This is a genomic window from Streptomyces sp. NPDC052012 (genome assembly GCF_040689265.1).
In the GTDB taxonomy this organism is placed as follows: domain Bacteria; phylum Actinomycetota; class Actinomycetes; order Streptomycetales; family Streptomycetaceae; genus Streptomyces.
The window spans coordinates 228,823-284,925 of record NZ_JBFAXA010000006.1; the positions used below are offsets into that span (position 1 = coordinate 228,823).

At 72.2% G+C, this 56,103-nt stretch carries 50 protein-coding genes (2 of these 50 cut by a window edge); 17 read left to right on the forward strand and 33 right to left on the reverse strand.

Annotated elements, in window-relative coordinates:
* The 3 genes from AB0412_RS14390 to AB0412_RS14400 form a co-directional block, all read left to right on the forward strand.
* Positions 1-866: the 3' portion of a ferredoxin reductase family protein gene (locus AB0412_RS14390; RefSeq protein WP_366402869.1), read on the forward strand. Its footprint begins 517 nt before the window's first position; only the last 866 of its 1,383 coding nucleotides appear in the window; its start codon lies beyond the left edge, outside the window; it ends in the stop codon at positions 864-866.
* A gap of 82 nt (positions 867-948) precedes the next feature.
* Entirely contained in the window at positions 949-1,746 is a 798-nt protein-coding gene (locus AB0412_RS14395; protein ID WP_366402870.1) for an FMN-binding protein, read from the forward strand.
* Between the two features lie 55 nt (positions 1,747-1,801).
* A complete protein-coding gene (locus AB0412_RS14400; protein WP_366402938.1) occupies positions 1,802-2,539 on the forward strand; it encodes an FAD:protein FMN transferase in 738 nt (245 codons plus the stop codon).
* A gap of 222 nt (positions 2,540-2,761) precedes the next feature.
* Here AB0412_RS14400 and AB0412_RS14405 read toward each other — a convergent pair whose 3' ends face one another.
* The 5 genes from AB0412_RS14405 to argC all read right to left on the reverse strand — a co-directional run bounded on the left by AB0412_RS14405 (position 2,762) and on the right by argC (position 7,776).
* Complete coding sequence (locus AB0412_RS14405) at positions 2,762-3,310, reverse strand: arginine repressor (RefSeq protein ID WP_366402871.1); 549 nt, start codon at positions 3,308-3,310, stop codon at positions 2,762-2,764.
* A gap of 7 nt (positions 3,311-3,317) precedes the next feature.
* On the reverse strand, positions 3,318-4,514 hold the full coding sequence (locus AB0412_RS14410) for an acetylornithine transaminase (RefSeq protein ID WP_366402872.1): 1,197 nt from the start codon (positions 4,512-4,514) through the stop codon (positions 3,318-3,320).
* On the reverse strand, positions 4,511-5,419 hold the full coding sequence (gene argB, locus AB0412_RS14415) for an acetylglutamate kinase (protein WP_366402873.1): 909 nt from the start codon (positions 5,417-5,419) through the stop codon (positions 4,511-4,513). The genes AB0412_RS14410 and argB overlap by 4 nt, the downstream gene beginning before the upstream one ends.
* Positions 5,416-6,567: a bifunctional glutamate N-acetyltransferase/amino-acid acetyltransferase ArgJ gene (argJ, locus tag AB0412_RS14420; protein ID WP_366402874.1), complete on the reverse strand. Its 1,152-nt coding sequence runs from the start codon at positions 6,565-6,567 to the stop codon at positions 5,416-5,418. Before argJ ends, argB begins: the two co-directional genes overlap by 4 nt.
* A gap of 180 nt (positions 6,568-6,747) precedes the next feature.
* A complete protein-coding gene (argC, locus tag AB0412_RS14425; RefSeq protein ID WP_366402875.1) occupies positions 6,748-7,776 on the reverse strand; it encodes an N-acetyl-gamma-glutamyl-phosphate reductase in 1,029 nt (342 codons plus the stop codon).
* 379 nt (positions 7,777-8,155) lie between these two features.
* Here argC and AB0412_RS14430 point away from each other — a divergent pair, with 379 nt between their 5' ends.
* Genes AB0412_RS14430 through xdhC form a run of 3 tightly spaced genes read left to right on the forward strand, consistent with a single transcriptional unit; the run spans position 8,156 to position 12,847 of the window.
* The gene (locus AB0412_RS14430) at positions 8,156-9,637 is read left to right on the forward strand and encodes an FAD binding domain-containing protein (RefSeq protein ID WP_366402876.1); all 1,482 of its coding nucleotides are present in this window, start codon (positions 8,156-8,158) and stop codon (positions 9,635-9,637) included.
* Positions 9,634-12,036, forward strand: a complete 2,403-nt coding sequence (gene xdhB / locus AB0412_RS14435; protein WP_366402877.1) for a xanthine dehydrogenase molybdopterin binding subunit — start codon at positions 9,634-9,636, stop codon at positions 12,034-12,036. Before AB0412_RS14430 ends, xdhB begins: the two co-directional genes overlap by 4 nt.
* Before the next feature lies 1 nt (position 12,037).
* Positions 12,038-12,847, forward strand: a complete 810-nt coding sequence (xdhC, locus tag AB0412_RS14440) for a xanthine dehydrogenase accessory protein XdhC (RefSeq protein ID WP_366402878.1) — start codon at positions 12,038-12,040, stop codon at positions 12,845-12,847.
* A gap of 72 nt (positions 12,848-12,919) precedes the next feature.
* Here xdhC and AB0412_RS14445 read toward each other — a convergent pair whose 3' ends face one another.
* Together AB0412_RS14445 and AB0412_RS14450 are read right to left on the reverse strand one after the other, a co-directional pair.
* A complete protein-coding gene (locus AB0412_RS14445; RefSeq protein WP_366402879.1) occupies positions 12,920-13,423 on the reverse strand; it encodes a nucleoside deaminase in 504 nt (167 codons plus the stop codon).
* Between the two features lie 157 nt (positions 13,424-13,580).
* Positions 13,581-16,055 carry an alpha-L-arabinofuranosidase C-terminal domain-containing protein gene (locus AB0412_RS14450; RefSeq protein ID WP_366402880.1) on the reverse strand — a complete coding sequence of 825 codons (2,475 nt, stop codon included), beginning with the start codon at positions 16,053-16,055 and terminating at the stop codon, positions 13,581-13,583.
* 150 nt (positions 16,056-16,205) lie between these two features.
* On the opposite strand from AB0412_RS14450, the gene AB0412_RS14455 reads away from it, so the two are divergent.
* The gene (locus tag AB0412_RS14455; protein WP_366402881.1) at positions 16,206-16,646 is read left to right on the forward strand and encodes a DUF6314 family protein; all 441 of its coding nucleotides are present in this window, start codon (positions 16,206-16,208) and stop codon (positions 16,644-16,646) included.
* On the opposite strand, the gene AB0412_RS14460 is transcribed toward AB0412_RS14455, so the two are convergent.
* From AB0412_RS14460 to AB0412_RS14470, 3 genes are all read right to left on the reverse strand, one after another.
* Complete coding sequence (locus AB0412_RS14460) at positions 16,628-17,221, reverse strand: histidine phosphatase family protein (RefSeq protein WP_366402882.1); 594 nt, start codon at positions 17,219-17,221, stop codon at positions 16,628-16,630. The two genes, AB0412_RS14455 and AB0412_RS14460, sit on opposite strands and share 19 nt — an antisense overlap.
* A gap of 137 nt (positions 17,222-17,358) precedes the next feature.
* Positions 17,359-17,796, reverse strand: a complete 438-nt coding sequence (locus tag AB0412_RS14465) for a GNAT family N-acetyltransferase (protein WP_366402883.1) — start codon at positions 17,794-17,796, stop codon at positions 17,359-17,361.
* Between the two features lie 40 nt (positions 17,797-17,836).
* Positions 17,837-19,273, reverse strand: coding sequence for a PLP-dependent aminotransferase family protein (locus AB0412_RS14470; protein WP_366402884.1), 1,437 nt, complete (start codon positions 19,271-19,273; stop codon positions 17,837-17,839).
* On the opposite strand from AB0412_RS14470, the gene AB0412_RS14475 reads away from it, so the two are divergent.
* Complete coding sequence (locus AB0412_RS14475) at positions 19,272-20,207, forward strand: DMT family transporter (RefSeq protein ID WP_366402885.1); 936 nt, start codon at positions 19,272-19,274, stop codon at positions 20,205-20,207. The genes AB0412_RS14470 and AB0412_RS14475 overlap by 2 nt on opposite strands.
* A 92-nt stretch (positions 20,208-20,299) precedes the next feature.
* Positions 20,300-20,500, forward strand: coding sequence for a DUF1918 domain-containing protein (locus tag AB0412_RS14480; RefSeq protein ID WP_260828104.1), 201 nt, complete (start codon positions 20,300-20,302; stop codon positions 20,498-20,500).
* Between the two features lie 11 nt (positions 20,501-20,511).
* Here the strand turns inward: AB0412_RS14480 and AB0412_RS14485 are convergent, their stop codons facing one another.
* On the reverse strand, positions 20,512-21,741 hold the full coding sequence (locus tag AB0412_RS14485; RefSeq protein ID WP_366402886.1) for a family 10 glycosylhydrolase: 1,230 nt from the start codon (positions 21,739-21,741) through the stop codon (positions 20,512-20,514).
* Between the two features lie 191 nt (positions 21,742-21,932).
* Here AB0412_RS14485 and AB0412_RS14490 point away from each other — a divergent pair, with 191 nt between their 5' ends.
* Together AB0412_RS14490 and AB0412_RS14495 are read left to right on the forward strand one after the other, a co-directional pair.
* On the forward strand, positions 21,933-22,808 hold the full coding sequence (locus AB0412_RS14490; protein ID WP_366402887.1) for a 3-hydroxybutyryl-CoA dehydrogenase: 876 nt from the start codon (positions 21,933-21,935) through the stop codon (positions 22,806-22,808).
* A 181-nt stretch (positions 22,809-22,989) separates the two neighbouring features.
* Positions 22,990-23,247 carry a hypothetical protein gene (locus AB0412_RS14495; RefSeq protein ID WP_366402939.1) on the forward strand — a complete coding sequence of 86 codons (258 nt, stop codon included), beginning with the start codon at positions 22,990-22,992 and terminating at the stop codon, positions 23,245-23,247.
* Between the two features lie 10 nt (positions 23,248-23,257).
* On the opposite strand, the gene AB0412_RS14500 is transcribed toward AB0412_RS14495, so the two are convergent.
* The 9 genes from AB0412_RS14500 to infC form a co-directional block, all read right to left on the reverse strand.
* The gene (locus AB0412_RS14500; protein WP_366402888.1) at positions 23,258-23,797 is read right to left on the reverse strand and encodes an NUDIX hydrolase; all 540 of its coding nucleotides are present in this window, start codon (positions 23,795-23,797) and stop codon (positions 23,258-23,260) included.
* Between the two features lie 152 nt (positions 23,798-23,949).
* Entirely contained in the window at positions 23,950-25,290 is a 1,341-nt protein-coding gene (locus tag AB0412_RS14505) for a transcriptional regulator (RefSeq protein WP_366402889.1), read from the reverse strand.
* 446 nt (positions 25,291-25,736) lie between these two features.
* Positions 25,737-28,250, reverse strand: a complete 2,514-nt coding sequence (gene pheT, locus AB0412_RS14510) for a phenylalanine--tRNA ligase subunit beta (protein WP_366402890.1) — start codon at positions 28,248-28,250, stop codon at positions 25,737-25,739.
* Positions 28,250-29,371, reverse strand: coding sequence for a phenylalanine--tRNA ligase subunit alpha (gene pheS / locus AB0412_RS14515; RefSeq protein WP_366402891.1), 1,122 nt, complete (start codon positions 29,369-29,371; stop codon positions 28,250-28,252). Before pheS ends, pheT begins: the two co-directional genes overlap by 1 nt.
* A 138-nt stretch (positions 29,372-29,509) precedes the next feature.
* Positions 29,510-30,646, reverse strand: coding sequence for an ATP-binding protein (locus AB0412_RS14520; RefSeq protein WP_366402892.1), 1,137 nt, complete (start codon positions 30,644-30,646; stop codon positions 29,510-29,512).
* 54 nt (positions 30,647-30,700) lie between these two features.
* Complete coding sequence (locus tag AB0412_RS14525; RefSeq protein ID WP_366402893.1) at positions 30,701-31,549, reverse strand: RNA methyltransferase; 849 nt, start codon at positions 31,547-31,549, stop codon at positions 30,701-30,703.
* 185 nt (positions 31,550-31,734) lie between these two features.
* The gene (gene rplT, locus AB0412_RS14530) at positions 31,735-32,118 is read right to left on the reverse strand and encodes a 50S ribosomal protein L20 (RefSeq protein WP_033531708.1); all 384 of its coding nucleotides are present in this window, start codon (positions 32,116-32,118) and stop codon (positions 31,735-31,737) included.
* A 100-nt stretch (positions 32,119-32,218) separates the two neighbouring features.
* Complete coding sequence (gene rpmI, locus AB0412_RS14535; RefSeq protein ID WP_003977225.1) at positions 32,219-32,413, reverse strand: 50S ribosomal protein L35; 195 nt, start codon at positions 32,411-32,413, stop codon at positions 32,219-32,221.
* A gap of 111 nt (positions 32,414-32,524) precedes the next feature.
* Positions 32,525-33,163 (reverse strand): translation initiation factor IF-3, encoded by a 639-nt coding sequence (gene infC, locus AB0412_RS14540; RefSeq protein WP_260828117.1) that lies wholly within the window; start codon positions 33,161-33,163, stop codon positions 32,525-32,527.
* 405 nt (positions 33,164-33,568) lie between these two features.
* Here infC and AB0412_RS14545 point away from each other — a divergent pair, with 405 nt between their 5' ends.
* Positions 33,569-33,937 carry a DUF1844 domain-containing protein gene (locus AB0412_RS14545; protein WP_366402894.1) on the forward strand — a complete coding sequence of 123 codons (369 nt, stop codon included), beginning with the start codon at positions 33,569-33,571 and terminating at the stop codon, positions 33,935-33,937.
* A 12-nt stretch (positions 33,938-33,949) separates the two neighbouring features.
* Here the strand turns inward: AB0412_RS14545 and AB0412_RS14550 are convergent, their stop codons facing one another.
* From AB0412_RS14550 to AB0412_RS14565, 4 genes are all read right to left on the reverse strand, one after another.
* Entirely contained in the window at positions 33,950-34,681 is a 732-nt protein-coding gene (locus tag AB0412_RS14550; RefSeq protein WP_366402895.1) for an SseB family protein, read from the reverse strand.
* Positions 34,682-34,827: 146 nt separating this feature from the next.
* On the reverse strand, positions 34,828-36,465 hold the full coding sequence (locus AB0412_RS14555) for an alpha/beta fold hydrolase (protein WP_366402896.1): 1,638 nt from the start codon (positions 36,463-36,465) through the stop codon (positions 34,828-34,830).
* Positions 36,466-36,634: 169 nt separating this feature from the next.
* Positions 36,635-37,825, reverse strand: a complete 1,191-nt coding sequence (gene mycP, locus AB0412_RS14560) for a type VII secretion-associated serine protease mycosin (protein ID WP_366402897.1) — start codon at positions 37,823-37,825, stop codon at positions 36,635-36,637.
* Positions 37,822-39,183 carry a hypothetical protein gene (locus AB0412_RS14565; RefSeq protein WP_366402898.1) on the reverse strand — a complete coding sequence of 454 codons (1,362 nt, stop codon included), beginning with the start codon at positions 39,181-39,183 and terminating at the stop codon, positions 37,822-37,824. Before AB0412_RS14565 ends, mycP begins: the two co-directional genes overlap by 4 nt.
* A gap of 821 nt (positions 39,184-40,004) precedes the next feature.
* Here AB0412_RS14565 and AB0412_RS14570 point away from each other — a divergent pair.
* Positions 40,005-41,204 (forward strand): amino acid deaminase/aldolase, encoded by a 1,200-nt coding sequence (locus AB0412_RS14570; protein ID WP_366402899.1) that lies wholly within the window; start codon positions 40,005-40,007, stop codon positions 41,202-41,204.
* A gap of 3 nt (positions 41,205-41,207) precedes the next feature.
* Here AB0412_RS14570 and AB0412_RS14575 read toward each other — a convergent pair whose 3' ends face one another.
* From AB0412_RS14575 to AB0412_RS14590, 4 genes are read right to left on the reverse strand one after another with little or no spacing between them, the layout of a single operon-like run.
* The gene (locus AB0412_RS14575) at positions 41,208-42,131 is read right to left on the reverse strand and encodes a DUF2510 domain-containing protein (protein WP_366402940.1); all 924 of its coding nucleotides are present in this window, start codon (positions 42,129-42,131) and stop codon (positions 41,208-41,210) included.
* A gap of 27 nt (positions 42,132-42,158) precedes the next feature.
* Positions 42,159-42,941 carry a 3-oxoacyl-ACP reductase gene (locus tag AB0412_RS14580; protein ID WP_366402900.1) on the reverse strand — a complete coding sequence of 261 codons (783 nt, stop codon included), beginning with the start codon at positions 42,939-42,941 and terminating at the stop codon, positions 42,159-42,161.
* On the reverse strand, positions 42,938-44,320 hold the full coding sequence (locus tag AB0412_RS14585) for an aldehyde dehydrogenase family protein (protein ID WP_366402901.1): 1,383 nt from the start codon (positions 44,318-44,320) through the stop codon (positions 42,938-42,940). Before AB0412_RS14585 ends, AB0412_RS14580 begins: the two co-directional genes overlap by 4 nt.
* Positions 44,321-44,328: 8 nt before the next feature.
* Positions 44,329-45,690: a glutamine synthetase family protein gene (locus AB0412_RS14590; RefSeq protein WP_366402902.1), complete on the reverse strand. Its 1,362-nt coding sequence runs from the start codon at positions 45,688-45,690 to the stop codon at positions 44,329-44,331.
* Between the two features lie 123 nt (positions 45,691-45,813).
* Here AB0412_RS14590 and AB0412_RS14595 point away from each other — a divergent pair, with 123 nt between their 5' ends.
* From AB0412_RS14595 to AB0412_RS14605, 3 genes are all read left to right on the forward strand, one after another.
* Positions 45,814-46,548 (forward strand): FCD domain-containing protein, encoded by a 735-nt coding sequence (locus tag AB0412_RS14595; protein ID WP_366402903.1) that lies wholly within the window; start codon positions 45,814-45,816, stop codon positions 46,546-46,548.
* Between the two features lie 178 nt (positions 46,549-46,726).
* Positions 46,727-48,172 (forward strand): ethanolamine permease, encoded by a 1,446-nt coding sequence (eat, locus tag AB0412_RS14600; RefSeq protein ID WP_366402904.1) that lies wholly within the window; start codon positions 46,727-46,729, stop codon positions 48,170-48,172.
* Positions 48,173-48,196: 24 nt separating this feature from the next.
* The gene (locus AB0412_RS14605) at positions 48,197-48,886 is read left to right on the forward strand and encodes a gamma-glutamyl-gamma-aminobutyrate hydrolase family protein (protein ID WP_366402905.1); all 690 of its coding nucleotides are present in this window, start codon (positions 48,197-48,199) and stop codon (positions 48,884-48,886) included.
* Positions 48,887-49,026: 140 nt separating this feature from the next.
* Here the strand turns inward: AB0412_RS14605 and AB0412_RS14610 are convergent, their stop codons facing one another.
* The gene (locus AB0412_RS14610) at positions 49,027-49,962 is read right to left on the reverse strand and encodes a LysR family transcriptional regulator (protein WP_366402906.1); all 936 of its coding nucleotides are present in this window, start codon (positions 49,960-49,962) and stop codon (positions 49,027-49,029) included.
* Between the two features lie 70 nt (positions 49,963-50,032).
* Here AB0412_RS14610 and AB0412_RS14615 point away from each other — a divergent pair, with 70 nt between their 5' ends.
* Entirely contained in the window at positions 50,033-51,199 is a 1,167-nt protein-coding gene (locus AB0412_RS14615; RefSeq protein WP_366402907.1) for a TDT family transporter, read from the forward strand.
* Here the strand turns inward: AB0412_RS14615 and AB0412_RS14620 are convergent.
* The 4 genes from AB0412_RS14620 to AB0412_RS14635 form a co-directional block, all read right to left on the reverse strand.
* Positions 51,126-51,854 (reverse strand): helical backbone metal receptor, encoded by a 729-nt coding sequence (locus AB0412_RS14620; protein WP_366402908.1) that lies wholly within the window; start codon positions 51,852-51,854, stop codon positions 51,126-51,128. The two genes, AB0412_RS14615 and AB0412_RS14620, sit on opposite strands and share 74 nt — an antisense overlap.
* Positions 51,851-52,423 (reverse strand): XRE family transcriptional regulator, encoded by a 573-nt coding sequence (locus AB0412_RS14625; protein WP_366402909.1) that lies wholly within the window; start codon positions 52,421-52,423, stop codon positions 51,851-51,853. The genes AB0412_RS14620 and AB0412_RS14625 overlap by 4 nt, the downstream gene beginning before the upstream one ends.
* Before the next feature lie 268 nt (positions 52,424-52,691).
* A complete protein-coding gene (locus AB0412_RS14630) occupies positions 52,692-55,307 on the reverse strand; it encodes an ABC transporter permease/substrate binding protein (protein WP_366402910.1) in 2,616 nt (871 codons plus the stop codon).
* Positions 55,300-56,103: the 3' portion of a betaine/proline/choline family ABC transporter ATP-binding protein gene (locus AB0412_RS14635; protein ID WP_366402911.1), read on the reverse strand. 288 nt of this gene lie beyond the right edge of the window; 804 of the gene's 1,092 nt are visible here — the last part of the coding sequence; its start codon lies off the right edge, out of view; the stop codon is at positions 55,300-55,302. Before AB0412_RS14635 ends, AB0412_RS14630 begins: the two co-directional genes overlap by 8 nt.

Consider the following 56,103-nt stretch of genomic DNA (forward strand, 5'->3'; position numbering starts at 1 on the left):
ATGACGGCTGGTACCACGTGCACCTGCTGACCTACGCGGCGGTGTACCTGACGTTCTGGCACCAGATCACCACCGGCAACGAGTTCGCCGTCGAGCCCTCCGCGAAGACCTTCTGGTACGGCCTCTACGGCACGGTGACCGCGCTGGTCCTGTGGTACCGGATCATCACCCCGATCCGGCTGAACCTGCGGCACCGGATGCGGGTCGAGGCGGTCATCGAGGAGACGCCGGGCATCGTGTCGGTGCTGATCCGCGGGCGCAAGCTGCACCGGATCGGCGCGGAGGCCGGGCAGTTCTTCCGCTGGCGGTTCCTCGCGCCGGGCATGCGCTTCAGCTCCCACCCGTACTCGCTGTCGGCGGCGCCCCGCCCCGATCTGCTGCGCATCACCGTGAAGGCGATCGGCGACCACAGCTCCCGGCTGCGCGAGCTGGAGCCCGGCACCCGGGTGTGGGCCGAAGGCCCCTACGGCGCGCTGACCGCCCAGCGTCGCAGCCGCGGCAAGGTGCTGCTGGTCGCGGGCGGGGTCGGCATCACCCCGATGCGGGCCCTGTTCGAGACCCTGCCCGGCGCCTCCGGTGACATCACTCTGCTGTACCGGGCCAACAGCACCCAGGACCTGGCCCTGTGGGGCGAACTGGCCAAGATCGCCGACGAGCGCGGTGCCCGGCTGATGTACGCGGTGAACAGCCCCGACGGGGAGCGCCCCGACATCTCCGCGGAGAGCCTGCAACGCAAGATCCCGGACATCGACCGCCACGACGTCTTCATGTGCGGTCCGCCCGGCTTCGCCCAGCAGGTGTACGAGGCACTGCGCGGCGCGGGGGTCCCCGCGCGCCGGATCCATCACGAGTCGTTCGAGATGTGAGCGACGGTCCGCCGAGGCCTCGGCGCCCCCGCGCCCTGCGCGCCCTCCCAACCATCAAGACCCATCAGGAGCTTGAGAAGCGATGAGGAAGAGTCACCCCGTCCGGCGTGCCGTGCTCGCCACCGCCGCCACGGTCTCCGGGATCGTGCTGCTGCTGTCGCTGAAGCCGGCGTCCGACCCGGGCGCGGCCGAGGCGGCGGGCGGTGCGGCCCCGCCCGCGGCGGCCCAGTCCCCGCAGGGCGGCGCCCAGCCCATCGGCGACGGCACGGTCACCGGAGACGCGGCACAGACCCAGTACGGCGCGGTGCAGGTCCGCCTGACGGTCAGCGGCGGCAAGATCACCAAGGCGGAGGCGGTCCAGGCGCCCAAGGGCGGGCAGAGCGACCAGATCACCAGCAACGCCGTACCGAAACTCAACCAGGCGGCGGTGACGGCGCAGAGCGCGGACATCGACGCGGTGTCCGGGGCGACGTACACCAGCACCGGCTACAAGAAGTCGCTGCAGTCGGCACTGGACAAGGCGAAGGCGGCGGGGTCGTCGCAGTCGTCCGGCGCCGGGTCCGGGTCCGGGTCCGGGCAGGACGCGGGGGGTGGCGGCGAGGCGCAGGCACGCACGGTCACCGGTGACGCGGTGAAGACCCAGTACGGGCCGGTCCAGGTCCGGATCACCGTCGCGGGCGGCAAGATCATCAAGGCGGAGGCGGTCCAGACCCCCAAGGGCGGGCAGAGCGACCAGATCACCAGCAACGCCGTGCCCAAGCTCAACCAGGCGGCCGTGGCGGCGGGGACCGCGGACATCGACGCGGTGTCGGGGGCGACGTACACCAGCACCGGCTACAAGCAGTCGCTGCAGTCGGCTCTGGACCGGGCCGGTGGCTGACACGGTGACCGGGTCCGCCGAGGCTCCCGCCGCGGAGCGTCGGGTGGTGGAGACGATGGGGACCGTCTTCTCCTTCGACGTCCGCGGCGGGGAACCCGACGCCGTGCGCACGGCGCTGGAGGAAGCGGTGGCGGGGCTGCACCGGGCCGACGAGGTGTTCAGCACGTATCGCGAGGACAGCCAGGTCTCCCGGCTGGCGCGCGGCGAGCTGACGGTCGGGGAATGCGATCCGGAGGTCGCCGAGGTGCTGGAACTCGCCGACGAGGCCGAGCGGGTCAGCGACGGCTGGTTCAGTCCGCGGTACCGCGGGCGCCTGGACCCGACCGGCATCGTGAAGGGCTGGGCGGTGGAGCGCGCCGCGCGTCTGATCGCGGCGGCGGGGCCGGTGGGGGTGAGCGTCAACGGGGGCGGTGACGTCCAGCTGCTCGGCACGCCCGGGGCGCACCGGCCCTGGCGGGTCGGGGTGGCGGATCCCCTGCGGCCCGGGGGGCTGGCGGCGGTGGTCTCGTCGGCGGGCACGGAGGAGCTGGCGGTGGCGACGTCCGGTACGGCTGAGCGGGGCGCGCACATCGTCGATCCCCGCACGGGGCGCTCCGCGGTGACGGACCTGGTGGCGGTGACGGTGGTGGCACCGTCCTTGACCTGGGCGGACTGCTGGGCGACGGCGGCGTTCGCGATGGGTTCGCGAGCAGGTCTGGCCTGGCTGGAGTCCCTGGAGGGCGTGGAGGCCCTGCTGGTGACGGCGGGCGACGAGGTCCGCTGGACGGGCGGGCTGGCGGCACGTCTGGGCTGAGGCGGGGGCGTGACGCTCACCCGGGCCGACGGGGCACCGTCCGCGCCCACCGTGCCGCCCTGCACGACTGCCCGCGGGACGGACGGAGTCCGCCGCCACGGCCGGGTGCCGCTGCGAGGCCTGCGATTGAACGCCGGCCGGCGGCAACGCCTCAGGGGCGCGGGGAACTGCGCGACCAGCCAGCCACGACCCGCACCCGGCAGCGCACCGCCCCCACCCCCTTCAGTGGCCGTTCTGTGCCAGCCGCAGCAAGTGGTCCGCCAGGGCCTGCCCTCCCGTCGGCTCCCGGCTGATCAGCAGCAGCGTGTCGTCACCGGCGATCGTCCCCAGAATGTCGTGCAGCTCGGCCTGGTCGATCGCCGACGCCAGGAACTGCGCCGCCCCCGGAGGCGTCCGCAGGACGACGAGGTTCGCGGAGGCCTCCGCGGAGATCAGCAGCTCCTGCGACAGCCTCCGCATCCGCTCCTCCTTCGCCGACTCCCCCAGCGGCGCACGAGGCGTACGGAACCCCCCCTCGCTCGGCACCGCATAGATCAGATCGCCGTCGGTGTTGCGGATCTTCACCGCGTTGAGCTCGTCCAGGTCCCGGGAGAGCGTCGCCTGGGTGACGCTCAGCCCGTCGTCGGCGAGCAGCTTCGCCAGCTGGCTCTGCGACCGCACCGGCTGCCGGTTGAGGATGTCCACGATCCGGCGGTGCCGTGCGGTGCGGGTCTGCGGTACGGCGGGCCCCGCGTTCCCGCCCGGCCCCTGGTCCTCCTGCGCCTGGCTCATCGTCGTCTCATTCTCCGGATCGTCCGTCCCCGTGACACGCGTCGAGGATGCCGGGAAGAGCCTGGAGCAGCGCCTCCACGTCGTCGTCGCCGAGATTCAGCGGCGGCATCAGCCGTACGACATCGGGGGCGGGCGCGTTGACCAGGAAACCGGCGTCCTGAGCCGCTTGTTGCGCCTGCGGCGCGAGCGGCTCGGTGAGCACGATACCCAGGAGAAGCCCCGCGCCCCGGACATGGGCGATCAACGGGTGGTTCAGGGACTCGATTCCGTCCCGCAGCCGCTCGCTCTGCCGCTTGACGTTCTCCAGCAGGCCGTCGTTCGCGATGGTGTCCAGCACGGCGAGTCCGGCGGCGCAGGCGACGGGGTTGCCGCCGAAGGTCGTGCCGTGCTGCCCGGGCCGGAGCAGCTCGGCGGCCCGACCGAAGGCGACCGTGGCGCCCAGCGGCAGTCCGCCGCCCAGGCCCTTGGCCAGGGTCACCACGTCCGGCAGGACGCCCTCGTGCGCCTGGTACTCGAACCAGTGGCCGGTGCGGCCGATACCCGTCTGCACCTCGTCGAGGACGAGCAGCGCACCCTTGGCGGCGGTGATCGCCCGCGCGGCCTTGAGGTAGCCGGGCGGCGGCACGACGACCCCGTTCTCGCCCTGGATCGGCTCGATGATCACCAGCGCGGTCTCCTCGGTGACCGCCGCGGCCAGTGCCTGGGCGTCGCCGTACGGGACGTGGGTGACGTCGCCGGGCAGCGGCCGGAACGGCTCCTGCTTGGCGGGCTGGCCGGTCAGCGCAAGGGCACCCATCGTGCGGCCGTGGAAGCCGCCGTCGGTGGCGACCATGTGGGTGCGCCCGGTGAGCCGGCCGATCTTGAAGGCGCCCTCGTTGGCCTCGGCGCCCGAATTGCAGAAGAAGACCTTGCCCTCGCGGCCGAAGAGCTGCAGGAGCCGTTCGGCGAGCGCGACCGGCGGCTCGGCGATGAACAGGTTGGAGACATGGCCCAGGGACGCGATCTGCCTGCTGACCGCCTCCACGACCGCCGGGTGGGCGTGGCCGAGGGCGTTGACGGCGATGCCGCCGACGTAGTCGACGTACTCCGTGCCGTCGGCGTCCCACAGCCTGGCGCCCTCACCGCGCACCAGGGGCAGCCGGGGAGTGCCGTAGTTGTTCATGAGCGCGCCCTGCCACCGCGCGGTCATCTCCTGGTTGCTCATGACTCCCCCTCGGTGTCCTCGTCGGGCACGACCATCGTGCCGATGCCCTCGTCGGTGAAGATCTCCAGCAGGATCGAGTGCTGGACCCGGCCGTCGATCACGCGGGCGGTGGTCACGCCGTTGCGCACGGCGTGCAGGCACCCCTCCATCTTCGGGACCATGCCGGAGGACAGCTCCGGCAGCAGCTTCTCCAGCTGGGAAGCGGTGAGGCGGCTGATCACCTCGTCGCTGTTCGGCCAGTCCTCGTAGAGTCCCTCGACATCCGTGAGGACCATGAGTGTCTCGGCGCCCAGAGCAGCAGCGAGTGCCGCAGCCGCCGTATCAGCATTGACGTTGTAGACATGTCCGTCGTCCTGACTGCGGGCGATCGACGAGACGACCGGGATGCGGCCGTCCGCGAGCAGTGCCTCGATCGCGCCGGTGTCGATGCCGGTGATCTCGCCCACCCGTCCGATGTCGACGAGCTCGCCGTCGATCTCGGGCTGGTGCTTGGTGGCGGTGATGGTGTGCGCGTCCTCGCCCGTCAGGCCCACGGCCAGCGGTCCGTGCCGGTTGAGCAGCCCGACCAGCTCGCGCTGCACCTGACCGGCCAGCACCATGCGCACGACGTCCATGGCGTCCTCGGTGGTGACCCTGAGGCCGGCCTTGAACTCGCTGACGATGCCGTGCTTGTCGAGGGCGGCGCTGATCTGCGGGCCGCCGCCGTGCACGACGACGGGCTTGAGGCCGGCGTGGTGCAGGAACACCACGTCCTGCGCGAACGCGGCCTTCAGCTCCTCGTCGACCATGGCGTTGCCGCCGAACTTGATCACGACGGTCTTGCCGTTGTGGCGGACGAGCCAGGGCAGCGCCTCGATGAGGATCTGCGCTTTGGGGAGGGCGGTGTGCTTCCGCGTGGTGCTCATGACGAGTAGGCGCTGTTCTCGTGGACGTAGTCGGCGGTGAGGTCGTTGGTCCAGATGGTGGCGGTCTCGGAGCCGGCCGCGAGGTCGGCGACGATGTGCACCTCGCGGTAGCGCATGTCGACCTTCTCGCGGTCCTCGCCTACGCCGCCGTTCTTGCACACCCAGACGCCGTTGATGGCCACGTTCAGGCGGTCCGGCTCGAAGGCGGCCTTGGTGGTGCCGATCGCGGACAGGACGCGGCCCCAGTTGGGGTCCTCGCCGTGGATGGCGCACTTGAGGAGGTTGTTGCGGGCGATGGAGCGGCCCACCTCGACGGCGTCGTCCTCGGTCGCGGCGTTGATCACCTCGACCTTGATGTCCTTGCTGGCGCCCTCGGCGTCCCGGATGAGCTGCTGGCCGAGGTCGTCGCAGACCTGCCGTACGGCTTCGGCGAACTCCGCGTGGTCCGGGGTGACTTCGGCGGCGCCGGAGGCGAGCAGCAGCACCGTGTCGTTGGTGGACATGCAGCCGTCGGAGTCGACGCGGTCGAAGGTGACCTTGGTGGCCGCGCGGAGGGCCTTGTCCAAGGTCTCGCTGTCGAGGTCGGCGTCGGTGGTGAGGACAACCAGCATGGTGGCGAGGCCCGGCGCGAGCATCCCGGCGCCCTTGGCCATGCCGCCTACGGTCCAGCCGTCCCTGGTCACGACGGACGTCTTGTGGACGGTGTCGGTGGTCTTGATGGCGATGGCGGCCTTCTCGCCGCCGTGCTCGGAGAGCTGCGCCGCGGCCGTCTCGACCCCCGGGAGCAGCTTGTCCATGGGGAGCAGGACACCGATGAGGCCGGTCGAGCAGACGGCGACCTCGCCCGCGCCGATGCCCAGCACCTCGGCGGCCTTCTCGGCGGTGGCGTGGGTGTCCTGGAAGCCCTTCGGGCCCGTGCAGGCGTTGGCGCCACCGGAGTTGAGGACGACCGCGGTCAGCTGCCCGCTCTTGAGGACCTGCTCGGACCAGAGTACGGGCGCGGCCTTGACGCGGTTGGAGGTGAAGACGCCCGCGGCGGCGCGGCGGGGACCGTTGTTGACCACGAGGGCCAGATCCGGGTTGCCGTTCTCCTTGATCCCGGCGGCGATTCCCGCCGCCGTGAATCCCTTGGCTGCCGTGACACTCACTGCATCTCCTTGTTCGCTTCTCCGCCCGTGCAGCGCAGAGGTGCGGCCTTCGTCGTTGTCTGCGGCCCGGTGGCTGCACGTGCGTCGCTCACGGCATCTCCTTGTTCGCTTCTCCGCCCGTGCAGCGCAGAGGTGCGGCCTTCGTCGTTGTCTGCGGCCCGGTGGCTGCACGTGCGTCGCTCACGGTGCGATTCCGATCGTGGAAAGCCCGGTCGTCTCGGCGAGACCCAGGGCGAGATTCATGCTCTGGACGGCACCGCCCGCGGTGCCCTTGGTCAGGTTGTCGATGGCGCTGATCGCGATGATGCGGTGCGCGGCCTCGTCGTAGGCGACCTGGATCTGAACGGCGTTGGAACCGAAGACGGACGCCGTCGCGGGCCACTGGCCCTCGGGGAGCAGGTGCACGAAGGGCTCGTCGGCGAAGGTCTTCTCGTAGGCGGCGCGGACGGACTCGGCCGTGACGCCTTCCTTCGCGGAGGCGCTGCACGTGGCGAGGATGCCCCGGGGCATCGGCGCGAGGGTCGGAGTGAAGGAGACGGTGACCCGCTCCCCCGCCGCCGCGCTGAGGTTCTGGATCATCTCGGGGGTGTGCCGGTGGAAGCCGCCGACGCCGTAGGGCGACATGGAGCCCATGACCTCGCTGCCCAGCAGATGCGGCTTGGGCGCCTTGCCCGCGCCGGAGGTGCCGGAGGCGGCGACGACGACGGCCTCGGGCTCGGCGAGGCCGGCCGCGTACGCGGGGAAGAGGGCGAGGGAGACGGCGGTCGGGTAGCAGCCGGGCACCGCGATGCGCCTGGACCCCTCCAGCGCGGCGCGGCCACCCGGCAGTTCGGGAAGGCCGTACGGCCAGGTACCGGCGTGCGGGGAGCCGTAGAACCGCTCCCAGTCACCGGCGTCCTTCAGCCGGAAGTCGGCGCCCATGTCGACGACCAGCACATCCGGTCCGAGCTGCTCGGCCACGGCGGCGGACTGCCCGTGGGGCAGCGCGAGGAACACCACGTCGTGCCCGGCGAGGACCTCGGCGGTGGTCGGCTCCAGCACCCGGTCGGCGAGCGGCAGCAGGTGCGGCTGCAGGGCACCGAGCCGCTGTCCGGCGTTGGTGTTGCCGGTCAGGGCACCGATCTCGACCTCGGGGTGGGCCAGCAGCAGACGCAGCAGTTCTCCGCCCGCGTATCCGCTCGCTCCGGCCACTGCCGCACGTACCGCCATGGATATCCTCCTCCTCAGGAGCATGACTATACGTTTCGCTGCACGTTTATGCAATCGCTTCTCCGGGGTCGTGGACGACCTCTTGACCGGTGTGATCGCAGCCACTACGGTGCGGACGAAGCCGACCCATCAGGACCGGAAGGAGGCGACCGGCGGATGTACACCAACGCTGATCTGAGTCGCCTCGTCCACCGCACGGTCTGGGTTCCGGGTCGTATCGCGCACGGCTGCTGACGCGCCGTTCCTGATGTGCCCCTGTGTGGCACGTTCCGCGTCTCCCCATCACTTCATCTCTGCACGGCATGTCGTCGTACCCACATGCCCCTCAGCGCCTGCTCCCCTCATCCGGCGCGCCTGAACACAGAAAGCTGCCTGAAAATTGGCGAACACAACTGCGCGGATCACGGTCAACGGAGAAGACACACCGATCTCACCGGCCGCGCCCCACACCACGACGCTGGATTTCCTGCGCGAGCGCGGTCTCACCGGCACCAAGGAGGGCTGCGCCGAGGGTGAGTGCGGCGCCTGTTCGGTCCTGGTGGCCCGTCCCGGGGTGAACAAGCCGACCGACTGGGTGGCGGTCAACGCCTGCCTGGTCCCGGTCGCCGCTCTCGACGGTCAGGAGATCGTCACCTCGGAGGGCCTCGCCACCGCCGGTGCGCCCGGCACCCCGCCCACGCTGCACCCGGTGCAGGAGGAGATGGCCGTCCGCGGCGGCTCCCAGTGCGGTTACTGCACCCCGGGATTCATCTGCAGCATGGCGGCCGAGTACTACCGCCCCGACCGCTGCGCGCACGCGGACGCGGGCCCGGACGCGGGTGACGGTGCCGACGCCGAGCACGGTCCCAACGGTTTCGATCTGCACGCGCTGAGCGGGAACCTGTGCCGCTGCACCGGTTACCGCCCGATCCGCGATGCCGCGTTCGCCGTCGGCGAGCCCGCCGACGAGGACCCGCTGGCGCAGCGACGCGAGCAGCCGGCCCCCGAACCGGTCGCCACCGACTACACCCGGGACGGCGCCTCCTTCGTGCGGCCCGGCACCCTGGCCGAGACGCTGCGGCTGCTGCGCGAGCGGCCCGACGCGGTGGTGGTGGCCGGCTCCACCGACTGGGGCGTGGAGGTCAACATCCGCTCCCGGCGGGCCGACTGCGTGGTCGCGATCGACCGGCTGCCCGAACTGAGGGAGCTGCGCGTCGGGTCCGATCACATCGAGATCGGGGCGGCGGTGACGCTCACCGAGATCGAGCGCCGTCTCGACGGCGAGGTGCCGCTGCTCGCGCAGCTCTTCCCGCAGTTCGCCTCCCGGCTCATCCGCAACGGCGCGACCCTCGGCGGCAACCTGGGGACCGGCTCGCCCATCGGTGACAGCCCGCCCGTGCTGCTCGCGCTGGAGGCGTCGGTGGTCCTCGCCGACGCCGACGGTGAGCGGGAGGTCCCGCTGGCCGACTACTTCACCGGCTACCGGAGCAGTGTGCGCCGGCCGGGCGAGCTGATCCGCGCGGTGCGCATCCCGCTGCCGCTGTCGCCGGTGACGGCCTTCCACAAGATCGCCAAGCGTCGGTTCGACGACATCTCCAGCGTGGCGGTCGCCTTCGCGCTCGACATCGAGGACGGCGTCGTCCGCAAGGCCCGCATCGGTCTGGGCGGCGTGGCCGCCACCCCGATCCGGGCGCTCGCCACCGAGGCTGCTCTGGAGGGCAGGGCCTGGTCGGCTCAGACCGTCGAGGACGCGGCCCGGGTGCTGCGGGGTGAGGGCACGCCGATGGACGATCACCGCGCGAGCTCCCTCTACCGTTCCGCGATGCTCGGCCAGAGCCTGCTGAAGCTGTACGCACAGACCACCGAGGCGGTGTCGTCATGAGCCATCTGTCCGAACGTCCCGAGAACCCCGTCGTCGGTGTTCCGATGCCGCACGAGAGCGCGGCCCTGCACGTCACCGGCACCGCGCTCTACACCGACGACCTGGTGCACCGCACCAAGGACGTGCTGCACGCCTACCCGGTGCAGGTCATGAAGGCCCACGGCAGGATCACCGCGCTGCGCACCGAGCCCGCGCTCGCCGTGCCCGGTGTGGTCAGGGTGCTGACCGGCGCCGACGTGCCCGGCGTCAACGACGCCGGCATGAAGCACGACGAACCGCTCTTCCCCGACGAGGTCATGTTCCACGGCCACGCCGTCGCCTGGGTGCTCGGCGAGACCCTGGAGGCGGCCCGGCTCGGCGCGGCGGCCGTCGAGGTGGAGCTCGAGGAACTGCCCTCCCTGGTCACGCTGGAGGAGGCGATCGCGGCGGGCAGCTACCACGGCGCCCGGCCCGTGATGGAGACCGGCGACATCGACGCCGGCTTCGCCGACTCCGCGCACGTCTTCTCCGGCGAGTTCACGTTCTCCGGACAGGAGCACTTCTACCTCGAGACGCATGCCGCGCTCGCCCAGGTCGACGAGAACGGGCAGGTGTTCGTCCAGAGCTCCACGCAGCACCCCTCGGAGACCCAGGAGATCGTCTCCCACGTGCTCGGCGTGCCCGCGCACGAGGTGACCGTGCAGTGTCTGCGGATGGGTGGCGGCTTCGGTGGCAAGGAGATGCAGCCGCACGGGTTCGCGGCGATCGCCGCGCTCGGCGCGAAGCTGACCGGGCGGCCGGTGCGGTTCCGGCTCAACCGGACCCAGGACCTGACCATGTCCGGCAAGCGGCACGGGTTCCACGCCACGTGGAAGATCGGCTTCGACGCGGAGGGCCGCATCCAGGCCCTGGACGCGACCCTGGTCGCCGACGGCGGCTGGAGCCTGGACCTGTCCGAGCCGGTGCTGGCGCGGGCGCTGTGCCACATCGACAACACCTACTGGATCCCCAACGCCCGCGTCGCCGGCCGGATCGCCCGGACCAACACGGTCTCCAACACCGCCTTCCGCGGCTTCGGCGGACCCCAGGGCATGCTGGTGATCGAGGACATCCTGGGCCGCTGCGCGCCGAAGCTGGGCCTGGACCCCATGGAGCTGCGGGAGCGCAACTTCTACCGGCCGGGCCAGGGCCAGACGACGCCGTACGGACAGCCGGTCACCCAGGCCGAGCGGATCTCCACGGTCTGGCAGCAGGTCAAGGACAACGCCGGCCTCGCCGACCGCAGGCGCGAGATCGCCGCCTTCAACGCCGCGCACCCGCACACCAAGCGGGCGATCGCGCTCACCGGCATCAAGTTCGGCATCTCGTTCAACCTCACCGCCTTCAACCAGGGCGGCGCGCTGGTGCTGATCTACAAGGACGGCTCGGTCCTGATCAACCACGGCGGCACCGAGATGGGCCAGGGTCTGCACACCAAGATGACGCAGGTGGCCGCGACCACGCTGGGCATCCCGCTGCACAAGGTCCGCCTCGCCCCGACCCGCACGGACAAGGTGCCCAACACCTCCGCCACCGCCGCCAGTTCGGGCGCGGACCTGAACGGCGGGGCGATCAAGAACGCCTGCGAGCAGTTGCGCGAGCGGCTGCTCCAGGTGGCCGCGACCCAGCTGGGCGCCAACGCCTCGGACGTGCGCATCACCGGGGGCGTCGCCCGCGCACTGGGCAGCGACAAGGAGCTGGCCTGGGACGACCTGGTGCGCACCGCGTACTTCCAGCGGGTCCAGCTGTCGGCGGCCGGCTTCTACCGGACCGAGGGGCTGCACTGGGACGCGAAGAGCTTCCGCGGTTCGCCGTTCAAGTACTTCGCCTACGGCGCCGCCGCGACCGAGGTGGAGGTGGACGGCTTCACCGGCGCCTACCGCATCCGGCGGGTGGACATCGTGCACGACGTCGGCGAGAGCCTGTCCCCGCTGATCGACATCGGTCAGGTCGAGGGCGGCTTCGTGCAGGGCGCGGGCTGGCTGACGCTGGAGGACCTGCGCTGGGACACCGGCGACGGGCCGCACCGCGGGCGGCTGCTGACCCAGGCGGCGAGCACGTACAAGCTGCCGAGCTTCTCGGAGATGCCCGAGGAGTTCAACGTCACGCTGCTGGAGAACGCCACCGAGGAGGGCGCGGTCTACGGCTCCAAGGCGGTGGGTGAGCCGCCGCTGATGCTGGCGTTCTCGGTGCGGGAGGCGTTGCGGCAGGCCGCCGCCGCGTTCGGTCCGGGCGGCGTCAGCGTCGATCTGGCCTCGCCCGCCACGCCGGAGGCGGTGTACTGGGCGATCCAGGAGGCTCGCCGGGGCGGTGCGGCCGGTGACGGTGGCACTGTGAACGGCACGGTCCGCTCCGACGCCGAAGCGCTGAGCGGTGCCTGACATGACGTGGATCGCCGCGGTCGCGCGGTTGCGGGAACGCCGGGAACCCGGCGTGCTCGTGACCGTCGCGGCCGTGCGCGGCCACGCCCCGCGCGACGCCGGTGCGAAACTCGTCGTGGGGCGGAGCGAGACCTGGGGCTCGATCGGCGGCGGCAATGTCGAGGCCGTCGCGATCGACCGGGCCCGGGAGATGATCGCCGCGGGCGAGCGGAAGCCGGAGCTGATGGATTTCGCCCTGAACGACAAGGTGACCAACCAGCACGGCGTGCAGTGCTGCGGCGGCACGGTCGCCGTGCTGCTCGAACCGCTGCCGGTGGTGCGGGCCGTGGCGGTCTTCGGGGTCGGGCACGTCGGCCTGGAACTGGCGCGCGTCCTGGCACGTCAGGAGATCGACCTCCACCTGATCGACTCCCGGTCCGACGTCCTGGCCGAGGAACGGCTCGGCGTGCTGGCGGACGCGGTGGCGCAGGTGCACGTCCATCACACGCCGCTGCTGCCGGAGGAGGTGCTGGAGGAGCTGCCGCGCGGCACCCACGTCCTGATCATGACCCATGATCACGCCGAGGACGCCGCCCTGTGCGACGCCGCCCTGCGCACCCCCCACCTCGGCTCGATCGGGCTGATCGGCTCGGCGGCCAAGTGGGCGCGGTTCCGCAAGCGCCTGGCCACCGAGGGCGGGCACGACGACGCGGCCATCGACCGGATCAAGACCCCGATCGGGCTGCCCGGCATCACCGGCAAGGAACCCGCGACCATCGCCGTGAGCGTCGCGGCGGATCTGCTGCGCACCTTCGAGACCGAGACGGACTGAACCCCGTACGTACACGTACGAACAAGGGTGCCCCGCGCCAGTGGCGCGGGGCACCCTTGTGTCTGTCGCCCGTCAGTAGGCGATGCGGTCCGTCTTGGCGATCCAGGCGTCGAACGGCTGGGTGCGGTGCGGCAGGTCGAGGTGCTCGACCTCCATGGGCCACAGCTCCTGGGGGCGCTTGTCGAACAGGTCGTAGAACTTCCGGTCGTCGAAGCCGGCCACGGCCGCGTCGTGCCGGTCGGCGGCGTAGATGAGCCGGTCGACACGGGCCCACAGGGACGAGGACAGACACATCGGGCAGGGCTCGCACGACGTGACGAGGGTGCAGCCCTCCAGGCTGAAGGTACCGAGCTCCTTGCAGGCGGCGCGGATGGCGCTGACCTCGGCGTGTGCGGTGGGGTCGAGGCTGGAGGTGACCTGGTTGTTGCCGAGGGCGACGATCTCGCCGTCCTTGGCGATCAGGGCACCGAAGGGGCCTCCGCCATTGGCCACGCTGTCGGTGGCGAGCTGGACGGCGCGCTCCATCCAGACGCGCTCGAACTCACGGATTCCGGTCTCGGCCGTGCGGGTGGTCATGGCAAGCTCCTTGTCATCGCGACGCATACCTGGAGTACGACGTGTACGAGGAGTACACAGCCTGCTGACCAGCGCGGACCAGGGACCGAAGGCATCAACTGAAGCCCGCCTCGGACCCACACTTCGTAGGCTCCTACAAAGCCGCTCCGCACCCCGCCTATCTCTGCTTGATCCGCAGGAACGTCACCGAGTTCGCCGGGAAGGTGTAGGTGAACTCGTCCGCGACTCCCGAGAACGTCGACGTCACCGGTGTCACCGGAGTGTCCGTCTCGGTGTTGACCGCGTCCTGGTCGGCGGCCAGCGTGGTGACGCGGGCGCGGGAGGAGACCTTCACTCCGCCGAGGTCGATCGCGGTGCGGGCCGCGCTCTCCTGGGCGTTGACGACCTTGACGATCAGGTCGCCGGTCCTCGCGTCCTCGGTGACCACCTGGCGGAACGGCTCGGCCGGCTTGTCGTCGGTGAAGCTGCCCCATTCCTGGCCGTCGAGGTAGAGGGTCACCTGACGGCCCCGCACCTTGATGTCGATGTCGTAGGCGCGGCCCGTCTCGATCGAGCCGGCCTTGGAGATCAGCGTGGACTTGCCGCCGTCCACGGCCTGTTCGACGGCGGACTGGGTGTTGTTCCAGCCGCCCAGGTTCCACCAGTAGTAGGTGCCGGTGTCCTTGACGCCGAAGGCGACCAGGAAGCCCTCCTTGCCGGACTTCTTGGTGGCCCTGACATGGAGGTCGTAGTTCTGCCAGGCCGGGTCGCCCGCGGTGACCAGGGTGTTCTCGGCCGCCTCGTCGGTCTGGACGTAGGCTCCGTCCTGGACGCTCCAGCTGCCGCCGCCCGTGTGCGTCCACCGGGACGCGTCACCGGAGAAGTCGTCGCTGAGCAGCGTCGTCCCGTCCGCGGAGGTGACCTTCACGTCGTCGTAGGCGGCGCTGGTCGCCCAGGTCGACAGGCCGACGGCGCCGGTGATGGGGCCGCTGACGTCCGGGGTGGTGGTCGACGTCGAGGGGATCACGCGGTCGCCGGTGTTGGTCATGAACAGCTTCTGGAGCTCGTAGTTGGCCGAGCCCCAGGAGGCGTGGTTGTTGAACCAGATCATGTCGGGCGACCACTGGACGTAGTCCTCGTTGGCGAGCAGCGGCGCGTACGAGGCGAGCTCGACGATGTCCGCGTTGCGCTCCAGGCCGGTCATGAACGCCGCCTCGGCCAGGGCGTTCTTCCAGGCGTTGCCCTGGGAGGCGTACTCGCCGAGGAAGACCTTCGGGCCCTGCCGGTCGTAGGAGTCGTAGCGGTCGTTGTTCTGGAGGAACCACTGGGGGCTGTTGTAGTAGTGCTCGTCGACCATGTCGACCTTGCCCTCGCGGTTGAGCTGCCAGGCGGTGTCGAAGGTCGTGCCGGAGTCGTCCGGACCGGAGTTGGAGATGACGGTGATGTCCGGGTGCTTCGCCTCGATGGCGGCCCGGAACTGCTGGAAGCGGGCGAAGAACTCCCGCGGCAGGTTCTCCTCGTTGCCGACGCCGATGTGGGTGAGGCCGAAGGGCTTCGGGTGGCCCATCTCCGCGCGGACCTTGCCCCAGGTGGAGGTCGCCGGGCCGTTGGCGAACTCGATGAGGTCCAGGGTGTCCTGGATGTGCCGCTTCAGCAGTGCCTCGTCGTCGGTGGCCTTGTTCTGGCCGCAGCCGGTGACCAGGGCGGGCACGACGGGCAGGGGCATCGCGCCGATGTCCTCGGCGAAGCGGAAGTACTCGTAGTAGCCGAGTCCGTAACTCTGGTTGTAGCCCCAGAAGTTGGCGTTGGTCGCGCGCTCCTCGACCGGGCCGACGGTGTCCTTCCACTGGTAGGAGCGCTTGCGCTGCCAGCCGCTCGCCTCGCTGTAGTCCTCCATGGAGCCGGTGTTGACCAGGCAGCCGCCGGGGAAGCGCACGAAGCCGGGCTTCAGGGCGGCGATCTTCTCGGCGAGGTCCTTGCGCAGGCCGTTGGGCTGGTTCTTGTAGGTGTCGCGGGGGAACAGCGACACCATGTCGAGCGCGGCCGCGTCGGTGGTGGTGACGGCGAGGCGGCCGCGGTTGCTGGTGCGGGTCGCGGTGAAGGTGGCCCGGTACTTCGCCCAGCCGCCCTCGACGGCGACGCGCCGGGTGTCGGTGAGGGCGCCGGCGGTGTCCTTCAGGCCGACGCTCAAGGTCGTGCCGTTCTCGGCGCGCGCCCACACCGAGAAGTCGTACCGCTTGCCCTTCTCCACGCGGATGCCGGTGTTGTAGCCGGAGTTGGTGACGGAGGAACCGGCGTCCAGGGACAGGTAGGTGCGGTTGCGCTCGTTCAGGCGGCCCGCGTCGTCGACGGCCTTCGCCGTGCCGTCCACCGTCCAGGAGGTCAGGGGGGTGTAGGAGCCGTTGTCGGCGGTGGAGTACTCGAAGGACCGGTTCTGCACCAGCTCGGCGTACAGGCCGCCGTCGGCGGCGCGGTTGATGTCCTCGAAGAAGACGCCGTACATCGTGTCGTCGATCGCCGCGCCCTCGGCGCTCGGGTCGACGGTGATCGTGTAGTCGGGGGCTGCCTCGGCGTGGGCGGGGGCGGGCAGCACGGCCGTGGCCGTCAGGAGGGCGGTGGCGCTGAGAGCAAGTCTCCAGCGGGTGCTCGGCATGGATACTCCGCGGCTCGGTGTCAGGGGTGGGACCCCCCTGATCGTTCGAAATATCAAACACTGATCAGCACTTCGAACGGCAAGATAGGGAGGGGGCAGGGACGCGTCAATGGGTCGCGCGGCAACGCGAGGGACGGAGAGCAGGGCACGATGGGCGAGTTCTGGCCAGTGCCGGACGCGCTGGCGTATCTGCGCGGCAGCTGGCGGGTGACCCGCACCGTGCGGGACCTGGCGAGCGGGGACGAGGGGGGCTTCCGGGGCACCACCGCGTTCCGGCCATCACCCGGAGGCGGCCTGCTGCACGAGGAGTCCGGCGCTTTCACCTGGCACGGCGTCACCCGGCCCGCCGAGCGGACGCTGCGCTTCCTGCCCGGGCCCGACGGCACGGCGGACGTACGGTTCGCGGACGGCCGCCCGTTCCACGACCTGGACCTGACCGAGGGGCGGCACATCGCCGACCACCCCTGCTCGGCGGATCTCTACCGGGGCGAGTTCACCGTCCGCGACGCGGACCACTGGCGTACGGTCTGGCGGGTGCGCGGACCGGCCAAGGACCTGGAGATCACCACCGACTACGCCCGCGTGGGCTGAGCGGACACACTGTCCAGCCGCAGACTCCAGCGGCCCGCCCGGCCCGTCACGGTGGTCGTGGACAGCGGGCGGACGTCGAGGTTCCAGTACGTCGCGGGCGGCGCCTTCAGCGCGTACACCAGCGCGGCGCGGATCACGGACGGTTCGGCCACGGCGACGATCCGGCAGCCGTCCTCCACAGGCCGGGTGTCGAGCCAGCCGCCGACCCGGGTGATGAACTCCACCATCGACTCGCCGCCGTGCACCGTGGCCCTCGGGTCGGCGAGCCAGGCGTCCACCGTCTGGGGCTCCCGGGCCATCGCCTCGCCCAGGGTCAGTCCGCGCCAGCGGCCCATGTCGCAGTCGCGCAGGGCGAGCTGGACCAGCGGGGCGTAGCCGAGTCCGTCGCCGGTGGCGCGGGCGCGCGGGGCCGGCGAGCAGTAACGCAGGTCGGCGGCGGCGAGCGGCAGCAGTTCGTGGGCGACGCGCTGCACCTCGCTCCAGCCGGCCTGGTCCAGCGGCCGGTCGTCGTCGAAACGCTCGCCCAGCACCGAGGAGCTCCCCGCGGCGGCGACGAACGTGACCCGAAGTGCCATGCCGCGAATCGTCAGCCGCGGAAGTGCCCAGGTCAAGGGGTTCCGCCCGGGCGTGACGCAGGGTGCGCCAGATCTTACTCGCCGGTCAGGACCTGCCGGGCGAACGGTGCGAAACACCCACCGTCCAGGCGCTCCGTTCAGTCGAAGGCGAGCGCCATGTAGTGATCGGGCCGGTCCAGCGGCCGGAACCCCAGCTTCGCGTAGACGTCGTGCGCGTCGTGCGTGGCGAGCAGGATCCGGCGCAGCCCGCAGGGCCGCAGCTCCTCGCGCACGGCGGCCACCAGCGCCGTGCCGACGCCCTTGCCGCGCACGGACGGATCCACGTAGACGTCGCAGAGCCAGGCGAAGGTGGCCCGGTCGGTGACGACCCGCGCGTAGGCCACCTGCTCACCGGTGACCGCCTCGTACACACCGAAGTTGAGCGAGCCCGCGATCGCCGCGTCCTGCTTGGCGCGGGAGCGGCCCAGCGCCCAGTACGCGTCGGTGGACAGCCACCGGTGCACGCGCGGGGCGTCGATGCGGTCGGGGTCGGTGGAGATGTCGTAGCCCTCGGGCAGGCGCGGGGTACCGGTCATGGCGGGATGCTCGCAGGTGGTGCCCGAGGGCGTCGAGCGGTTATCCGAGGACCTCCTCGCAGGCCGTGCGCAGCCGCCGTACGCCCTCGGTGATCTCCCCCGTGCCGGCCACCGCCGCGAAGCTCAGCCGCAGATGGCCGGCCGGGGGTTCGGCGCTGAAGTAGGGGCGGCCGGGGGTGACGGCGACGCCCGCGCGCAGGGCGGCGGCCGTCAGCGCTGCCTCGGACAGGCCGTCGGGCAGGCGCAGCCACAGGTGGTAGCCGCCGGACGGGATGTGCGGCAGGGCGAGTTCGGGCAGCCGGAGCCGGAGCGCGGCGGCCATGGCGTCCCGGCGGGCGCGCAACTCGGCGGAGATCGCCCGCAGATGGCGCGGCCAGGCCGGCGAGCCGACGAGCTCCAGGGTGGCCTCCTGCAGCGGCCGGGGCACGAAGAACGTGTCGACGACCTGGATGGCCCGCAGCCGCTCAAGCACCGGACCGTGCGCGGCGAGGGCGCTGACCCGGAAGCTGGGCGAGGTCGCCTTGGTCAGCGAGCAGACGTGCACGACCACCCCGTCGGGGTCGTCGGCGGCGAGGGGCCGGGGCAGCGGGCCGGCGTCCTCGTGCACCAGCCGGCGCACGAAGTCGTCCTCGATCACGAAGGCGCCCGCCTCGCGTGCGATGCGCAGCACCTCGCCGCGCCGCTCGGGCGCGAGCACGGCACCGGTGGGGTTCTGGAACAGCGGCTGGCAGACGAACACCCGGGCACCGCTGGCACGGAAGGCGTCGGCGAGCAGCGCGGGCCGTACGCCGTCGGCGTCCACGGGGACGGGCACCGGGCGCAGTCCGGCGGCGCGGGCGATGGCCAGCATGCCCGGGTAGGTGGGCGACTCGACGAGGACGGGGGCACCGGGCGGGGCGAGCGCGCGCAGGGCGGTGGTCAGCGCGGACTGGCCGCCCGCGGTGACCAGCACGCCCGCCGCGGTGACCGGGCCGCCGATGCTGCGCGCGAACCACTCGCGCAGCTCGGGCAGGCCCTCCATGGGCGGTCTCCCCCAGGCGCCCGGCCGGCGCCCGGCGCGGGAGAGGGCGGCGGCCATCGCGCGCTCCGGTTGCAGCGAGGGATGCAGATAGCCGCCGTTGAACTCGATCACGCCGGGCGGCGGAACGGTGAGCGAGACCAGCACCCCGGAGGCGTCCACCGAGCGCGGGACGAGCTCGGGGCTGCCGTCGGCACTGAGGGCGACCTCCTGCCAGGAGGTGTCACCGGCGGGGGCGGCCGGCGTGCGCGGGTGGGCACGGAACGCCCCGGAGCCCGGCCGGGTGACGACCAGGCCCTCGGCAGCGAGCTGGGCCAGCGCCCGTGAGACGGTCACGGGGCTCACCCGGAACCGCTCCACCAACGCACGACTCGAAGGGAGCTTTCCACCGGGTGAGTAGCGGTCGAGCTCTCGCCGTAGCTGCTCCGCCAGGTCAGCAACACTGCTACGCTCTTGCATGAGAGCACAGAGTAGCGCTACTACCGCACCGGCGATAGCAGTCACCGAGAGCCCCGCCCCGAGGACCCACCCGGACCGCGCCGGTCTCGGCATGCTCCAGGCCGGCCTCGGTGTGGTCGCCTTCTCCCTCACCTTCCCGGCCACCGCATGGGGGCTCGAGGGCTTCGGGCCCTGGTCGCTGGTGGCGGTGCGCAGTGTGCTGGCGGCGCTCATCGCGGGCGGCGCGCTCCTCGCGCTGCGCGTTCCGCTGCCCGCCCGCCGTCACTGGCCGGGGCTCGCGGTGGTCGCCGCCGGGGTGGTGCTCGGCTTCCCGCTGCTGACCACGCTGGCCCTGCAGACGTCCACCACCGCGCACGCGGCCGTCGTGGTCGGCCTGCTCCCGCTGACCACGGCGCTGCTGTCCGCCCTGCGCGTCGGCGCCCGCCCGTCGCGCACCTTCTGGGCGGCGGCGCTCGCCGGAGCCGCGGCGGTGGTGGCGTTCACCGTGCAGCAGAGCGGCGGCGCGCTGGGCACCGCCGACCTGTACCTGTTCGCGGCGCTGCTGGTCTGTGCGGCCGGGTACACCGAGGGCGGCAGGCTGGCCCGGGTGATGCCGGGCTGGCAGGTGGTCGGCTGGGCGCTGGTGCTGTGCCTGCCGCTCAGCGTGCCCGCCGCGGTGGTGGCGCTGTCGTGCGAGCCGGTCGAGCTGACCGCGCACAGCGTGACCGGGCTGCTGTGGGTGGCCGCGGGCTCTCAGTTCCTCGGACTGGTCGTCTGGTACCGGGGCATGGCGGCCATCGGCATCCCCCGGGCCAGCCAGTTGCAGCTCGCTCAGCCGCTGCTCACACTGGTGTGGTCGGTGTTCCTGCTGGGCGAGCACCTGACGCCGGCCGCCCCGCTGACGGCCGCGGCGGTACTGGTGTGCATCGCCGTCACGCAGCGGACGCGCGGCTGAAAGGGCCGCACGGCCCGCTGCCGAGCGGCGCGCCCAGGCCCTAGACTCGAGGTCACGGACCGCTGCTCCCCCGATTCGGTGAGGAGGCCCCGATGCACGCAACCGTCGGTGACCAGCTTGTCCAGCACGGCAGGGTGGTCGGTCAGCACGACAAGGTCGGCGAGATCGTCGAAGTACTGGGCCAGGAAGGCAACCCGCCCTACCGCGTCCGCTTCGAGGACGGACACGAGGGCGTGTGCTCCCCCGGCCCCGACACCGAGATCCGGCACAGGACGACCACGACCCAGCAGTAGACAGCGGCGTGTCAGCGCGGGGGGCGGGCCGGCTGCCCGTAGTGGTCGGCGACCACCCGCGCCATCGCCCCGATCGGGTCGGCCGTCACCTCGCGTGCGGAGAAGAAGACGTTCCCCAGCGCGTACTCCTTCGCCAGCGTGAGGTGCCGGGACAGCTCGGCCGGCTGCTGCCAGGCGGCCGGCTGGGCGGGATCGCCCGCCTTGTACAGCGCCTCCCCGATGTGGAGCAGGGTGCCGGAGTCCCGGACGACCTCGGCCCACCAGGCGAGCAGCGTCGCGTAGTCGGCGGCGGGGTGGCCGATGTGCCAGTACAGCTGCGGGCAGATGTAGTCGATCCAGTTCTCGCGCGCCCAGCGGCGCGTGTCCGCGTGCAGGTCGTCGTACGTCTGCACGCCCGCCGTGGTGTCCGATCCGAGCGGGTCCGTGTCGCTGTTGCGCCACACCCCGAACGGGCTGATGCCGAACAGTGCGGCGGGCCGGATCTCCTTGATCCGGGCAGCCGTCTCGCGCACCAGCCGGTTCACGTTGTCCCGCCGCCACGCGGCCCGGTCGGGAAAGCCGCCGCCGTGGGCGTCGTAGGCGGCGTCGTCGTCGAAGGTCTGCCCCGCCACCGGGTAGGGGTAGAAGTAGTCGTCGAAGTGGACCGCGTCCACGGGGTAGCGGCGCACCGCGTCGAGCATCGCCTCCTCGACGAAGGCCCGGACCTCGGGCAGCCCCGGGTTGTAGTAGAGCCGGCCGCCGTACGGGACGACCCAGCCGGGGTTCTGCCGTGCCGGGTGGGAGGCGACGAGCCGGGCGGGGTCGTCGTGGAGGGCGATGCGGTACGGGTTGAACCAGGCGTGCAGCTGAAGGCCCCGGGCGTGTGCCTCCGTCACGGCCGTGCCGAGCGGATCCCAGCCGGGGTGGCTGCCCTGGGTGCCGGTGAGGTACTCCGACCAGGGTTCGTACGGCGAGGGCCACAGGGCGTCGGCCGTCGGCCGCACCTGGAGGATCACCGTGTTGAGCCGGTTCCGCACGGCCGTGTCGAGCTGGGCGATCAGCTCCGCCCGCTGCTCGGCGGCGCTCAGTCCGGGGGCGGAGGGCCAGTCGCGGTTGGCCACGCTCGCGACCCACACACCGCGCATCTCACCGGTCGCCGCCGCGTCCCCTCCCCGCCGGCCCGACGCGGCCGACGCCGGCGGCATCATCGTCAGCGCCGACAGCGCCGCCATCGCGAACGCCCTGCGTGACACTCGTCCCATCGCGCACCCCTGGACACCGGTCGATCCGTCCGGTCACGGACCGTTTCGCGCCCCAGGATGCCCGACCCCCGCGATCGATCATCGATACTTCGGAGTAACGTGCACGAACGGAGCAGGCACCGGGACCCGGCGAACCTGCCAGAGCCGTAGCAGCGAACAGGCGAGCTGCCCGAACAGGTGAAGGGGACGATGTGACGGACATCCCTGCGGGAGACATTGCACGCGTCGGAGTGGTGGGCTGCGGCCAGATGGGTGCGGGGATCGCCGAGGTGTGCGCCCGCGCCGGACTGGACGTGATGGTCGCCGAGACCACCGGCGAGGCCCTGGAGATCGGCCGTACCCGGCTGTTCAACTCCCTGACGAAGGCTGCCGAGCGCGGCAAGATCACCGCGGAGGAGCTGGAGGCCACGCAGGCCCGGCTGAGCTTCACCACGGACCTCGGCGAGTTCGCCGACCGCGATCTGGTGATCGAGGCCGTCGTCGAGAACGAGCAGGTCAAGACCGAGATCTTCCAGGTCCTGGACCAGGTGGTGACCCGCCCGGACGCCATCCTCGCCTCCAACACCTCCTCCATCCCGCTGGTGAAGCTGGCGGTCGCCACCGCGCGGCCGGACCACGTCATCGGCATCCACTTCTTCAACCCGGCCCCGGTGCAGAAGCTGGTCGAGCTGATCCCGGCGCTCACCACCTCCGAGGGCACGCTGAGCCGGGCCCAGGTCTTCACCGAGAAGGTGCTGGGCAAGCACGCGATCCGCGCCCAGGACCGCTCGGGCTTCGTGGTGAACGCGCTGCTGATCCCCTACCTGCTCTCCGCGATCCGGATGTTCGAGTCGGGCATCGCCAGCCGCGAGGACATCGACAACGGCATGGAGATGGGCTGCGCCCACCCGATGGGCCCGCTGAAGCTGGCCGACCTGATCGGCCTGGACACGGTCGCCTCGGTCGCGTACTCGATGTACGAGGAGTACAAGGAGCCGCTGTACGCCGCTCCCCCGCTGCTCCAGCGCATGGTCGACGCGGGCCGCCTGGGCCGCAAGACCGGCTCGGGGTTCTACGCCTACGGCTGACCACGCTCAGCGACGACCGCGGGCCCGGCACTTCTCCGAGTGCCGGGCCCGCGGCTTTCACACACCGTGTGCGCACCGGGCTCGCATATGCCCGGCGCACACTCTCCCCACACGCCCACCAGGCGAGTTGACTCAACATGCGCATGCAAGGGACGTGAACGACTACGGAAAGGAGCGGTTCGTGACCGCCGATCCCGAGCATTCCGTCGTCCAGGGAGAACTCGCAGAGTTACGACGCCGGCTGGACGTGGCCTACGCCCGCGTCGAGGGCGGGCTGGCGCTGCTCTCCCATCGCACCGAGGAGACGGCCAAGGAGCTGGAGGATGTCAACACCCGCCTGACGACCCTGGAACACGCCCGCTGGCCCCTTCAGTCGGTCACGGTGGTCACCGCCGTGGCGGCCCTGGTCGTGGCGATCTGGCAGGCCCTCGGGCGCTAGTGCCGCGGCGCTAGGACGGGTCCTGGAGCCTGAGATGGTGCAGCAGGAGTAACGCCGCCGCCATGTTGGCGGCCGGGACCTCGCCGCGGGCGACCAGGTCGGGAACCACCTTCAGGGGAACCCACTCGCGGCGGTCCGACTCGAAGTCGTCCACGGGGTGGCCGACGTACTCGCCCTCCTCGGACCAGTAGATGTGGTGCCGGGCGTCGGTGAGCCCGTTGGACGGCTCCACGCTCATGAGGTGGTGCAGGGGGCCGGGTCGCCATCCGGTCTCCTCCTCCAGTTCCCGGGCCGCCGCGACGGCGATGTCCTCGCCGTCCTCGACCACGCCCGCGGCGAGTTCCCATCCCCAGCTGTCGGTGATGAAGCGGTGTCGCCACAGCAGCAGTACCTCGTTGGCCTCGTTGACCACCGTGGCCACGGCGACGGGCCGCAGCCGTATGAGGAAGTGGTCGAGATGCCGGCCGTCGGGTAGTCGGACATCCGCGAGATTGACGCTGAACCAGCGGTTTGAGTACACAGTCTGTTCGTTCTGTTTCGTCCACTGCACGGTTCTGCCACCTTCCGCCGAGTAAGGGGCAATATCGCAGCAGGAGCGGTCCGGCAGCAGGCGCACGGCAGACGCCCGCGGGGCAGCGGAAGGCGTGGCGGAGGCGCGGCACGGGCGCGGCGGCGAGCACCGGCCCCTGACGTGCGGCGGTCCTACAGCGGCACGCGCAGGGCCCCGTCGATCAGTTCGGCCGCCTCGGCGGTGCCCGCGCAGCCGCTGCGCACGAGGTGCTCGCGCACCGCGCGGAGTCTGTCGCGCAGCCGCTGCGACTCCATCCCCCGGGCCTGCTCGGCCATCTGGACCGCGATGGCCACCGCCTTGTCGGCGTTGCCCTGTCTCAGTTCGATGGTGCTGAGCATGGCGAGCCGGTGCACCCGGCCCCGGTCGTGCGCGGGGTTGTCCACGGCCGCCGCCGCGTGCTCGCCGGCCGCCGCGATCTCGCCGAGGCTCAGCAGCGCCTCCGCCACCTGGACGTTGACCAGGCCCGGCTGGACATAGCCGGTCTCGTCCGGTTCGTATCCGCGCCGGATGCGCTCGGCGGCCTGCTCGGCCCGCCGGATGCAGGACAGCGCGCTCGTGCCGTCGCCGAGGTGGGCGTACGCCTTGGCCTGCATCGCGTACAGGTCGGAGGCGAGCGCCGGGGTGATGTGCTTGCCCGCGGCGCGCAGCGCGGACTCGGCGAACGCGACGGCCTGCCGGTACTCCCGCATGAACAGCGACTGGTTGACCAGCAGCGCGATGACATAGGCGCCGAGGCCCCGGTCCCCGCTGGCCTTCGCCAGCCGCAGCGCCTGGTGGAAGTAGCGCTGGGCGAGTCCGTGCGCGTCGGAGTCGTAGGCGCAGATCCCGGCGATCGCCACCAACCCGCCCGTCGCCCGGTGCAGTTGGCGGCCGGTGGCGTCGGTGTAGCTGCCGCGCAGCAGCGGGGCGGCCTCGGCGTTGAGGAAGCCGACGATCCGGGCGCGGGTCGCGATGCCGCCGGCCTTGCGGTACATCTGCTCGTAGTGGCTGCGGGCGGCGCGCAGCATCGCGAGGTCGCTCGCGGTGACGCGGTGCCGGCCGCCGCGGGAGACGTCCACGTCCTCCGGCGGGTTCTCCCACTCCCACACCGGCATGACGGCGGGTGTGCCGGTGACGGCGGGCGCGCCGAGGATGTGGGGGCGCTGCTGCTGGTCGGAGCGCCACAGGGCGGTGGCCCGCTCGACGAAGCCGGACAGGGAGCCGGTGTGCGGGGCGGACGGCTCACCGGGGACGCCGAGGCCGATGTCGTCGAGGGTCACCGGGCGGTGCAGCCGGGCGGCGAGCACCTCGCAGATCAGGTCGGGCACCTGGCCGCGGGGCCGCTGGCCCTTCAACCACCGTGCGACGGCGGTGTGTTCGTATCTGAGGGACAGTCCACGTGCCCGGCCGGCCTGGTTGACGTGCGCGGCCAGGCCCGCGTGCGAGATCCCGGCCTCGTCCAGGATCGCGTCGAGCAGAGTGTTGGGCTGCATATCAGGCCCCCCGGGTGGCTCGGTGCCCGACAGCGTACTGGCACCACGTTCACACGGGGTGTGAACGGAGTGCTCGAATCCGCAGGGTGCGCGCACTGTCGCGGAGAGTTTCCAGCCGGTTGACTGAAATGCCTCGCAAGAGGCCGGCCGGGCCGCCGGCTCCCCCTCGTACAGTGCGGCGGCCCGCTTCCACGCCGTCCGCCCAGCTGCCTGCCCGACACTCCGTGGCGGGGCGGACGGCTCCGCCGGTTACGCCGGTTGACCGATCGCCGTTGGGGCAAGGGCGCGTTGTCGACTGCGGATGCGCTGTGGCCGTTCGCGCAGTTCCCCGCGCCCCTTGAGGGGGTTGCGCTGAACGTGCCTTTCAGGGGCGCGGGGAACTGCGCGACAAGCCACTACGCACCCGCGGTCGCCGTACCACCGCAGCCCCCCGCCCCTTAGGCGCCCTAACTCCGCAGCACAGCCCCCGTACGCTCACCCGCGAGGGCGACCGCCGCATCCCGCGCCGCCGACGCCTCGTCAACCGTCAGCGTCCGGTCCCCCGCCCTGAAGCGGAGCGCATACGCCAGGGACTTGCGGCCCTCGCCCAGCTGCTCGGCGTTCTCGTAGACGTCGAACAGGCGGATGGACTCGAGGAGTTCACCGGCACCGTCGCGCAGCGCCGCCTCGACATCCGCCGCCGGCACGAACGCGTCGACGACCAGCGCGACATCCTGCGTGGCGACCGGGAACGTGGAGATGCCCGGCGCCATCGGGGTGTCGTCGCCGACCTGCTCCAGGACGTCGAGGTCCAGCTCCATCGCACAGGTGCGCGCGGGCAGACCGAGGGTCTTCACCACGCGCGGGTGCAGCTCACCCGCGTGACCGGCGACCCGCTCCGTACCGTCGACGGTGACCACCAGCTCGGCGCACCGGCCCGGGTGCCACGGGCCGTACTGGCCCTTGCGGACGATCAGTTCGGCCCCGGCCTCCCGGGCCACGGTCCGGGCCGCCTCGACCGCGTCGGCCCAGTCGGCCGGACGGCCCTTGCCCCACCAGCCGGCCTGCTCACGGGCCCCGGCGAGGACCACGGCGACATGCCGCGGCTGGTCGGGCAGCGCCGCGTCCAGCCCGGCGAGCTCCTCGTCGGTCGGCCGCCGGTCGACGGGCAGCCGGACGGCGGTCCGCTGCTCGTCGCGCGGGTGGAACACCAGCCCGGTCTCGAACAGCGCGAGGTCGTGGCTGCCGCGTCCGTCGTTGCGGCGCAGCGCGCCGAGCAGGCCCGGCAGCAGCGAGGTCCGCAGCGCGGGCTCCTCGTCGCTGAGCGGGTTGGTCAGCTTCACCACGCGGCGGGCGGGGTCGTCGGCGTCCAGGCCGAGCTGGTCGAAGACCTGCTCGCTGACGAACGGGTAGTTCGGCGCCTCGACGTATCCGGCCCCGGCCAGCGCCCGGCCGATCCGCCGGTGCAGCCGCTGACGGTGGGTCAGCCCGCGTCCGGCGGGCGGCTTGGGCAGCGTGGAGGGCAGGTTCTCGTAGCCCTCGAGCCGGATGACCTCCTCGGCGAGGTCGTTCGGGTCGGTCAGGTCGGGCCGCCAGGACGGCACGGTGACGATCAGCTCGTCCTGCCCGTACACGTCGCAGCCGACCTCCTGGAGGCGGCGTACGACCGTCTCCCGGCCGTAGGCGACACCCGCGACCTTGTCGGGGTGGTCCGCCGGGATGGTGATGGTCCGCGGCGCGGTGGGTGCGATGACCTCGGTGACGCCGGCCTCGGCGGTGCCGCCGGCGAGCAGCACCAGGAGGTCGACCGTGCGCTGCGCGGCAGCGGCGGCGGCCATCGGGTCGACGCCGCGCTCGAAGCGCCGGGACGCCTCGGAGGACAGCTTGTGCCGGCGGGCCGTGCGCGCGATGGACACCGCGTCGAAGTGCGCGGCCTCGATGACCACGTCAGCGGTGGCGCTCTCGGCGGTGTCGTGGTCGGCGATCTCGGTGTTGGCGCCGCCCATGACACCGGCCAGGCCGATCGGCCCCCGGTCGTCGGTGATGACCAGGTCCTCGGGGTGGAGCGTGCGCTCGACCCCGTCGAGGGTGGTGAGCTTCTCGCCCGGCTCGGCGCGGCGCACGCCGATGGTGCCCTGGACCAGGGAGCGGTCGTAGGCGTGCAGCGGCTGGCCGAGCTCCATCATCACGTAGTTGGTGACGTCGACGGCGAGCGAGATCGGGCGCATGCCGACCTTCTGGAGCCGGCGCTGGAGCCAGATCGGGGAGCGCGCCTCGGGGCTCAGCCCGGTCACGGTGCGGGCGGTGAAACGGTCGCAGCCGGTCGGGTCGGAGACCTTCACCGGGTAGCCGTAGGCGTTCGGCGCGGGCACGTCGAGCAGGGCCGGGTCGCGCAGCGGCAGCCCGTACGCGGTGGCCGTCTCGCGGGCGACACCACGCATCGACAGGCAGTAGCCGCGGTCGGGCGTGACGGCGATGTCGAGGACCTCGTCGACCAGCTCCAGCAGCTCGATCGCGTCCTTGCCGATCTCGGTCTCCGGCGGCAGCACGATGATGCCCTTGCTGCCGTCGTCGCCCATGTTCAGCTCGTCGCTGGAGCAGATCATGCCGCGCGACATCCGGCCGTACGTCTTGCGCTCGGCGATCTGGAAGTCGCCGGGCAGCACCGCGCCGGGGAGGGCCACGACGACCTTGTCGCCGACCTGGAAGTTCCGGGCACCGCAGATGATCTCCTGCGGCTCACCGGTGCCGTTGGCCTGGCCGACGTCCACGGTGCAGAAGCGGATCGGCTTCTTGAAGCCCTCCAGCTCCTCGATGGTCGCGACCTGGCCGACCACCAGGGGGCCCTTGAGGTCGGCGCCGAGGTGCTCGACCGTCTCGACCTCCAGGCCGGCGGAAATGAGCTTGGCCTGGACGTCACGGCCGGTCTCGGTCGCCGGCAGGTCGACGTACTCCCGCAGCCAAGAAAGCGGGACCCGCATCAGATCTCCATCCCGAACGGCCGGGTGAACCGGACGTCACCCTCGACCATGTCTCGCATGTCCTCGACGTTGTGGCGGAACATCAGCATCCGCTCGATACCGAACCCGAAGGCGAAGCCGCTGTACTTCTCCGGGTCGACCCCGCAGGCGGTGAGCACCCGCGGGTTGACCATGCCGCAGCCGCCCAGCTCGATCCATCCCTCGGAGGAGCAGGTACGGCAGGGCCGGTCGGGGTTGCCGACGGACTCGCCCTTGCAGACGTAGCAGAGCATGTCCATCTCGGCGCTCGGCTCGGTGAAGGGGAAGAAGTTCGGCCGCAGCCGGGTCTTCATGCCCTCGCCGAACAGCGACTGCACCATGTGGTCCAGGGTGCCCTTGAGGTCCGCCATGGTCAGGCCCTCGTCCACGGCGAGCAGCTCGACCTGGTGGAAGACGGGGGTGTGGGTCGCGTCGAGCTCGTCGGTGCGGTACACCCGGCCGGGGCAGATCACGTAGACCGGCAGCTCGCGGTCGAGCAGGGAGCGGATCTGCACGGGCGAGGTGTGGGTGCGCAGCACGACGCCGGACTCGGTGCCGCCCCGGGGGCCCTGCACGAAGAAGGTGTCGTGCTCGCCGCGCGCCGGGTGGTCCGGGCCGATGTTGAGGGCGTCGAAGTTGTACCACTCGGCCTCGACCTGCGGGCCCTCGGCGACCTCGTAGCCCATGGCGACGAAGATGTCCTCGATGCGCTCGGACAGCGTGGTCAGCGGATGACGGGCACCCGCCACCACCCGGTCGTAGGGCAGCGTGACATCCACGGCCTCCTCGACCAGCACCCGCGCGTCGCGCTCGGCCTCGAGCTCGGCCTGGCGGGCGGCGAGGCCCTTGTTCACGGCACCGCGCGCCTGGCCGACCCGCTTGCCGGCCTCGGCCTTGGCGTGCGGGGGCAGGGCGCCGATCTCGCGATTGGCGAGGGCCAGCGGGGAGGCGGGGCCGGTGTGAGCGACCTTGGCCTCGTGGAGTGCGTCGAGGGAGTCCGCGGCGGCGAAGGCGGCGAGCGCCTCGTCCCGCATGCGCTCGATCTCTTCCGGTTTCAACGTCTCGACCTCGACAGGGTCGTACGACTTATTGGGTGCCGACATCTCTTCCCGTGCTTCCGATTGGCTGGCTGGAGTCCCCGTCACCGACTCGTCACCGACGCGTGGGCCGTGTGCAGGACACAAAGGTGCCAATGGCCGAGTCTAACGGGGTGGAGATACGCGAATGCGCCCGCGGGCTGCTCAGGCCAGGTAGGCCGGTGCCCCCACGGGCAAGGTAAATCGGAACTGGGCGCCGCCGCCGGGGGCGCGTCCGACCGTGATGGTTCCGCCGTGGGCCTCGACGATGCCCTTGACGATGTACAGCCCGAGGCCCGTCCCGCCGCGCTTGCTGCCCCGCCAGAAGCGGGTGAAGACGCGGTTCATGGACTCCTCCGGAATGCCGGGCCCCTCGTCGCTCACCGTGACCGACGTGCCGGCGTCCTCCCCCTCGCGGGGCGACGCCGTGGCCGTGACGTCAATCGTGACGGTTCCCTCGCCGTGGCGCACGGCATTTTCCAGCAGGTTGCTGAGCACCTGGTCGATCTTGTCGGGGTCGGCCCACAGGTCGGGCAGCGGCTGCTGGACACGGAGCAGGAACCGGTCGGCGGCCTGTCCGGAGGCGACGTAGGCCTGGATGTGCCGGGAGACGGCGGCGCCGATGTCGACGGGCTGGCGGCGCACCTCCAGCCGCCCGGAGTCGATGCGGGAGATGTCCAGCAGCTCGGCGATGAGCCGGGTGACCCGGTCGGCGTCGGCGTCGACGGTCTCCAGCATCAGCCGTTTCTGGTCGTCGGTGAACCGCTCCCACTTGGCGAGCAGGGTGGCGGTGAAGCCCTTGACCGAGGTGAGCGGGGAGCGCAGCTCGTGGGCGACGGTGGCGATCAGCTCGGCGTGGCTGCGCTCGGTGCGGCGCCGGGCCTCGGTGTCGCGCAGGGTGACGACGACGCGTCGCACGGGCCCCGTGGGCCGGGTGCGCACATAGCGCGCGGAGACGAGGACCTCACGGCCACCGGGCAGCAGCAGATTCCGCTCGGGCTGCCGGACCCGGATGGCGAGCCCGCCGTACGGGTCGGTCAGCTGCCACCAGCGCCGCCCCTCCAGGTCCTCTAACGGCAGCGCCTTGTCGAGCCGCTGTCCGAGGGCCACCTCGGCGGGGACGGCGGTGATCCGTACGGCGGCGGCGTTGAAGCAGACGACCCGCCCGTGCTCGTCGGCGACGACGAGCCCGTCGGGCAGCTCGTCGGGGTCGATGCCGAGGTCGGCGAGATCACCGGGCCGGGGCGAGGGCGGGCGTGCCGCCCCGTGCGGTCCCGCTGCCCTGCTCGTGCCGACGCTCATCCCCGTACCCCACCTCTCGGACTTCCTCAGGGGGTCCCCGAGCTGGTCACCCTACTAGTTTCCGGTGACGGAGCGGCACCCTCCGGCGGCGCGCTGTGCACGGGCCGACGCGTAGAGACATACGGCGGCGGCGGTGGCGAGGTTCAGGCTCTCGGCTTTTCCGTGGATGGGGACGCGGACGACGGCGTCGGTGAGGGCCCGGGTCTCCTCGGGCAGGCCCCAGGCCTCGTTGCCGAAGACCCAGGCGGTGGGCCCGCCCATGCCGCCCTTGTCGAGTTCGTCGTCGAGGTCGCGGTCGCCCGCCCCGTCGGCGGCGAGCACCCGCACCCCGGTCTCCCGGAGCCCGGCCACGGCCTGCTCGACGGGCACGCCGACGGCGACGGGCAGGTGGAACAGCGACCCGACCGAGGCCCGCACGGCCTTGGGGTTGTACAGGTCGACGGAGGCATCGGTCAGCACGACCGCCTCGGCTCCGGCGGCGTCGGCGCAGCGCAGCACGGTGCCGGCGTTCCCGGGGTCGCGGACGTGCGCGAGCACGGCGACGAGCCTGGGCCGGGCGGCGAGGATCTCCTCGAACGGCGTGTCCAGGAACCGGCAGACCCCGACGAGCCCCTGCGGGGTGACGGTGGTGGAGATGTCGGCGATCACCTGCTCGGAGGCGAGGTGGATCCGGGCACCGGCGTCGCGTGCCGCCCCGACGATGTCGGCGTACCGCTCCGCGGCCTCGGGCGTGGCGAACAGCTCGACCAGCGTGTCCCGATGTCCCACCGCCTCCCGCACGGCCTGCGGCCCCTCAGCGAGAAACAGCCGTTCCTTCCCCCTGAAATTCCGCTTGGCCAACCGCCGAGCAGCAGCAACACGAGAGGAACGGGGAGAGATCAACTCAGGCCCGACGGAGGACATCGTCTCTTTCACATCCAGGAAGAACTCAACGCACGGGATCTGCAACTCCCCAGGGGCGCGGGGAACTGCGCGACCAGCCACAACGAACCCGCAGCCGAACGACAACCGACGCGCCCCAACAACAGGACCCGCAGGCCGAAAACCTGCGGGTCCTTCAGTCACGTCGGCTCGAAGCCGGCGCAGCGTCACGCAGCCTTGGGCGCGTTCACATCCGCCGGCAGCGCCTTCTGGGCGACCTCGACGAGCGCGGCGAACGCCGTCGCGTCGTTCACGGCCAGCTCCGCCAGGATCTTGCGGTCGACCTCGATGTTCGCGGCCTTCAGACCCTGGATGAAGCGGTTGTAGGTGATGCCGTTGGCGCGGGCAGCGGCGTTGATGCGCTGGATCCACAGCTGGCGGAAGTCACCCTTGCGCTTCTTGCGGTCGTTGTAGTTGTAGACCAGCGAGTGGGTGACCTGCTCCTTGGCCTTGCGGTACAGGCGCGAACGCTGACCGCGGTAGCCGGAAGCCTGCTCGAGGATCGCCCGGCGCTTCTTGTGGGCGTTGACTGCCCGCTTGACGCGTGCCACTTGTTAACTCCTTGTAGCGGGGCCGTGGTGGTCTTCACACGGCCCGAATTCGATTGGGTCCCGGTCCTGACGTACGGCGCTCAGTGAGGGCGCCGGGGCGTCACTTGCCGAGAAGCTTCTTGATCTTCGCGGCGTCGCCCGGGGCCATCTCGGCGTTGCCGGTGAGGCGACGCGTCACACGGGACGACTTGTGCTCGAGCAGGTGGCGCTTGCCGGCGCGCTCGCGGAGCACCTTGCCGGAGCCGGTGATCTTGAAGCGCTTGCTGGCACCGCTGTGCGACTTGTTCTTCGGCATAGCGCCGTTCTCTCCTCGTCGGTGGCGCTCCGGTGCCCGGTCACGAAAACCGGGCACAGTGGAGCGTCGTACTTGTTTCGGTTGCTTCCTGGGACCTTGCGGTCCCCGGGATCACGCCTCGGCGGGCTCCTCGGCGGAAGCCTCGGCGTCCGCAGGGTTCTGCGAGCGGCCGGGGTTGGCCTTCGCGGAAGCCTTGCGGGCCTCCTGTGCCTGGCGGGCCTCGGCCATCGCCTCGGTCTTCTTCTTGTGCGGACCGAGGACCATGATCATGTTGCGGCCGTCCTGCTTCGGGTTCGACTCGACGAACCCGAGGTCCTGGACATCCTCCGCGAGACGCTGCAGCAGCCGGTAGCCGAGCTCCGGCCGGGACTGCTCGCGACCACGGAACATGATCGTGATCTTGACCTTGTCGCCCTGCTTGAGGAACCGGACGACGTGACCCTTCTTGGTGTCGTAGTCGTGCGGGTCGATCTTCGGCCGGAGCTTCATCTCCTTGATGACCGTGTGCGCCTGGTTCTTGCGCGCCTCACGGGCCTTCATGGCCGACTCGTACTTGAACTTCCCGTAGTCCATGAGCTTGCACACGGGCGGACGGGCGTTCGCCGCGACCTCGACCAGGTCCAGGTCGTACTCCTGCGCAAGCTCCAGTGCCTTGGCCAGGGGGACGATGCCCACCTGCTCGCCACTGGGACCGACAAGTCGCACCTCGGGAACGCGAATCCGGTCGTTGATGCGGGGCTCGGCGCTGATGGATCCTCCTCGGTAGCACCACGCGACGGTCTGGCGGACAGCCGCGTAACGTGTGTGTTCGTTAGACCTAACCGCGCCGGCGCAGAAAAAATGCCCCGGACGATCACAGGCGGGGCTCCTCGAACTACCGGAGCACCGCCGCGTCGATCACGGGGCGCGCTTTCGGGCGGAGCACTGTCGCCGGGACGGCGCCGCCTGACCGGTGACCCGCCGCCCGTGAGGGTGGCCAGGTGGGAGTTCGAAAGCCTCCACTTGTGGGCCGGGCACATACGCGTCCGGCCGGTCGCTGTCCATAGTACACCGCCAGGACTTGTGCACGACCCTCGGGGAAGTGCGCGCGACGGACCCGGCGTGCGCAGCGCCCCGCGGCGGAGCCCGGCGGCTGCGGGGCCTAGGGTATGGGGCATGAGTGAGACCCCTGCTGAATCCTCGGCGAATCCCGACTTCGACGCCATGGCCCGCGACATCGCCGAGGTACCGGCGGTCGAGGTGATCGTGACGGTCGCCGTCAACCTGATGAGCGCCGCCGCGGTGAAGCTCGGTCTGACCGAGGAGGGCGACAAGTTCAAGGACCTGGACGAGGCACGCAAGCTGATCCACGCCCTGGCCGGTCTGCTCGACGGCAGCGCGACCGAGATCAGCTCCTTCCACGCGGCCCCGCTGCGGGACGGCCTGAAGTCGCTCCAGCTGGCCTTCCGCGAGGCGTCCCTCGTCCCGGACGAGCCCGGCCAGGGCCCGGGCGAGAAGTACACGGGCCCGGTCTACGGCGGCTGAGCGCGGCCCGAGTCAACCCTTCACGTACAGGGGCTCGCCCGGTGGGGTGGTCCCGGCCGGCAGGACTGCCAGGTCGAGGCCGCGCACCAGGCGGGCCCTGAGTGTTTCGTCGGCGGCGAGCCGCTGCGCCACGGCGCGGGCCGTCTCGGCGGCGGGCGCGGCCGGGTCGAGGACGAGGGCCAGGGTGCCGTCGGCCTGGCCCGGTCCGAGGTGGGCGCGCAGCACGGCGGGTTCGGCGGCGACGACCGCGCGCACGGCCTCGGTGACCGCGGGGTCGGCGAGCGGGTCGGTGGTCGTGCGTCCCTCGGCGAGCGCGAGCAGCGCGGGCCCGGTCAGCTCGAAGGGCACGGGGCCGGCGAGGTCGAGGACGACGGTGTCCGCCTTCTCGTGCGCGGCGGCCTGCAGGGCCTGGTGCAGCGGCACGGCGACGGGGCGGGCCGCCGGGTCCCAGCGGGCGAGGGAGTCCGTGGAGGTGAAGGCGGGGAGCGCGGTGCGATGGCCGGCCTTCAGGGTGGGGACGGCCATGTCGCTGGTCTTCTCGCGGCGCATCCCGTTCTCGTCCTCCTCCACCTCGCCGAGCAGTGCCACGACCGGGACGAGCAGCCGGGCTCCCTCGAGTGCCTCGAGGACGGGCCCGACGGCGCTGCGGTCCTCGGCCCAGGCGGCGAGCGCGGCGCTCAGCCGGGGGTCGGCGGAGCCGTCGTCGTCGCGGAAGCCGGGGTCGGGGATGTTCTTGTTCGCCACGTCACCGACCCTATCGGCCACCCGCGGCGGGCTCGGAGCCGGTGGCGAGGTCGACGGACGGCGACGCCCGAGGGCGACCCCGCAGGTGGCGGTGGCGGTGCTCCGGCCTCACCACCGGCCGGCCGTTCCGCGGCGGCGCCGTCCGGTCAGCTGACGGTGTCGGCCGTCCCGCCCCCGCCGGTGGCGATGCCGCCGGTCGGCCTGGGGGTGGCGAAGGGGGCCCGGTCCTGCCGGCAGGTGGTTCCGGGCGGAGGGAGGATGCCGTCGACGAGGTAACGGCTCTCGTTGTTCTGGACGCAGCTGCTGGGGTTGAGCAGGGCGGTGTGCCCGTACCCGTCGTTGGTGAGCAGCCGGGCGTCGGCCAGTTCGCCGGCCATGGCCCGCGCGGCCGAGAGGGGGGTGGCGGGGTCGTGGGTGTTGCCGATCACCAGGACGGGGTGGTCCGTCGGCTTGTTCCACGGGCCCCGGTAGCGGTGGGCGGCGACCGGCCAGGTGGCGCATGCCACCGAGGCCCAGGTCCAGTGGCGTCCGGTGTCGCCGGTGCGGGCGGCGGTGGTCTCCGCGAGGGCGTGGTAGGCGTCGGGGTCCCGCGGATTGGGGCTGTCACCGCAGAGCACCGAGGTGGCCTGCTCCTCGCCCAGGTACGGATTCGGGTCCGGGACCGCCGGTCCGGGCGGGAGCGGCGACGGCTCGGGTGCGCGGCCCTGCCACAGGTCCTGCAGGGTGCGGGCGAGATCGGTCCACCCGGGATGTACCACGTACAGGCCGTTCACGACGGCGCCGACGGTGGCGGCGTAGGTCCACCCGTCCACGGGATCCTTCCGGAGCCGCCGCATCAGCCGGTCGAACTTGTCCCGGGTCGCCTCGGCGGTGCCGGCGGAGAAGGCGCAGCGGTCGGTGGGGGCGGCCCCGCACAGGGTGAGGAACTGCTCCAGTGTGTCCTGCGCGCCGCGGTCCGCGCCCAGACGCAGGAAGCTCGTGAGCGGGGGGTCCTCGTCGGAGGCGTGGTTCGTCCAGGCCTGCGGGTCCCAGTCGCCGTCGAGGACCATGGCGCGGACCTTGCCGGGGAACAGGTTGGCGTAGGTGGCGCCCAGGATGGTGCCGTAGGAGATCCCCAGGTAGGTGAGTTGCGGATCACCCACGGCCTGGCGGAGTCGATCGAGGTCGCGGGCGGTGTCGGCGGTCGAGACATGCCGCAGGAGTTCGGGGGCGCGCTGCTCACAGCGCCGGGTCAGATCCTTGTACGCGGCGAGGAAGACCCTCCGCTCCGCCTCGCCCACCGGGAAGTTCGCCGCTTTGCCCGCGTTCCACTCGGCGGCTTCCTCGGGGTTCGCGAAGCAGTTCACGGCGGTGCTGCTGCCGATCCCGCGGGGGTCCCAGCTGACGATGTCGAACCGCTCCCGCACCTCGCGGGGGAAGTACGCGTAGTTCTGCGGCATCTGCACCGTTCCGGGGCCGCCGGGGCCCCCGGGGTTGAAGAAGAGGGTGCCGATGCGCCGGCCGGGGTCGGTCGCCTTCCGCCTGATCACCGCCAGGTCGAGGGTGCGCCCGTCCGGATCGCCGTGGTCCAGCGGCATCTCGGCGGTCGCGCAGTCGAAGTCACTGCCCGGGACGCACTGCCTCCAGTCCAGCCGGGGGGCGGCGGCGCTGGAGGGCGTGGGAGCACCTCCGGCCGATGCGAGGTCGGGCCCGGCCAGTACCGTCGATCCGGTCACCAGGGCGGTGAGGAGGGCGGTACGACGTCGGTGGGCTGATATGAGTCCACGGATGCGCGGCAGGGGCATGGTCCGTCCTTCTGGCTGTACTCGGCCGAGTCTCCGAAGCCCACCGGGGGCCGGTCTCGGGCTGTCCGTGTCCACGACAGCGCGGGAGGCCGGCGTGTGCGCGGCGACCGCAGCCAAATGGGCGAGCCGGGGCGGGGCGGGGGCCTCCCGAAAGGAACCCGGAGGCCCTCTAGACGTCCTCGCCCCTCGTGCGCCGGCCGCGCCACAGGACCACCGCGGCGACCAGCAGGACGCCGCCGGCGCTGCCCGCGAGGGGGGCCGCCCAGTCGGCCGTGCTGTCGTCGGAGGCAGTGGCGTCCGGCCCGGGGCCGAAGTACTTGTCGCCGTGGGCCGCGGGCCTGAGGCCCTCCGGCTTCAGGCGGGCCGCCGCCTCGATCGCGGCGGCCGGGTCGATGAAGCCGAAGCCCCGGGAGTCGTCGCGGCCGTCGGCGGGGGCGTTGCGGGCGGTGTCCTCCAGGAGGCGTTTGACCTGGGCGGGGCTCAGGTCCGGGTGGGCCGACCTGACCAGGGCGACGGCGCCGGAGACGAACGCCGCGGCGGCGCTGGTGCCCCAGCCCTCGTAGTACTTGCGGTCCGGGTCGGCGATGATCACGTCGACGCCCGGGGCGCTGACCGTGGCGTACCAGCGGCGGGTGGAGAAGGAGGCGCGGGTGCCGTAGCGGTCGACGGCGGTGGCGGCGATGACGCCGGGGTAGGCGGCCGGGTAGGAGACGTGGTCGCCCTTCTCGCCACCGTTGCCCGCGGAGGCGACCACGGAGACGCCCTTGCGCAGGGCGTACTGGATGGCCTCGTCCTCACCGGCCTCGGGGTGGGCGGAGGCGGAGTCGTCGCCGAGGGAGAGGTTGATGACGTCGGCGCCGTGGTCGGCGGCCCAGCGGATGCCCTCGGCGAGGGCGTTGCCGCGGGTGTCGCGCGCCTTCGCGCGGGACGGGTCGCGGTCCTCCAGGATCACGCGGACGGGGAGGATCTTCGCCGCGGGGGCGACGCCCATGACGCCGTCGGCGTTTCCGGCGCCGTGTCCGTGACCGGCGATGATGCCGGCCATGGCGGTGCCGTGCCGGGCCCAGGCGCGGTCGCCGGGTTCGGCGCCGAAGCCGACGAGGTCCTTGCCGGTGAGGACGTTCCCGGCGAGGTCGGGGTGGTCGGCGTCGACCCCGGTGTCGAGGACGGCGACGGTGACGCCCTCGCCCTTCGTGGTCCGCCACACCTGCTCGGTGTGCAGGGCGTCCAGGGCCCACTGCCGGGCGCGTATGCCGTCGGCGTGGGCGGCGGTGGCGGGCAGGAGCGCGAGGGTCGCGGCGAGCGCGACGCCGAGGCCGGCGCGCGCCGCGCGGCCGCGGCGGGGAGTGGACGGGCTCATGACGCACGCTCCCGGTCCGCCGTGCCGACGGTCTTGCGCAGTCCGCGTTCGACACGGTCGGCGAGGCCCTGTGCCTCGTGACCGAGCCCGGACTGGGCGGGGGCGGTGGTCGCGCCGGACTCCAGGGCGTCCGCGGCGGGCTGCGGGGTGTCGACGCTGCGGCCGTCGGCCCAGCCGGAGACGGCGTAGACGACGACGGGGGCGTCGGTGAGCACGGAGATCGCCCAGGCGGCGCGCTGCCGCTTCCCGAAGCTCTCGGCCGCGGTGTCCTTCGCGGCGTACGGCAGGGGCATGAGGTCGGTACGCCGGTCCAGGCGCTCCCGGTCGAACCGGCGGGCGAGGGAGGTCATGCCGGCCGGGTCGGCCTTGGTGAACAGCAGACCGACGGTGGTGACATGGCTCTGGGTGGCGTCGGTGTAGGTGGCGCGCAGCAGGCGTTCGCAGCCGACGGGGGCGAGGACCTTGCGCAGCAGGGGGTCGAAGGCGCCCTTGCAGCCGCTGTCCGGGGCCACGGCTATGCGCGTCCAGGTCCGGTCGGCGTCGCCGGGTCCGGCGCCGCTTCCCTGGACGGTCGGCGGGAACAGCTGATCGACGGGCACGCTGTGCCAGAGGCTCCGCCCGGCGGCGAAGCCACGGCGCTGCCCCGGCTCACCGGAGTCCCCGGCCAGCCAGCTCCCGGTGACGGCACCGCCGATGAGCCCGGCCCCGAGCACGAGACACACGGCGGCGGCGACGGCCTGCCCCCGCCCCCGTGGCACGGTCACGCGCGGCCACGCCTGACGCTGGTGCCGCTCGGCCTCTCCGTAGGCCGTGCTTCCCGGCGCAGGGGCGGCATTCCAGGAGAGGGCGGGGTCGGGCAGGGAGTAGGCGCCGGCCGCGCGGGAGGTTGCGTCGGGCCCGGCGGCCGGGGGCGCGGCGGCGAAGGCCGCGGTTCCGGACCCGGAAACGCCGGAACGGGGCGTGGCGGGGGGCGGTACGGAGGGACGGCGGACCGGGCCGGGCGCATGCGGTCGATCGGGCGACACCTGATCGCCGGGCGAACCCCACCCCGCCGAGCCGGCCGACGTGTCCGCACGGGACGTGTCCGGCGGCGGCACGGGCAGCGTGCCCGCGGGATCCGGCGTGCGCCGGGTGTCCTCGGAGGTCCGCGGCCCCTCGCTCGGCTCGGGGCTCCGCTCCGCCGGGATCGGGCGCAGGCGGGCGGTCGTCTCCGACGGGGTCTGCACGGGGGCGTCCGCGCGGTCCGCGCCGGGGCGGTGGTTCGGCTGGGACGGCAGGGCCCCGGTCCGAATCCCCCGGCCGACGGTCGGCGGCGAGTCGGGGAAGCGCGCGGAGGCCCGCGGTGGGGGCGGTGCCATGGGATCGGTACCGGGCGGCACGGCCGCACCGAAACTCGGAAACCGCGGCGCCCGCGACCGCGCGGCCCCCGTCACTTCGCCCCTGAAGGCAGCGCCCGAGCCGGGCATTCCGGCGCCGAAGGCGGCACCGGACCGGGGCGCGTCCCCCGCGAACGCAGCACTCCGACCCGGCCCGTCACCCCCGGAACCAGCACCCGTGCCCAGCCCGTCCACGCTGGAGGCGGCACCGGAACGCGGCGCGTCACCGCCAGAGGCGGCGGCCGACGCGGGCAGGCCGGTGTCGGAGGCGGTGCTGGAGTGGTGCGGGGTGGTGGTGTCTGGCGCTGCTCCGCCGTCATCCGGCGTGCGGCCGTCGTCCGCGGTCGCGGGGCCGTCGTCTGCCGGCGTCCGGCTCGCGGGCTCGAAGCGGTTCGCGGTACCGGCCGCGGACTCGCGTGTGCCCGGGATCCCGCCCTGGTCGGGGGCGTTCGCGGGTGTGCGTTCGGAGTGGTGGGCGGGCTGCGGCGACGGGTGGCGGTCGTCCCGGGACGGCCCGGTGGCCGTGTCGCCCGCGCCCGGCGGGGGCGGTGGGGTCGTCGGGCGCGGGGGGTAAGGAGCGCGCTGGGCTTCCGTGCTCATGCACCCCCCGTTTCCTCGTCGCACAGATACCCGCACCGGCGGTCCCTCATCCCGGCGTGGTTGCGCGTCCGGTGGGGGGCCGCCCTGCGTGCGCGTCACTCTACGGCGTGGCGCCGCTCGAACGGGAACCAGTCCGCATGGCGGCGGCATCTGCCCGGAACGTCCCCCTACCCTGCGGTAATCGTGTCTGGCAGGCTGCGTTCATGACTGCGCGCGCCTCCGACCGGGCCCGTTACGACCAGGCCACCGCCCATCTCGACGCCCCGCTCGCGATCGTGGATCTGGCCGCCTTCGACGCCAACGCGGACGATCTGGTCCGCCGGGCCGGCGGGAAGCCGATCCGGGTCGCGAGCAAGTCCGTACGCTGTCGTGCCCTGCTCGAACGGGTCCTCGCCCGGGACGGGTTCGCGGGGATCATGTCGTTCACGCTCGCCGAGTCGCTGTGGCTGGCCCGTTCCGGGTTCGACGACGTGCTGCTGGCCTATCCCTCCGCCGACCGCGCCGGGTACGCGGAGCTCACGGCTGACCCCAAGCTCGCCGCCGCCGTCACGGTGATGGTCGACGACCCGGCGCAGCTGGACCTCATCGACGCGTCACGCGGTGGGACCGAAGTCGTGCGGGTGTGCCTGGAGTTGGACACGTCCCTGAAGCTGTTCGGCGGGCGGGTGCGGGTGGGGGCCCTGCGGTCGCCGCTGCACTCCCCCGCGCGGCTCGCCGACGTGGCGCGCGCCGTGGCCCGGCGGCCGGGGTTCCGGCTCGTCGGGATCATGGCGTACGAGGGTCATGTCGCCGGTGTCGGCGACGCGGTGCCGGGCCGGCCGCTGCGGTCCCGGGCGGTGCGGCTGATGCAGGCCGCGGCCCGGCGCGAGCTGGCCGAACGGCGTGCGGCGGCGGTGCGGGCGGTGCGCTCGGTCGTGCCGGACCTGGAGTTCGTCAACGGCGGCGGCACGGGCAGTGTGCAGCACACCGCCGCGGAGGACGCGGTGACGGAGATCGCCGCCGGGTCGGGGCTGTACGTGCCGCGGCTGTTCGACAACTACACGTCGTTCACGGGCCGGCCGGCCGCCCTGTTCTCGCTGCCCGTCGTCCGCAGGCCGGGGGTGGGTGTGGTGACGGTGCTCGGCGGCGGGTATCCGGCCTCCGGCGCGCCCGGCGCCGACCGGCTGCCGGTGCCGTATCTGCCCGAGGGGCTGCGTTACGACGCTCAGGAGGCGGCCGGTGAGGTGCAGACGCCGCTTCTGGGATCGCCCGCCGACGATCTGCTGATCGGCGACAAGGTGTGGTTCCGGCACGCCAAGGCGGGCGAGCTGTGCGAGCGGTTCGAGGTGCTGCACCTCGTCGAGGGGGACACGGTGACGGCGGCGGTGCCGACGTACCGCGGCGAGGGGCAGACCTTCCTGTGACCGTCAGTCCGTCGGGCCGATGCTGCTGCCCACCCCGCCGCCCGAGTCGGTGTCGGTGATCGAGCGGATGCCCTTGGTGATGCGGTCCATGTCGGCCAGCGGCGGGCCATCCTCGCCCGCCTCGAAGACGTACCGCACCACGACGGGTGACTCGGTGCCCACGCTGGAGGGGAAGACCAGCGACTGCACATAGCCGCCGGGTCCCTTGGCGGTGGTGACCCGCCAGCGCACGAAGTACCCGGCGCGGCCCGCCACCGCGACCGGCCCGGACTTGACCAGGTGGTGGGACTCGAGGCCGCCGTAGGGGCGTTGGCCGATGCTGTCGCGGTCGAACGCGTCGTCGGCCGCGTCGGAGATGTCCTCCTTGGCGAGCGCCTCGGGCGACTTCTCGTCGGTTCCGGTGATCGTGCGGGAGATGACGAGGCCGTGGCGGCACAGGGAGCCGTCGCCGGGGCAGTCGTAGGTGCCGTCGGTGGTCATCACGATGTCCTCGTCGGTGACGTGCTGCGGGCGGACCCAGCCGTCGAGCAGCGGGAACGTGATGCCGTTGAGCGGGTCCTCGACCACCGCCGGGTCGTCGGCCGACGGCCCGGACGGGGTCGGGGAGGGGGACGGGGTCTCGCCGGCCGGCGTGGGGGCGCCGCCCGGTGCCGGGTCGGACGCGGTGGCCGTGGCGCCGGTCCGCGCCCGGGGTTCGCCGTCGTCCCCGCCGAGGAACACCGCGCCGGTGACGATCGCGGCGACGAGCACGGCGCCCGCGGTGGTCAGGGCGACCGCCCTGGCGCGGCCGGTGCCGCCCGGGGTGGGGGGCACCGGCCCGCCGGGGGCCTCGGGGGCGCGGCGGTGCTCGGTCCAGGCCGTGCCGTCCCACCAGCGCTCCAGGTGCGGGGCCTTGGGGTCGCGGTACCAGCCGGGCGGAGGCGTCATGCTCATCCCGGCACTGTAGGACGCGGTCTACAGCGGTGTGACATAGGCCCCCGAGATTCCGCCGTCGACGAGGAAGTCGGTGGCGTTGACGAAGGACGAGTCGTCGCTGGCCAGGAAGGCGACGGCGGCGGCGATCTCCTCGGCCTCGGCGAACCGGCCGAGCGGGATGTGCACGAGCCGGCGGGCGGCGCGCTCGGGGTCCTTGGCGAACAGTTCCTGCAGCAGCGGGGTGTTGACCGGGCCGGGGCACAGCGCGTTGACGCGGATGCCCTCGCGGGCGAACTGCACGCCGAGTTCGCGGGACATGGCGAGGACGCCGCCCTTGGACGCGGTGTAGGAGATCTGGCTGGTGGCCGCTCCCATCCGGGCCACGAAGGACGCGGTGTTGATGATGGAGCCCTTGCCCTGGCGCCGCATGTAGGGGATGGCGGCCTTGCAGCACAGGTAGACGGAGGTGAGGTTGACCTCCTGGACGCGCTTCCACGCCTCCAGGCCGGTCTCGAGGATGGAGTCGTCGTCGGGGGGCGAGATCCCGGCGTTGTTGAAGGCGATGTCGACGCTGCCGTAGGTGTCGTACGCCGTCTTGAACAGCGCTTCGACCTGCTCGGGGTCGGTGACGTCCACGTTGACGTAGATCCCGCCGGTCTCCTCGGCGGCGGCCTTGCCGCGGGCCTCGTCCACGTCGCCGCAGACGACGTGGGCGCCCTCGGAGGCGAGCCGGCGGGCGGCGGCGAGGCCGATGCCGCTGCCGGCTCCGGTGACGACGGCGGTGCGGCCGACCAGGCGGCGGCAGACAGTCTGTTCGGTCACTGTGCGGGGCCCTCCGTGCTCTCGGTGCTGATGAAGACGTTCTTGGTCTCGGTGAAGGCGGCCAGGGCGTCCGGGCCCAGTTCGCGGCCGATGCCGGACTGCTTGAATCCGCCGAAGGGGGTCCAGTAGCGGACGCTGGAGTGGGAGTTGACGGACAGGTTCCCGGCGCGAACGGCCTGGGAGACGCGCAGGGCGCGGCCGACGTCACGGGTCCAGATGGAGCCGGACAGCCCGTAGTCGGTGGCGTTGGCGAGGCGTACGGCGTCGGCCTCGTCGTCGAAGGGGAGGACGACGGCGACGGGGCCGAAGACCTCCTCGACGGCCACGCGCGCCTGCGGGTCGACGCCGGTGAGGACGGTGGGCGGGAACCAGAAGCCGGGGCCCTCGGGGGCCTTGCCGCGGATCCCGTCGAGGTCGTCGGTGACACAGGAGCGGACCCGGTCGAGCTGGGTGCGGGAGATCAGCGGGCCCATCTGCGTCTTCTCGTCGGCCGGGTCGCCGACCAGGACGGCTTCGATCGCGGGGGCGAGCAGGTCGAGGAAGCGGTCGTGGACGGAGCGCTGGACCAGGATGCGGGTGCGGGCGCAGCAGTCCTGGCCGGCGTTGTCGAGGAAGGACATGGGGGCGGCGGCTGCGGCGGCCTCCAAGTCGGCGTCGGCGAAGACGATGTTGGGGCTCTTGCCGCCGAGTTCGAGGGTGACGCGCTTGAGCAGCGCCGAGCCCTTGGCCAGCACCTGCTTGCCGACGGCCGTGGAGCCGGTGAAGACGATCTTCGCGACACCGGGGTGCTCCACGAGTGCGTTGCCGGCGACGGGGCCGTGGCCCGGCAGCACCTGGAACAGCCCTTCGGGCAGGCCGGCCTCCAGGGCCAGCTCCGCCAGCCGCAGCGCGGTGAGCGGGGTGGTCTCGGCGGGCTTGAGGATCACCGCGTTCCCGGCGGCGAGCGCGGGAGCGGTGCCCCAGGCCGCGATGGGCATGGGGAAGTTCCAGGGGGCGATCACGCCGACGACGCCCAGCGGTTCGAGGATCGTCACGTCCAGGCCGCCGGGGACGGGGATCTGGCGTCCGGTCAGGCGTTCCACTCCCCCGGCCGCGTAGTCCAGCAGGTCGCGGACGTTCCCCGCCTCCCAGCGGGCGTTGCCGAGGGTGTGGCCGGCCTCGCGGACCTCCAGTCGGGCGAGCTCTTCGAGGTGTTCGTCGACCTTGACCGCGAAGCGGCGCAGCTGCCGGGCACGGTCGCCGGGTGCCAGGGCGGCCCACGCGGACTGGGCCTTGGTGGCGCGTACGACGGCGGCGTCCACGTCGGCCGTGCCGGCGGCGGGAACGGTGGCGACGACCTCTTCGGTGGCGGGGTTGAGTACCTCGAGGGTGTCGGTCACGGGGTGTCTCACATCCGTTCGAAGGAGCGGCGCAGCTCCCAGTCGGTCACCGCGGCGTCGAAGGCGTCCAGCTCGACGCGCGCCATGTTGCGGTAGTGGGCGACGACCTCGTCGCCGAAGGCGGCCTTGGCGACGGCACTGGTCTCCCACAGCTCGGCGGCCTCGCGCAGCGTGGTGGGGACGTGCTCGAAGCCGGCGGTGTAGGCGTTGCCGGGGCAGGGCTCGGGCAGTTCCAGCTTCTGCTCGATGCCGTGCAGCCCGGCCGCGACCATGCCGGCCACGGCGAGGTGCGGGTTGACGTCGCCGCCGGGGAGCCGGTTCTCGAACCGCAGGGAGCGGCCGTGGCCGACGACGCGCAGTGCGCAGGTGCGGTTGTCGTGGCCCCAGGCGACGGCGGTCGGGGCGAAGGAGCCCGGCTGGAACCGCTTGTAGGAGTTGATGTTCGGCGCGTAGAGGAGGGAGAACTCGCGCAGGGCGACGAGTTGTCCGGCGAGGAAGTGCCGCATGAGGTCGGACATGCCGCCCTCGGCGCCGCACATCGCGTTGGTGCCGTCGGCGTCCGCGAGCGAGAGGTGGATGTGGCAGGAGTTGCCCTCCCGCTCGTTGTACTTGGCCATGAAGGTGAGGGACACGCCCTCCTGGGCGGCGATCTCCTTGGCGCCGGTCTTGTAGATCGCGTGCTGGTCGCAGGTGACCAGGGCCTCGTCGTAGCGGAACGCGATCTCGTGCTGGCCGGGGTTGCACTCGCCCTTGGCCGACTCCACGGTGAGGCCGGCTCCGGCCATCTCGTTGCGGATGCGGCGCAGCAGGGGCTCGATGCGTCCGGTGCCGAGGACGGAGTAGTCGACGTTGTACTGGTTGGCCGGGGTGAGGCCGCGGTAGCCGGCGTCCCAGGCCTGTTCGTAGGTGTCCTTGAAGACGATGAACTCCAGTTCCGTGCCGACCTGGGCGGTGAGGCCGAGTTCGGCGAGGCGCTCCAGCTGGCGGCGCAGGATCTGGCGGGGTGCGGCGACGACCGGGGAGCCGTCGGCCCAGGCGAGGTCGGCGACGACCAGGGCGGTGCCCTCGTTCCAGGGCACGCGGCGCAGGGTGCTGAGGTCGGGGTGCATGGCGAAGTCGCCGTAGCCGTTGTTCCAGGACGACATCGCGTAGCCGTCGACGGTGTTCATGTCGGCGTCGACCGCGAGCAGGTAGTTGCAGCCCTCGGTGCCGTGCCGGAGGACCTCGTCCAGGAAGAAGCGCGCGGCGAACCGCTTGCCCTGCAGTCGCCCTTGCATGTCGGGAAAGGCCAGGACGACAGTGTCGATCTCACCGCCGGCGACGAGGGCGTGCAGCTCCTCGACGCCGAGCGGTGGTGTGCGGTCTGCCACGGGAGGGCCTCCTCGGGCTGCTACGAGCTCCATGAGCAGTACGAGCTGTTCCGGTCGTCGTCGACCGGCCGGGAGCCATAAGGTATTGCCGAGAACCATTGCTTGGGAAGGGGGCACGGCCAGATGACCGGGGAAGTCGCCGGGGGACTCGGGGACCGGCTCGCGCCGGTGCTGCGGCCGGTGCGGGCGGGCAACGGCTTCGAGGAGGCGCTGGAGCAGATCCTCCAGGTGGTGCGCCTGGGGCTGGTGCCCGGCGGGGAGCGGCTGCCGGCCGAGCGGGAGCTGGCGGACCGGCTGGGGATCAGCCGGGTGACGCTGCGCGAGGTGCTGAAGGTGCTCCAGGACCAGGGGCTGGTGGAGTCCCGGCGCGGACGGTACGGGGGGACCTTCGTGCTGCCCCGGCCCACGGACACGGGCGAGGACGAACTGCGGCGGCGGATCGCCGAGGTCGACATCGAGGACGTGCTGCGCTTCCGGGAGGTGCTGGAGGTGGGCGCGGCGGGTCTGTGCGCGTCCCACGGTCTGTCGGACGAGCAGGCGGCGCGGCTGCGCGAGGCGCTGGCCGGCACACAGGACGCCCCGCTGGCGGACTACCGGCGCCTGGACACGCTGTTCCACCTCACCCTGGCCGAGCTGTGCGGCTCCCCCACGCTCACCGCCCAGTACGCGGCGGTGCGGGCCACAGTGAACGACCTGCTGGACTGCATCCCGCTGCTGGTGCGCAACCTGGAGCACTCCCAGCGGCAGCACACCGCGCTGGTCGAGGCGGTTCTGGAGGGCGACACGGAGGGGGCGCGCGAGGTGATGCGCGAGCACTGCGAGGGCACGGCGGCGCTGCTGCGGGGCTTCCTCACCTGAGGGCCCCGCCGGACGTGTGTGCGCGGCGTGCGGGGCCGCGCCCCCGGGCAGGGTTTACGGCGGCTTAACGCACGGGTCTTGCGTTCCGGCCACTGAGCCCACGAAGGTATGGGCCCACAAAGGTCTGGATCCGTTCCATTGCCCTCGTCACCGCCACCGCCCCCTGGGGAGTCGCCCCGTGAGCCTTCCGTCCACCTCTCGTGAATCCACCACCGAACCGGACGACTACCTGGAGCGCAGAAAACTGCGCCGGGGCAGCGCCGGATGGCTGCTGCTGACCGGACTCGGCGTCGCCTACGTCGTCTCCGGCGACTACTCGGGCTGGAACTTCGGCCTGGCCGAGGGCGGCTTCGGCGGCCTGGCGATCGCCATGGTCCTCATGGGCGCCATGTACACGTGCATGGTCTTCGCCCTCGCCGAACTGTCCTCGATCCTGCCCACCGCGGGCGGCGGCTACGGTTTCGCACGCCGCGCGCTCGGCCCGTGGGGCGGGTTCCTCACGGGCACGGCCATCCTGATCGAGTACGTCCTCGCGCCCGCCGCGATCTCCATCTTCATCGGCGACTACGTCGAGTCGCTGGGCCTGTTCGGCCTGGAGTCCGGCTGGCCGGTGTACCTGGCCTGCTTCGTGATCTTCATCGGGATCCATCTGTGGGGCGTCGGCGAGGCGCTGCGCTTCAGCTTCGTGGTCACCGGCATCGCGGTGGCCGCGCTGATCGTGTTCGCCCTCGGCGCGCTGCCCGAGTTCGACGCCTCCTCGCTGGACGACATCCCGGTGGACTCCTCGGCGTTCGGGGCGAGTTCCTGGCTGCCGATGGGGCTGCTCGGCATCTGGGCGGCGTTCCCGTTCGGCATGTGGTTCTTCCTGGGCGTGGAGGGCGTGCCGCTGGCCGCCGAGGAGACCAAGGAGCCGGCCCGTACGCTGCCGAGGGCGATCCGCTGGTCGATGGGCATCCTCGTGGTGCTGGCCGTGGTGACCTTCGTCGCGGCGGCGGGGGCCCGGGGGTCGGCGGCCGTGCAGGACGCCGGGAATCCGCTGGTGGAGGCGCTCCAGCCGGACGGCGAGGCGACCACGCTGAGCCGGATCGTCAACTACGCGGGCCTGGCGGGCCTGGTCGCGTCGTTCTTCTCGCTGATCTACGCCGGTTCGCGCCAGCTGTTCGCGCTGTCCCGGGCGGGCTATCTGCCGAGGTTCCTGTCGCTCACCAGCAGCCGCAAGGCGCCGTACCTCGGCCTGCTGGTGCCCGGCGCGATCGGTTTCGCGCTGGCCGCGGGCACGGGCAACGGGGCGCGCATGCTGAACGTCGCGGTCTTCGGCGCGACGATCTCGTACGCGCTGATGTCGCTGTCCCACATCGTGCTGCGCCGCCGCGAGCCGGAGCTGCCGCGGCCGTACCGGACGCCGGGCGGTGTGTGGACCTCGTCGGTCGCGCTGGTGCTGTCCTGCGCGGCGCTGGTGGCGACGTTCCTGGTGGACGTGACGGCGGCGTTCATCGCGCTGGCCGTGTACCTCGTGGCGCTGGCGTACTTCGGCCTGTACAGCCGCAAGCACCTGGTGGCGAAGGCGCCGGAGGAGGAGTTCGCGGCGCTGGCGGCGGCCGAGGCAGAGTTGTCACGGGACTGAACGAGAACCATGGAGGGGTCGAGCATGGTGGCCGGGCCGCTGATCGGCATCAGTACGTACGCGGAGTCCGGGGTGCGCTGGGGCGTGTGGCAGCTGGACGCCGCGCTGCTGCCCGTCGGGTACCCGCGGCTCGTGCAGCGGGCGGGCGGACTGGCCGCGATGCTGCCGCCGGACGCGCCGGAACGAGCCGCGGCGACCGTGGCCCGGCTGGACGCCCTGGTGATCGCGGGCGGCCCGGACGTCGAACCGGTCCACTACGGCGCCGAGCCGCATCCCCGCACGGGGCCGCCCGCGCGGGCGCGGGACGCCTGGGAACTCGCCCTGATCCGGGCCGCCCTGGAGCGCGAGGTCCCGCTGCTCGGCATCTGCCGGGGCATGCAGCTGCTGAACGTCGCCCTGGGCGGCACCCTCGTCCAGCACATCGACGGCCACGCGGAGACACCGGGCGTCTTCGGCCGCCACCCGGTCAAGCCGGTGCCGGGCACGCGGTACGCGTCGATCGTCCCGGAGGAGACGGAGGTCCCCACCTACCACCACCAGTCGGTGGACCGCCTCGGCACCGGCCTGATCCCGTCGGCCCACGCGGAGGACGGCACGGTGGAGGCCGTCGAACTGCCGACGGCCCCCTGGACGCTGGGCGTCCAGTGGCACCCGGAGATGGGCGAGGACCTCAGGGTGGTGCAGTCACTGATCGCCGCGACGGCGACCGACTGACCGGTCCTTGACGACAACCCGGCCGGCACACCCTGACGTCGTCGCCCCCCTGTTCCCGCCGCAAGGGCGCCCAGCCCCCACGGCGCGGCCAGGCGGTGCCGAACCGGCCGGGCCCCTGACCACCGCACCGACCGAACCCCTCACCCCCGCGTCAGCGACAGCAGGTCCCGGGCCGGGCCGGTCGGCCGGTGGCCCGTCGGCCACACGGCGCGCAGGTCGCGGGCGAGGGCGATGCCCTGCACCGGGATACGCACGAGACGGCGCATCGCCAGCTCCTCGCCCACGGCCAGTTCGCTGAGCACCGCCGGCCCCGCGCCGCCGACCGCCGCCGCCTTGACCGCGGTGGTGGAGGACAGCTCGATCAGCGGCCGCGCCAGCCCGCCCAGCGCCGCGTCCAGCACCTGGCGTGTCCCGGAGCCCTTCTCGCGCAGGATCAGCGGCGTCGTGGCCAGTTCCTCCCCGGCGAGCGGACGCCTGCGCCGCGCCCAGGGATGGCCGGGTGCCGCCACCACGATCAGCCGGTCGTGGGCGATCACCGCCGAGTCCAGTCCGGACGGCACCGTCAGCCCCTCCACGAAGCCGACGTCCGCCGCACCGGACAGCAGCCGCTCCGCCACCGCCGCCGAGTTGCCCGCGAGCAGGGACACCGCCGTGTCCGGCCGCTGCGCGCGCAGCGCCAGCAGCCAGCCGGGCAGCAGGTACTCGGCGATGGTCATGCTCGCCGCGACCGTCAGCCGCGAGTCCCGGCGGTCGCGCAGCGCCTGCGCGCCCGCGTCGAAGGCCTCGGCCGCCTCGACGATCCGCCGGGCCCAGTCGGTCACCAGCGCCCCCGCGTCGGTCAGCCGCGATCCCCGCGGTGAGCGGTCGACCAGCGCCACTCCGAGCTGCCGCTCCATCGACCGGATGCGGCTGCTGGCCGCGGGCTGGGTGATGCCCAGCTCCCGCGCCGCACCGCCCAGGCTCCCGAGCCGGGCCACCGCGAGCAGCAGCTCCAGTGCCCCGAGGTCCGGCACTCGGTGGGCCAGGGCCCCGGCGGTCGGCGGCCGGTGGACAGGATGCTCGTCCGTGTTGCTCATAAGCCCAGCTTATGTCGTCATAGAGACATACTCCCTGGCTCCGGCCACCTGCTGATACGACCGTATGTCCATGGTCACCGCCGCCCACCCTCTGCCCCCGCTCCCCCGTGCCACCGCGCGGCCCCCGCGTGCCATGGCCGTCCGTCACCTCGGACCCAACTGGTACGCCTGCGTCATGGGCACCGCCGTCGTCGCGAGCGCCGGCGCCGCGCTCCCGCTGCACGTGCCGGGGCTGCGCCCCGCCCTCACCGCGGTCTGGGCCTCGTCGGCCCTGCTCCTCCTCGTCCTCCTCGTGGCCCGCGCCCTGCACTGGGTCCACCATCGCGACCAGGCCCGCGCCCATCTGCTGGACCCGGCCGTGGCCCCGTTCTACGGCTGTCTGTCCATGGCGCTGCTGGCCGTGGGCGGGGGCGCGCTGAGCGTGGGGCGTGACTGGATCGGCACGGGTCCGGCCGTCGCCCTCGACGCCGTGCTGTTCACCGCCGGTACGGTCATCGGTCTCGCGGCGGCCGTGGCCGTGCCGTACCTCATGGCCGTACGCCACCGGGTCGCCCCGGAGCAGGCGGCGCCGACGTGGCTGCTGCCGCTGGTCGCGCCGATGGTGTCCGCCGCCCTCGGGCCGCACCTGGTGCCGCATCTGCCGGCGGGGCAGCCCCGCGAGACGCTGCTGCTGGCCTGTTTCGCGCTGTTCGGGCTGAGTCTCCTCGCGACCCTCGTGATGCTTCCGCTGGTCTTCGCCCGCCTGCTCACCGGCGGCCCGCTCCCCCTCGCCCTCACGCCGACGCTGTTCCTGGTGCTGGGACCGCTGGGCCAGTCCACGACCGCCGTCGGCGCGTTCGCGCAGGTGGCCCCGGGGGTGGTGCCGCAGCCGTACGACGAGGGATTCCGCCTGTTCGCCGTGCTGTACGGAGTCCCGGTCATGGGCTTCGCGCTGCTGTGGCTGTGCCTGGCCGCCGCCCTTGTCGTCCGGGCCCGGCGGCACGGCATGCGGTTCGCGATGACGTGGTGGTCGTTCACCTTCCCGGTCGGCACCTGCGTCACCGGCGCGGAGGCCCTGGCCCGGCAGACCGGGCTGGTCGCCTACGACGGGCTGACGCTCGCGCTGTACGCGGTGCTGGCCGCCGCCTGGGCCGTCGCCGCCTGGCACACCGCGCGGGGGCTGCTCAGCGGTGCGCTGCTCGCAGGGCCCGCTCCAGCGCCGTCGGAGCCTCGGCCAGCGACGGCCCGTACCAGGTGAGGCAGCGGCCGTCGACCAGGGCGCAGGGCAGACCCGGGAAGGCCTCGGGGCCGTCGTGGGCGGTGAAGCGGTACGGCTCGTCCGGGAGCACCACCAGGTCCGGGGCCGCCGAGCGGAGCTCGTCGAGGGGGACGCGCGGGTAGCGCTCCGGGTGACCGGCGTAGAGGTGGTCGACGCCGAGCCGGGCCAGCAGATCGCCGGCGAAGGTGTCGCGGCCCAGCACCATCCAGGGGCGGCGCCAGATCGGCACGACCGCCGTCCGGCGCCGCTCGGGCGGCCGCACCGCCTGCCAGGCCGCCTCGGCCTGGTCCAGCCACCGGGGGCGGGTGCCGACGCCGCACGCCGCCAGGACCCGGTCCAGTTCGCGGAGGGCCTGCGGCAGCGTCCGCACCTCCGTCACCAGCACCTCGACGCCCGCCGCGCGCAGGGCGTCGAGGTCGGGCGCGCGGTTCTCCTCCTCGTTGGCGATCACCAGGTCGGGGGCGAGGCCGGCGATGCGGTCCACCTTCGGGTTCTTCGTGCCGCCGACGCGTACCACGTCCAGGCCGGCCGGATGCGTGCACCAGTCGGTGGCCGCGACCAGGGCGCCGGGAGCGGACACCGCGACGGCCTCGGTGAGCGACGGGACGAGGGAGACGACGCGCGGCGGACTCATCGGCGCCGCTTGTTGTCCCGGAGCGCCTCGATGTGCTCGGCGACGGCGACGACGACCAGCCGGGTCTCCGGGACGGTCGCCCGCCACCGGTGCCGGACCCCGCCGGTGAGATACAGGGTGTCGCCGCGGCCCAGGCGGTAGGCGCGGCCCTCCGCCTCGATCTCCACGGCACCGTCCGCCACGTACATCAACTGGTCGTTGCGGAACTGCAGTTCGCGGCCGGCGTCATGGTCGCCGGTGAACTCGGAGGCGTGCATCTGATGGTGGCCGCGCACCAGGGACCGCACGCGCGGTTCGAGCATCGGCTCGCTGCCGTCGGCGCGGACGACGTCCACGCTGCACGCCGGGTCGGCGGCGGCGAGCAGCTCGACGGCCGTGGTGCGCAGGGCGTCGGCGACCTTCTCCAGGGAGCTGCGGCTGGGCCGCGCCCGTTCGTTCTCGATCTGGCTGAGGAACGGCACCGACAGGCCGCTGCGCTCGGCCACGATGGCGAGGGTGAGGTCCAGCGCGCGTCGCCGCCGCCGTACGGCCGCGCCCACGCGCAAGGGCTGTTCCTTGTGGTCGCCCATCGCTCGGCCCTCCTTCACCCATCGTCGCGCGCCTCGTGCCCCGATGCCCGGCGCAGTGCCGTTGATGAGTTGTCTGCACCCTACGCAGGTTCGGCAAACCGTTTCACGCCTTGGCCGGCTTGTGCGCGCGGAACGGGGTGTTCTCGCCATTGTTGCCCGGGGACGGCGGAAGGTCACGGGGAGACGGACATGACCGGGGGCGGGCCGGGCCGCGCCGTCAGGTGCGGGGTCCGGCCCGCCCCCGGGGCGGTCGGCAGGCGGTACGCGGTTACGAGGCGGTCATCCGCTCCGCGACCTCGGGATGCTCCTCCAGCCAGGCGGCCACCGCTTCCTCCTCCTTGCCCTGGCCGCGGTTCTTGATCTCCGCCTCCAGAGTGGCCAGCTCCTCCTCGCTCATGGTGAAGTTCTTGATCCACTTCGTGAGCTGCGGGTACTGCTCCGGGAACTTCTTGGCGGCGATCGTGTGGATCGTGTTGTTCTCGCCCCAGAGCTTCTTGCCGTCCTTCAGCTTGGTCAGCTCGTACTCGGCGTACGCCCAGTGCGGCGACCACAGGGTGACGGCTACCGGCTTCTTCTGAGCCAGGGCGCGCTTGAGCTCGGCCAGCATCGCCGGGGTGGAGCCGTCGACGACCTCGTACTCGTCGTCCAGGCCGTAGCCGGGCAGGACCTTGGTCTTGAGCAGGTTCATCTGGCCGGTGCCCGGCTCGATGCCGATGATCTTCCCGCCGAAGAGGTCGGCCTTGCCCTTGAGGTCCTCCATGGACCTGACGTCCTTGACGTAGCTCGGCACGGCGATCTCCAGCGAGGTCGGCTGGTACCAGGTGCCCAGGTCGGTCAGGTTGTCCTTGCTCTTCTCCCAGTAGTTCTTCTGGGCGTGCGGCAGCCAGGCGTCGAAGTTCAGGTCGAGATCGCCGGAGGCGAGGCCGGTGTAGACCGGGCCGACGTCCATCTGCTTCAGATTCAGCTTGTAGCCGCGCCGCTCCAGGACGTTCTTCCACAGGTAGGTGACGGCGATGTCCTCGTCCCAGGGGAACCAGGCCACGTCCAGCGGCCGCTTCGCCTCGGCCGGGGTCGCGCCGCCGGACTCGACCGGGGCGAGCTTGTCGACGAGGCCCGGGTTGTCCTTCAGCCAGGTGCGGACGGCGTCCTGCTGCTTGCCCTTGCCGGCCTTGTTGATCTCGGCCTCGAGGCTGGTGAGCTGCTTCTCGGTGAGCGTGAAGTCCTTGAGCCACTTCGCGGCGGTCGGGTCGTCGCCGGCGAAGCCCTTGCGGGACAGGGTGTGCACGCCGTCGCCCTCGCCCCAGGCGCCCTCGGGGTCCTTCAGCTTCTTCAGCTCGTAGTCGTTGTACGCCCAGTGCGGCGACCAGAGCGTGACGACGATCGGCTCCTTCTTGCTGATGGCCCGCTTCAGCTCGGCCAGCATCGCGGGGGTGGAGCTGTCGACGACCTGGTACTCCTTGTCGAGGCCGTACTCCTTGAGCACCTTGCTCTTGAGCAGGGCCATCTCACCGGCGCTGGACTCGATGCCGGTGATCTTGCCGCCGAAGCGGCCGGCCTTGCCCTTGAGGTCGGCGAGGGAGTCGACGTCCTTCATGTACGCCGGGACGGTCAGCTCCAGGGAGGTCTCGTCGTACCAGGAGCCGAGGTCGTCGAGCCGGCTGCCGTACTTCTTCCAGTACTGCTCGTGGGTGGTCGGCAGCCAGGAGTTGGTGACGACGTCGATGTCGCCCTGCGCGAGGGAGGTGTAGAGCGGTCCGGCGTCGAACTGCTTGGCCTCGACCTCGTAGCCGCGCTGTTCGAGGATCTCCTTCCACAGGAAGGTGGAGGCGACGCCCTCGTCCCACGGCACGTAGCCGAGGGTGACTTTCTTGCCCTGGCCGACGTTCTTGCCGTCGGCGACGTTCTCGGAGTCGCCGGCGCCGCCGAACACGCTCATGCCGCCGGCCACGAGGGCGAGGACCACCACGCCGATCACGGCGACCTGCGGACGGGGCCGGTAGGACCAGATCTTCAGGCCCCCGGCAGCGGCGCGGGCCTTGGCGGCGGCGCGGCGGCCCAGCGGGGAGACCTGGGTGCCCAGGGCGCTGGTCATGCGGTCCAGGTAGATCGCCAGGATCACGATGGCGATACCGGCCTCGGAGCCGAGGCCGACGTTGAGCTGGCCGATGGCCTCGTTGACGTCGCCGCCGAGGCCGCCGGTGCCGACCATGCCGGCGATCGCGGCCATGGACAGGCCGAGCATGATGACCTGGTTGACGCCCGCCATCACCGTGGGCAGCGCCAGCGGCAGCTGGACGCGCAGCAGGGTGTTGCGGGGGGTGGTGCCGAAGGCCTCGGCGGCCTCGACCAGTTCCTTGTCGACCTGGCGGATGCCCAGCTCGGTCATGCGCACGCCGGGGGCGAGCGCGAAGATCAGGGTGGCGACGATGCCCGCGGAGGCGCCGGTGCCGAAGAACAGGATCGCCGGGATGAGGTAGATCATCGCGGGCAGCGTCTGCATGAAGTCCAGCACCGGCCGCACCAGGCTGCTGACCCGGTCGGAGCGGGCCGCCCAGATGCCCACGGGCACCGAGATGATCAGCGCGATGAGCGTGGCGACCAGCACCAGCGACAGCGTGATCATCGCGTTCTCCCACAGATCGAGGGAGACGATGAAGGCGAAGCCCGCGAAGGTGAGGACACCGGCGAGGGTGCCGCGCAGCCAGAAGGCGATCACCGCGAAGATGCCGACGAGGAGCAGCGGCTCGGGCGCCTGCAGGACGGCGTTGATGCCGTCGTAGGCGCCGGTGAAGACGTTCTTGAAGAAGGTGAAGAGCCAGTCCACGTGGTCGAGCAGCCAGTCGACCGTGCTGTTGACCCAGTCGCCGAGCGGAATCCTAGGCACGGGCCATCACCTTCTCGCCGCCCTTGTCCCGCGGGGTGTCGCACTCGCCCGGGGCGGCCTCCTCGTCGCCGAGGAAGCCGACGAGCCGCTGCCGGGGCACGACCCCGACCAGGGTCCGCTCGGCGTCGAGCACCGCCACCGGGTGCGGTACGCGGGCGCTGATCGCGCACAGTTCGGTGAACGGCGTCTGCGGCGTGGCGGTCTCGCAGCCGCAGTCGGCCTCGTCCCCGCTGACCTCGGTGTCCATGACGGAACCGGCGGTCAGCACGCGGGAGCGGTCGACGTCCTGGGTGAAGGAGGCGACGTAGTCGTTGGCGGGACGTATGAGGATGTCCTGCGCGGTGCCGATCTGCACGATGCGGCCGTCGCGCATCACCGCGATGCGGTCGCCGAGGCGCATGGCCTCGTTGAGGTCGTGGGTGATGAAGACGATGGTCTTCTTCAGGGTCTTCTGCAGTTCGAGCAGCTGGTCCTGCATGTCGCGGCGGATCAGCGGGTCGAGCGCGCTGAAGGACTCGTCCATCAGCAGCAGGTCGGCGTCGGTGGCGAGCGCGCGGGCGAGGCCGACGCGCTGCTGCATGCCGCCGGACAGCTCGTCCGGCCACGACTTCTCCCAGCCAGCCAGGCCACACAGGGCGAGCGCCTCGTCGGCGCGGCGTTCGCGCTCGGCGCGGGGCACGCCCTGCACTTCCAGTCCGTAGGCGGCGTTCTCGCGGACGCTGCGGTGCGGGAAGAGCGCGAAGTGCTGGAAGACCATGCTGATCTTCTTGGAGCGGACCTCGCGCAACTGCCGGTC

Bases quoted from the DNA above. Each gene is read 5' to 3' on its own strand.
- AB0412_RS14485 (WP_366402886.1), bottom strand. From the start codon at position 21,741: ATGGGACGAGTGTCACGCAGGGCGTTCGCGATGGCGGCGCTGTCGGCG.
- AB0412_RS14465 (WP_366402883.1), bottom strand. From the start codon at position 17,796: ATGACCGGTACCCCGCGCCTGCCCGAGGGCTACGACATCTCCACCGAC.
- AB0412_RS14545 (WP_366402894.1), top strand. From the start codon at position 33,569: ATGAGTGAGACCCCTGCTGAATCCTCGGCGAATCCCGACTTCGACGCC.
- AB0412_RS14475 (WP_366402885.1), top strand. From the start codon at position 19,272: ATGAGAGCACAGAGTAGCGCTACTACCGCACCGGCGATAGCAGTCACC.
- AB0412_RS14410 (WP_366402872.1), bottom strand. From the start codon at position 4,514: ATGAGCAACCAGGAGATGACCGCGCGGTGGCAGGGCGCGCTCATGAAC.
- AB0412_RS14460 (WP_366402882.1), bottom strand. From the start codon at position 17,221: ATGGCACTTCGGGTCACGTTCGTCGCCGCCGCGGGGAGCTCCTCGGTG.
- AB0412_RS14610 (WP_366402906.1), bottom strand. From the start codon at position 49,962: ATGAGCAACACGGACGAGCATCCTGTCCACCGGCCGCCGACCGCCGGG.
- AB0412_RS14605 (WP_366402905.1), top strand. From the start codon at position 48,197: ATGGTGGCCGGGCCGCTGATCGGCATCAGTACGTACGCGGAGTCCGGG.
- AB0412_RS14405 (WP_366402871.1), bottom strand. From the start codon at position 3,310: ATGAGCCAGGCGCAGGAGGACCAGGGGCCGGGCGGGAACGCGGGGCCC.
- AB0412_RS14625 (WP_366402909.1), bottom strand. From the start codon at position 52,423: ATGGGCGACCACAAGGAACAGCCCTTGCGCGTGGGCGCGGCCGTACGG.
- AB0412_RS14525 (WP_366402893.1), bottom strand. From the start codon at position 31,549: ATGTCCTCCGTCGGGCCTGAGTTGATCTCTCCCCGTTCCTCTCGTGTT.
- pheT (WP_366402890.1), bottom strand. From the start codon at position 28,250: ATGCGGGTCCCGCTTTCTTGGCTGCGGGAGTACGTCGACCTGCCGGCG.
- AB0412_RS14395 (WP_366402870.1), top strand. From the start codon at position 949: ATGAGGAAGAGTCACCCCGTCCGGCGTGCCGTGCTCGCCACCGCCGCC.
- pheS (WP_366402891.1), bottom strand. From the start codon at position 29,371: ATGTCGGCACCCAATAAGTCGTACGACCCTGTCGAGGTCGAGACGTTG.
- AB0412_RS14620 (WP_366402908.1), bottom strand. From the start codon at position 51,854: ATGAGTCCGCCGCGCGTCGTCTCCCTCGTCCCGTCGCTCACCGAGGCC.
- argC (WP_366402875.1), bottom strand. From the start codon at position 7,776: ATGGCGGTACGTGCGGCAGTGGCCGGAGCGAGCGGATACGCGGGCGGA.
- AB0412_RS14470 (WP_366402884.1), bottom strand. From the start codon at position 19,273: ATGCAAGAGCGTAGCAGTGTTGCTGACCTGGCGGAGCAGCTACGGCGA.
- AB0412_RS14575 (WP_366402940.1), bottom strand. From the start codon at position 42,131: ATGACGCCTCCGCCCGGCTGGTACCGCGACCCCAAGGCCCCGCACCTG.
- AB0412_RS14615 (WP_366402907.1), top strand. From the start codon at position 50,033: ATGGTCACCGCCGCCCACCCTCTGCCCCCGCTCCCCCGTGCCACCGCG.
- AB0412_RS14555 (WP_366402896.1), bottom strand. From the start codon at position 36,465: ATGCCCCTGCCGCGCATCCGTGGACTCATATCAGCCCACCGACGTCGT.
- xdhC (WP_366402878.1), top strand. From the start codon at position 12,038: ATGACGTGGATCGCCGCGGTCGCGCGGTTGCGGGAACGCCGGGAACCC.
- AB0412_RS14505 (WP_366402889.1), bottom strand. From the start codon at position 25,290: ATGCAGCCCAACACTCTGCTCGACGCGATCCTGGACGAGGCCGGGATC.
- AB0412_RS14520 (WP_366402892.1), bottom strand. From the start codon at position 30,646: ATGAGCGTCGGCACGAGCAGGGCAGCGGGACCGCACGGGGCGGCACGC.
- mycP (WP_366402897.1), bottom strand. From the start codon at position 37,825: ATGAGCCCGTCCACTCCCCGCCGCGGCCGCGCGGCGCGCGCCGGCCTC.
- AB0412_RS14595 (WP_366402903.1), top strand. From the start codon at position 45,814: ATGACCGGGGAAGTCGCCGGGGGACTCGGGGACCGGCTCGCGCCGGTG.
- AB0412_RS14445 (WP_366402879.1), bottom strand. From the start codon at position 13,423: ATGACCACCCGCACGGCCGAGACCGGAATCCGTGAGTTCGAGCGCGTC.
- AB0412_RS14450 (WP_366402880.1), bottom strand. From the start codon at position 16,055: ATGCCGAGCACCCGCTGGAGACTTGCTCTCAGCGCCACCGCCCTCCTG.
- rpmI (WP_003977225.1), bottom strand. From the start codon at position 32,413: ATGCCGAAGAACAAGTCGCACAGCGGTGCCAGCAAGCGCTTCAAGATC.
- AB0412_RS14400 (WP_366402938.1), top strand. From the start codon at position 1,802: ATGGGGACCGTCTTCTCCTTCGACGTCCGCGGCGGGGAACCCGACGCC.
- argB (WP_366402873.1), bottom strand. From the start codon at position 5,419: ATGAGCACCACGCGGAAGCACACCGCCCTCCCCAAAGCGCAGATCCTC.
- AB0412_RS14565 (WP_366402898.1), bottom strand. From the start codon at position 39,183: ATGGCACCGCCCCCACCGCGGGCCTCCGCGCGCTTCCCCGACTCGCCG.
- AB0412_RS14480 (WP_260828104.1), top strand. From the start codon at position 20,300: ATGCACGCAACCGTCGGTGACCAGCTTGTCCAGCACGGCAGGGTGGTC.
- xdhB (WP_366402877.1), top strand. From the start codon at position 9,634: ATGAGCCATCTGTCCGAACGTCCCGAGAACCCCGTCGTCGGTGTTCCG.
- AB0412_RS14570 (WP_366402899.1), top strand. From the start codon at position 40,005: ATGACTGCGCGCGCCTCCGACCGGGCCCGTTACGACCAGGCCACCGCC.
- AB0412_RS14455 (WP_366402881.1), top strand. From the start codon at position 16,206: ATGGGCGAGTTCTGGCCAGTGCCGGACGCGCTGGCGTATCTGCGCGGC.